Annotated in this window: 42 protein-coding genes and 1 pseudogene; 18 read left to right on the forward strand and 25 right to left on the reverse strand. The window is 72.8% G+C overall.

Annotated elements, in window-relative coordinates; genetic code table 11:
• On the reverse strand, positions 1 to 495 hold a 495-nt coding region (locus tag ACFV1L_RS30975; RefSeq protein WP_380372152.1), incomplete at its 3' end, for a substrate-binding domain-containing protein.
• A gap of 386 nt (positions 496 to 881) precedes the next feature.
• On the opposite strand from ACFV1L_RS30975, the gene ACFV1L_RS30980 reads away from it, so the two are divergent.
• Entirely contained in the window at positions 882 to 2,960 is a 2,079-nt protein-coding gene (locus ACFV1L_RS30980) for an alpha-galactosidase (RefSeq protein WP_380372154.1), read from the forward strand.
• A gap of 170 nt (positions 2,961 to 3,130) precedes the next feature.
• On the forward strand, positions 3,131 to 5,257 hold the full coding sequence (locus ACFV1L_RS30985; RefSeq protein WP_380372157.1) for an NPCBM/NEW2 domain-containing protein: 2,127 nt from the start codon (positions 3,131 to 3,133) through the stop codon (positions 5,255 to 5,257).
• Positions 5,258 to 5,350: 93 nt separating this feature from the next.
• Here the strand turns inward: ACFV1L_RS30985 and glnA are convergent, their stop codons facing one another.
• The gene (gene glnA, locus ACFV1L_RS30990) at positions 5,351 to 6,763 is read right to left on the reverse strand and encodes a type I glutamate--ammonia ligase (RefSeq protein WP_380372160.1); all 1,413 of its coding nucleotides are present in this window, start codon (positions 6,761 to 6,763) and stop codon (positions 5,351 to 5,353) included.
• Positions 6,764 to 7,084: 321 nt separating this feature from the next.
• Here glnA and ACFV1L_RS30995 point away from each other — a divergent pair, with 321 nt between their 5' ends.
• The gene (locus ACFV1L_RS30995; protein WP_380372162.1) at positions 7,085 to 7,552 is read left to right on the forward strand and encodes an RDD family protein; all 468 of its coding nucleotides are present in this window, start codon (positions 7,085 to 7,087) and stop codon (positions 7,550 to 7,552) included.
• A 117-nt stretch (positions 7,553 to 7,669) separates the two neighbouring features.
• Here ACFV1L_RS30995 and ACFV1L_RS31000 read toward each other — a convergent pair whose 3' ends face one another.
• The 7 genes from ACFV1L_RS31000 to ACFV1L_RS31030 form a co-directional block, all read right to left on the reverse strand.
• The gene (locus ACFV1L_RS31000; RefSeq protein ID WP_035861895.1) at positions 7,670 to 8,356 is read right to left on the reverse strand and encodes a DUF4191 domain-containing protein; all 687 of its coding nucleotides are present in this window, start codon (positions 8,354 to 8,356) and stop codon (positions 7,670 to 7,672) included.
• A gap of 99 nt (positions 8,357 to 8,455) precedes the next feature.
• Positions 8,456 to 8,608: a hypothetical protein gene (locus ACFV1L_RS31005; protein WP_167574028.1), complete on the reverse strand. Its 153-nt coding sequence runs from the start codon at positions 8,606 to 8,608 to the stop codon at positions 8,456 to 8,458.
• Between the two features lie 174 nt (positions 8,609 to 8,782).
• On the reverse strand, positions 8,783 to 9,736 hold the full coding sequence (lipA, locus tag ACFV1L_RS31010; RefSeq protein WP_380372166.1) for a lipoyl synthase: 954 nt from the start codon (positions 9,734 to 9,736) through the stop codon (positions 8,783 to 8,785).
• Positions 9,737 to 9,874: 138 nt separating this feature from the next.
• On the reverse strand, positions 9,875 to 10,645 hold the full coding sequence (gene lipB, locus ACFV1L_RS31015) for a lipoyl(octanoyl) transferase LipB (protein ID WP_380372243.1): 771 nt from the start codon (positions 10,643 to 10,645) through the stop codon (positions 9,875 to 9,877).
• Positions 10,646 to 10,750: 105 nt separating this feature from the next.
• The gene (locus ACFV1L_RS31020; RefSeq protein WP_380372168.1) at positions 10,751 to 12,643 is read right to left on the reverse strand and encodes a helix-turn-helix domain-containing protein; all 1,893 of its coding nucleotides are present in this window, start codon (positions 12,641 to 12,643) and stop codon (positions 10,751 to 10,753) included.
• 125 nt (positions 12,644 to 12,768) lie between these two features.
• Positions 12,769 to 14,121: an MFS transporter gene (locus ACFV1L_RS31025; RefSeq protein WP_380372170.1), complete on the reverse strand. Its 1,353-nt coding sequence runs from the start codon at positions 14,119 to 14,121 to the stop codon at positions 12,769 to 12,771.
• A gap of 69 nt (positions 14,122 to 14,190) precedes the next feature.
• Positions 14,191 to 14,964, reverse strand: coding sequence for a 3-hydroxybutyrate dehydrogenase (locus tag ACFV1L_RS31030; protein ID WP_380372173.1), 774 nt, complete (start codon positions 14,962 to 14,964; stop codon positions 14,191 to 14,193).
• 298 nt (positions 14,965 to 15,262) lie between these two features.
• On the opposite strand from ACFV1L_RS31030, the gene ACFV1L_RS31035 reads away from it, so the two are divergent.
• The gene (locus ACFV1L_RS31035; RefSeq protein ID WP_380372176.1) at positions 15,263 to 16,870 is read left to right on the forward strand and encodes a regulator; all 1,608 of its coding nucleotides are present in this window, start codon (positions 15,263 to 15,265) and stop codon (positions 16,868 to 16,870) included.
• Between the two features lie 47 nt (positions 16,871 to 16,917).
• Here ACFV1L_RS31035 and ACFV1L_RS31040 read toward each other — a convergent pair whose 3' ends face one another.
• Together ACFV1L_RS31040 and ACFV1L_RS31045 are read right to left on the reverse strand one after the other, a co-directional pair.
• A complete protein-coding gene (locus ACFV1L_RS31040) occupies positions 16,918 to 18,231 on the reverse strand; it encodes an NAD(P)/FAD-dependent oxidoreductase (RefSeq protein ID WP_380372179.1) in 1,314 nt (437 codons plus the stop codon).
• 340 nt (positions 18,232 to 18,571) lie between these two features.
• Complete coding sequence (locus ACFV1L_RS31045; protein ID WP_380372181.1) at positions 18,572 to 19,501, reverse strand: TIGR01777 family oxidoreductase; 930 nt, start codon at positions 19,499 to 19,501, stop codon at positions 18,572 to 18,574.
• Between the two features lie 249 nt (positions 19,502 to 19,750).
• Between ACFV1L_RS31045 and ACFV1L_RS31050 the strand changes: the two genes are divergently transcribed.
• Entirely contained in the window at positions 19,751 to 20,254 is a 504-nt protein-coding gene (locus ACFV1L_RS31050) for a GNAT family N-acetyltransferase (protein WP_380372183.1), read from the forward strand.
• Positions 20,255 to 20,353: 99 nt separating this feature from the next.
• Positions 20,354 to 21,226 (forward strand): DUF2510 domain-containing protein, encoded by an 873-nt coding sequence (locus ACFV1L_RS31055; RefSeq protein WP_380372186.1) that lies wholly within the window; start codon positions 20,354 to 20,356, stop codon positions 21,224 to 21,226.
• Positions 21,227 to 21,264: 38 nt separating this feature from the next.
• On the opposite strand, the gene ACFV1L_RS31060 is transcribed toward ACFV1L_RS31055, so the two are convergent.
• The 7 genes and pseudogenes from ACFV1L_RS31060 to cobU all read right to left on the reverse strand — a co-directional run.
• Positions 21,265 to 21,780 carry a DUF4240 domain-containing protein gene (locus ACFV1L_RS31060; RefSeq protein ID WP_380372189.1) on the reverse strand — a complete coding sequence of 172 codons (516 nt, stop codon included), beginning with the start codon at positions 21,778 to 21,780 and terminating at the stop codon, positions 21,265 to 21,267.
• A gap of 140 nt (positions 21,781 to 21,920) precedes the next feature.
• Complete coding sequence (gene sucB, locus ACFV1L_RS31065) at positions 21,921 to 23,711, reverse strand: 2-oxoglutarate dehydrogenase, E2 component, dihydrolipoamide succinyltransferase (RefSeq protein WP_380372190.1); 1,791 nt, start codon at positions 23,709 to 23,711, stop codon at positions 21,921 to 21,923.
• 58 nt (positions 23,712 to 23,769) lie between these two features.
• Positions 23,770 to 25,176 carry a dihydrolipoyl dehydrogenase gene (gene lpdA, locus ACFV1L_RS31070; protein ID WP_380372193.1) on the reverse strand — a complete coding sequence of 469 codons (1,407 nt, stop codon included), beginning with the start codon at positions 25,174 to 25,176 and terminating at the stop codon, positions 23,770 to 23,772.
• Between the two features lie 366 nt (positions 25,177 to 25,542).
• Positions 25,543 to 27,039: a leucyl aminopeptidase gene (locus ACFV1L_RS31075; protein WP_380372195.1), complete on the reverse strand. Its 1,497-nt coding sequence runs from the start codon at positions 27,037 to 27,039 to the stop codon at positions 25,543 to 25,545.
• A 213-nt stretch (positions 27,040 to 27,252) separates the two neighbouring features.
• Positions 27,253 to 28,023, reverse strand: coding sequence for an adenosylcobinamide-GDP ribazoletransferase (locus ACFV1L_RS31080; RefSeq protein ID WP_380372198.1), 771 nt, complete (start codon positions 28,021 to 28,023; stop codon positions 27,253 to 27,255).
• 10 nt (positions 28,024 to 28,033) lie between these two features.
• Complete coding sequence (locus ACFV1L_RS31085; protein WP_380372201.1) at positions 28,034 to 29,152, reverse strand: nicotinate-nucleotide--dimethylbenzimidazole phosphoribosyltransferase; 1,119 nt, start codon at positions 29,150 to 29,152, stop codon at positions 28,034 to 28,036.
• Positions 29,153 to 29,163: 11 nt separating this feature from the next.
• Positions 29,164 to 29,712, reverse strand: a pseudogene (cobU, locus tag ACFV1L_RS31090) (bifunctional adenosylcobinamide kinase/adenosylcobinamide-phosphate guanylyltransferase); the annotation flags it as partial.
• A 104-nt stretch (positions 29,713 to 29,816) separates the two neighbouring features.
• Between cobU and ACFV1L_RS31095 the strand changes: the two are divergent.
• Entirely contained in the window at positions 29,817 to 30,017 is a 201-nt protein-coding gene (locus tag ACFV1L_RS31095) for a hypothetical protein (protein WP_380372203.1), read from the forward strand.
• 24 nt (positions 30,018 to 30,041) lie between these two features.
• Here the strand turns inward: ACFV1L_RS31095 and ACFV1L_RS31100 are convergent, their stop codons facing one another.
• Positions 30,042 to 30,734: a bifunctional 2-polyprenyl-6-hydroxyphenol methylase/3-demethylubiquinol 3-O-methyltransferase UbiG gene (locus tag ACFV1L_RS31100; RefSeq protein WP_244305276.1), complete on the reverse strand. Its 693-nt coding sequence runs from the start codon at positions 30,732 to 30,734 to the stop codon at positions 30,042 to 30,044.
• Between the two features lie 212 nt (positions 30,735 to 30,946).
• On the reverse strand, positions 30,947 to 31,498 hold the full coding sequence (locus ACFV1L_RS31105; protein ID WP_380372205.1) for a DUF3043 domain-containing protein: 552 nt from the start codon (positions 31,496 to 31,498) through the stop codon (positions 30,947 to 30,949).
• A gap of 252 nt (positions 31,499 to 31,750) precedes the next feature.
• On the opposite strand from ACFV1L_RS31105, the gene ACFV1L_RS31110 reads away from it, so the two are divergent.
• Together ACFV1L_RS31110 and ACFV1L_RS31115 are read left to right on the forward strand one after the other, a co-directional pair.
• Entirely contained in the window at positions 31,751 to 32,539 is a 789-nt protein-coding gene (locus tag ACFV1L_RS31110; protein ID WP_084223439.1) for a PspA/IM30 family protein, read from the forward strand.
• A 27-nt stretch (positions 32,540 to 32,566) separates the two neighbouring features.
• A complete protein-coding gene (locus ACFV1L_RS31115) occupies positions 32,567 to 32,860 on the forward strand; it encodes a hypothetical protein (RefSeq protein ID WP_380372208.1) in 294 nt (97 codons plus the stop codon).
• A gap of 79 nt (positions 32,861 to 32,939) precedes the next feature.
• Here the strand turns inward: ACFV1L_RS31115 and nadA are convergent, their stop codons facing one another.
• Positions 32,940 to 34,121, reverse strand: coding sequence for a quinolinate synthase NadA (gene nadA / locus ACFV1L_RS31120; protein ID WP_380372211.1), 1,182 nt, complete (start codon positions 34,119 to 34,121; stop codon positions 32,940 to 32,942).
• A 184-nt stretch (positions 34,122 to 34,305) separates the two neighbouring features.
• Between nadA and ACFV1L_RS31125 the strand changes: the two genes are divergently transcribed.
• The 3 genes from ACFV1L_RS31125 (at position 34,306) to ACFV1L_RS31135 (ending at position 37,303) form a co-directional block, all read left to right on the forward strand.
• Positions 34,306 to 35,232 (forward strand): NADP-dependent oxidoreductase, encoded by a 927-nt coding sequence (locus ACFV1L_RS31125; RefSeq protein WP_380372214.1) that lies wholly within the window; start codon positions 34,306 to 34,308, stop codon positions 35,230 to 35,232.
• A 103-nt stretch (positions 35,233 to 35,335) separates the two neighbouring features.
• Positions 35,336 to 35,797 carry an Lrp/AsnC family transcriptional regulator gene (locus ACFV1L_RS31130; protein ID WP_380372217.1) on the forward strand — a complete coding sequence of 154 codons (462 nt, stop codon included), beginning with the start codon at positions 35,336 to 35,338 and terminating at the stop codon, positions 35,795 to 35,797.
• Positions 35,798 to 35,935: 138 nt separating this feature from the next.
• Positions 35,936 to 37,303 carry a pyridoxal phosphate-dependent decarboxylase family protein gene (locus ACFV1L_RS31135; protein WP_380372219.1) on the forward strand — a complete coding sequence of 456 codons (1,368 nt, stop codon included), beginning with the start codon at positions 35,936 to 35,938 and terminating at the stop codon, positions 37,301 to 37,303.
• Positions 37,304 to 37,326: 23 nt separating this feature from the next.
• Here the strand turns inward: ACFV1L_RS31135 and ACFV1L_RS31140 are convergent, their stop codons facing one another.
• The gene (locus ACFV1L_RS31140; RefSeq protein ID WP_380372222.1) at positions 37,327 to 38,208 is read right to left on the reverse strand and encodes a GNAT family N-acetyltransferase; all 882 of its coding nucleotides are present in this window, start codon (positions 38,206 to 38,208) and stop codon (positions 37,327 to 37,329) included.
• Between the two features lie 208 nt (positions 38,209 to 38,416).
• Here ACFV1L_RS31140 and erpA point away from each other — a divergent pair, with 208 nt between their 5' ends.
• The gene (gene erpA, locus ACFV1L_RS31145; RefSeq protein WP_380372225.1) at positions 38,417 to 38,773 is read left to right on the forward strand and encodes an iron-sulfur cluster insertion protein ErpA; all 357 of its coding nucleotides are present in this window, start codon (positions 38,417 to 38,419) and stop codon (positions 38,771 to 38,773) included.
• 69 nt (positions 38,774 to 38,842) lie between these two features.
• Here erpA and ACFV1L_RS31150 read toward each other — a convergent pair whose 3' ends face one another.
• Positions 38,843 to 39,463 carry a hypothetical protein gene (locus ACFV1L_RS31150; protein WP_380372228.1) on the reverse strand — a complete coding sequence of 207 codons (621 nt, stop codon included), beginning with the start codon at positions 39,461 to 39,463 and terminating at the stop codon, positions 38,843 to 38,845.
• A gap of 87 nt (positions 39,464 to 39,550) precedes the next feature.
• Positions 39,551 to 39,766: a hypothetical protein gene (locus tag ACFV1L_RS31155; protein WP_380372231.1), complete on the reverse strand. Its 216-nt coding sequence runs from the start codon at positions 39,764 to 39,766 to the stop codon at positions 39,551 to 39,553.
• 203 nt (positions 39,767 to 39,969) lie between these two features.
• On the opposite strand from ACFV1L_RS31155, the gene ACFV1L_RS31160 reads away from it, so the two are divergent.
• Complete coding sequence (locus tag ACFV1L_RS31160; protein WP_380372233.1) at positions 39,970 to 40,941, forward strand: carbohydrate kinase family protein; 972 nt, start codon at positions 39,970 to 39,972, stop codon at positions 40,939 to 40,941.
• Positions 40,942 to 41,008: 67 nt separating this feature from the next.
• Here the strand turns inward: ACFV1L_RS31160 and ACFV1L_RS31165 are convergent, their stop codons facing one another.
• On the reverse strand, positions 41,009 to 42,400 hold the full coding sequence (locus tag ACFV1L_RS31165) for a cysteine desulfurase/sulfurtransferase TusA family protein (protein ID WP_380372235.1): 1,392 nt from the start codon (positions 42,398 to 42,400) through the stop codon (positions 41,009 to 41,011).
• A gap of 354 nt (positions 42,401 to 42,754) precedes the next feature.
• On the opposite strand from ACFV1L_RS31165, the gene coxB reads away from it, so the two are divergent.
• The 4 genes from coxB (at position 42,755) to ACFV1L_RS31185 (ending at position 47,259) form a co-directional block, all read left to right on the forward strand.
• Positions 42,755 to 43,612 carry a cytochrome c oxidase subunit II gene (coxB, locus tag ACFV1L_RS31170; protein WP_380372236.1) on the forward strand — a complete coding sequence of 286 codons (858 nt, stop codon included), beginning with the start codon at positions 42,755 to 42,757 and terminating at the stop codon, positions 43,610 to 43,612.
• Positions 43,609 to 45,384: a cytochrome c oxidase subunit I gene (ctaD, locus tag ACFV1L_RS31175; RefSeq protein WP_380372239.1), complete on the forward strand. Its 1,776-nt coding sequence runs from the start codon at positions 43,609 to 43,611 to the stop codon at positions 45,382 to 45,384. The genes coxB and ctaD overlap by 4 nt, the downstream gene beginning before the upstream one ends.
• A complete protein-coding gene (locus tag ACFV1L_RS31180) occupies positions 45,384 to 45,800 on the forward strand; it encodes a cytochrome c oxidase subunit 4 (RefSeq protein WP_035861832.1) in 417 nt (138 codons plus the stop codon). The genes ctaD and ACFV1L_RS31180 overlap by 1 nt, the downstream gene beginning before the upstream one ends.
• Positions 45,801 to 45,960: 160 nt before the next feature.
• Positions 45,961 to 47,259, forward strand: coding sequence for an Ig-like domain-containing protein (locus tag ACFV1L_RS31185; RefSeq protein ID WP_380372242.1), 1,299 nt, complete (start codon positions 45,961 to 45,963; stop codon positions 47,257 to 47,259).
• The last annotated feature ends 64 nt before the right edge of the window (positions 47,260 to 47,323 follow it).

Below are 47,323 nucleotides of genomic sequence, written 5' to 3' on the forward strand. Positions count from 1 at the left end.
GCCGACCTCGCCGCCCATCTGCGCGCCGGAGAAGCCGATCCGCGGCACCAGGTCGGACTTGGCGCACTTCGCGGGGTCCGGTCCGGTGGAGCAGACCTGGTCGTCCGAGGTGAGCAGGGCGATCTTCGCGTCCCGCGCGGTCTGCACGACCTGCGGGCCCACCGCCGGGTCGGGCACCACCACGATGACGCCGTTGGTCTTCCGGGCGATCGCGGACTGCACCTCGCTGACGGTCTTGTTGGCGTCGTTGCCGAGGTTGACCACCTTCAGGTCGATGCCCAGCTCGGCGGCCTTGTTCTTCGCGCCGGCCGCCTCGCCGACGAAGTACTCCTGGTCGCCCTGCTTCTGCAGGTAGGTGATCGAGATCCTCCCGTCGACCGGGGCGACCGCGGGGGTGCCGGAGACGGACTCCTGGCCGGTGGAACAGGCGGTGGCGGTCAGGCCCAGGGTCAGCAGGAGCCCTGCGGCGGTACGGCGATCGGTGACACGGAACATGAGGGGAGGCTCCTTTGCGCCGGGCCGTCGGGCGGCTCGGGCGCGGGTGGGGAATCGGGGTGAGGGGGAAGGGCTCCTGGTTCCGCCGCGCAGGCTCGGTGGCCCGTCAAACCACAGAAACCAACATGCTCGAACGCGACGTCACACATCACAGTGCCATTGCACTGACATGTCAAGAGGGTGTGCAGCGGGGCCCGCTTGGGGCGCAAGTTCGGCTTGAACCGTTGCGAGGAAGGCGTGTTCGGGGTCTTGAGTGCCGCTTTCCGGTCTGGCTACCATGCGTTGCTTTCTGTTTGAAGTTCCTCCAGCCGTCGCTCTCTGGAGATGGATTCAACAGAACCAAGCGTCATGCGACACTCCCTCACACGCTCACCTGGAGCGCCCCCATGCGTCCACCCGCGCTACGCGCCCTGCTGCACGCCCTCGCGGCGCTGTCCCTCGCGGCATCCGGCCTCACGGCCGTCGCCGCCGCCTCCGCCCCCGCCGCGGCCCTCGACAACGGCCGCGCCCTCACCCCGCCGATGGGGTGGAACTCCTGGAACACCCTGGGCACCGCGGTGACCCAGCAACAGGTCGTCCAGACCATCGACTTCATGTCGTCCAAGGGCCTGGTGGCGGCCGGCTACGACACCGTCACCATCGACGACGGCTGGTCGCTCTCCCACCGCGACGGCCAGACCACCGACTTCGCCAAGACCCCCTACGGCGCGATGCAGCTGTACGACGCCGACCGCAACCCCACCAGCGGCACCGACGGCACCGGGTTCGACCTGACGACGGGACACCTGACACCGGACCCGAACCGCTTTCCGGCCCGCACCGTCGACGGGCGGACCCTCAACGGCATCCAGTACCTGTCGTGGTACGCCCACACCAAGGGCATGAAGCTCGGCCTCTACGCCACCGACACCTACACCACCTGCCAGGGGCACCCGGGCAGCCTCGGGCACGAGTCGACCGACGCCGCCGACTTCGTCGCCTGGGGCGTCGACTTCGTCAAGTACGACGACTGCCCCTACGGCCCGCCGATCGCCGGCCCGGACGGGTACGACTACGGAACCCAGGGCGAGGGCCGGGAACTCACCCGCTCCATCTACGCCCGCACCCAGGACTTCCAGCGCGCCCTGGACGCCGCCTCCGCGGCCCAGGGCCGACCCCGCGTCGTCCTGAGCGTGTCCGCCCAGCCCGTGCACACCGGCCTCCCGTACCTGCTGGCCGGCGACGACCCCGCCCGCACCGACCCGGTGATCACGGCGGCCGGCACCCCCGCCCGGCAGGCCCCCGGCTACGCACCGACCGGCATCTGGTGCGGCCAGGTCGCGAACCTCTGCCGGATCGGCGGCGACCGCGGCCCGGACCTCGAAGGCGTGCTCTTCAACGGCCAGCTGCGGACCGCGCTGGAGTACCCGGGCAACGTCCGGCCGGGCAGCTGGAACGACCTGGACATGATGTTCGCCGGCTGGCTCGACCCGTACGGCATCTACGGCACCACCGACACCTGCACCTGCCACAAGCCGATGAGCGACACCGAATCGCGCAGCGAGATGTCGATCCTCGCCATGACGGCCTCCCCGCTGATCTCCGGCGCCGACCTGCGCAGCGCCGCCGACTCCCAGCACAGCTCCGACGGCTACACCTGGTCCACGGGCATCAGCGACTCCGCCCTCGCCGTCTACAAGAACGCCGACGTCATCGCCGTCGACCAGGACAGCCTCGGCAAGCCCGCCACCCTGGTCGGCAGCCCCCCGGACGGCCCCACCGCCCCGATCGTCCTCAAGCGGCAGCTGGCGAACGGCGACACCGCCGTCCTGCTGGTCAACCAGGACCCGAACTCCGCCCGGACCGTCTCCACCACCCTGGGCGCACTCGGACTGGCCGGCCCCGGCTACTCCTCCAAGGAGCTGTGGACCGGAGCCACCGGCGACATCACCGGCACGCTCGGCGCCGCGCTCGCCCCGCACGGCGTGGCCATGTACCGGCTCAAGGCCCTGCCCGCGACCGTCCCCGCGGCGGTGATCGGCGACGGCCGCCACCACGGCATCAGCGCCGGCGGCACCGGCGGCCAGGTCCTGGAGGTCCGGGGCACGTGCAGCGCCCCCGACGGCTCGACCACCGACATCAACACCTGGTGGGACTGGCACACCTCGGAGCGGTGGCGCTTCGACCCCAACCCCGACGGCACGGTGCACATCACCGACGACTGCTTCACCGACACCCAGGTCCACGGCACCCTCACCGGACCGGCCGCGCCCGGCGGCCCGGCCTGGGTCCTCAACAGCTACGACCCCAACAGCCCCCACCAGAAGTGGCGCGTCGTCCAGAACACCGCCACCGGTGCGCTGACCATCACCAACGTCGCCACCGGCCTCGCCCTGGACGCCCCGCAGTCCACGCCCACGTCCGCCGTCGTCCTCGACCGGCCCGACGGATCGGCCGCCGGCCAGTCCTGGAGCCTGATGTCCTGAGACCGTGGACCCACCGAGCCCGGAGGGTGCGGGGCCGCGCCCCGCACCCTCCGCCGAGGAGCCCCGCGCCGCGCCGTCCGCGCCACGCCGTCGGCGGACCGCGCGACGGCTCCGTCCCGCTCCACCGTCCGTGCGGTCGACCGCCGCACGTCCCGTTCCCGGGAGGAACCTTGCAGTCCTTACGCGCAAAGCTGTCCCGCCGCATCGGCGGCGCCCTGACCTCACTCACCCTGCTGGCCGGTGGCGGCGCGCTCGCCGTCGGCACCCAGCTCGCCACCGCCCCACCGGCGCTGGCGCTCGACAACGGCCTCAACCTGACCCCCCAGATGGGCTTCAACAACTGGAACACCACCTGGTGCGGGTCCCAGTTCAACGAGGACCTGGTCAAGGGCATGGCCGACCTGTTCGTCAGCAAGGGCCTCAAAGCGGCCGGCTACCAGTACGTCAACCTCGACGACTGCTGGGCGCTGCCCACCCGGGACCTGTCCGGCAACCTGGTGCCCGACCCGGTCCGGTTCCCGCACGGCATCAAGGCACTCGCGGACTACGTCCACGCCAAGGGCCTGAAGTTCGGCCTCTACTCCAGCGCCGGCATCCACACCTGCGACGTCAAGGGCTTCCCCGGCGGCCTCGGCCACGAACAGCAGGACGCCGACCTGTGGGCCTCCTGGGGCGTCGACTACCTCAAGTACGACAACTGCAACAACATGGGCGTCGACGCGCAGACCCGCTACAAGGCGATGGGCGACGCGCTGAAGAAGACCGGCCGGCCGATCCTCTACAGCATCTGCGAATGGGGCTCCACCGGCCCGTGGAACTGGGCGCCGCCGGTCGGCAACTCCTGGCGCACCACCGGCGACATCAGCGACACCTGGCAGAGCATGATCTCCATCGCGCACGCCAACCAGGGACTCTCCGCCTACGCCAAGCCCGGCGCCTTCAACGACCCGGACATGCTGGAGGTCGGCAACGGCGGCATGACGGGCACCGAGTACCGCACCCACTTCAGCCTCTGGGCCGAAATGGCCGCACCCCTGCTGATCGGCGCCGACCTGCGCACCGCCCAGCAGGAGACGCTCGACATCCTCACCAACGCCGACGTCATCGCGATCGACCAGGACCCGCTGGGCAAGCAGGGCTCGGTGGTCTCCAACGACCACGGCCTGGTCGTCATGTCGAAGCCGCTGGCCGACGGCGGCCGCGCGGTCACCCTCACCAACGAGGGCTCCTACGACGCCACCCTCACCACCACCGTGCAGGCCGTCGGCATCGGCGGCGCGCCCTCGTACACGGTCAAGGACCTGTGGTCGAAGAAGACCACCACCAGCACCGGGACGATCAGCGCCACCGTCCCCGGCCACGGCACCGCGATGTTCCGGATCACCCCGAGCACGCCCGTCCCGCCGCCCACCGGCATGAGCTACCTGAGCGACCTGCCGTTCCTCGCCCAGGTCAACGGGTGGGGCCCGGCCGAACGCGACCGCAGCAACGGCGACTGGGCCGCCGGCGACGGCCACACCCTGGCCGTCCGCGGCACCACGTACGGCAAGGGCATCGGCACCAACGCCCCGAGCGACCTCACCTTCCACCTCGGCGGCACCTGCAAGAACCTGGTGACCGCCGTCGGCATCGACGACGAGACGTCCGGCAACGGCTCAGCCGTGTTCCGGATCTACAAGGACGGATCCCTCGCCGCCGACAGCGGGAGGCTCACCGGCAAGGACGCGGCCAAGAAACTCACCGTCGACCTCACCGGCGCCACCACGCTGCGGCTCGTGGTCACCGACGCCGGCGACGGCACCAGCTGGGACCACGCCGACTGGGCCGACGCCAAGGTCGCCTGCGGCAACGGCCCCGCCGCCGGCGCCCACCAGCTCTCCGACCTCACCTGGACCTCCGCCAGCAACGGCTGGGGCCAGGTCGAGAAGGACACCAGCAACGGCGACAACCAGTCCGGCGACGGACACACCATCACCATCAACGGGGCGACCTACGCCAAGGGCCTGGGCACCAACGCGCCCAGCGAGATCGTCTACTACCTCGGCGGCACCTGCACCTCGCTGACCACCGACGTCGGCGTCGACGCCGAGGCCATGGGCCGCGGCACCGTCGCCTTCCAGATCTGGAAGGACGGCACCAAGGCCGCCGACAGCGGCGTGCTGAACGCCGCCGCCGGCGCCAAGCACCTCACCGCCGACCTCACCGGCGCCTACGAACTCCACCTCGTCGTCACCGACGGCGGCGACGGCAACAACAGCGACCACGCCGACTGGGCCGCCCCCCTCCTCACCTGCTGACCGCCCCCACCCTGCTGCGGTGCCGGCCCCCCCACCCGGCACCGCACGGCCGGTCACCGCCGGGCACGCGGAACGCGGCCCCGTGAGTGCCTCTTACAGGTCGTAGTACAGCTCGAACTCGTGCGGGTGCGGGCGGAGGGCGATCGGGGCGATCTCCTGGGTGCGCTTGTAGTCGATCCAGGTCTCGATCAGGTCGGTGGTGAAGACGCCGCCGGCCAGCAGGTACTCGTGGTCGGCTTCGAGGGCGTCGAGGACGGCGCCGAGCGAGGCGGGGACCTGGGGGACGGCGGCGTGCTCGTCGGGGGCGAGTTCGTAGAGGTCCTTGTCGACGGGCTCGGCCGGCTCGATCTTGTTCTTGATGCCGTCGAGGCCGGCCATCAGCATGGCGGAGAAGGCCAGGTAGGGGTTGGAGGCCGGGTCGGGGGCGCGGAACTCGATGCGCTTGGCCTTGGCGTTTGAGCCGGTGATCGGGATGCGGATCGCCGCGGAGCGGTTGCGCTGCGAGTAGACCAGGTTGACGGGGGCCTCGAAGCCGGGCACCAGGCGGTGGTAGGAGTTCACCGACGGGTTGGTGAAGGCGAGCAGCGACGGGGCGTGCTTGAGGATGCCGCCGATGTAGTAGCGGGCGGTGTCGGACAGGCCCGCGTAGCCCTGCTCGTCGTAGAACAGCGGGTTGCCGCCGGTCCACAGCGACTGGTGGACGTGCATGCCGGAGCCATTGTCGCCGAAGATCGGCTTGGGCATGAAGGTGGCGGTCTTGCCGGCCCGCCAGGCGACGTTCTTGATGATGTACTTGAACAGCATCAGGTCGTCCGCGGCGTGCAGCAGGGTGTTGAACCGGTAGTTGATCTCGGCCTGCCCGGCGGTGCCGACCTCGTGGTGCTGGCGCTCCACGGTCAGCCCGGCGCGGCCGAGTTCGAGGGACATCTCGGCGCGCAGGTCGGCGAAGTGGTCGACCGGCGGGACGGGGAAGTAGCCGCCCTTGTACTTGACCTTGTAGCCGCGCACGTCGCCCTCGGCGGAGCCGGTGTTCCAGGCGCCCGCCACCGAGTCGATGTGGTAGTAGGACGCGTTGGCGCTGGTCTCGAAGCGCACCGAGTCGAAGACGTAGAACTCGGCCTCGGGCCCGAAGTAGGCGGTGTCGGCGATGCCGGAGGAGGCGAGGTACGCCTCGGCCTTGCGGGCCACGTTGCGCGGGTCGCGGCTGTAGGCCTCGCCGGTGATCGGGTCCTGGATGAAGAAGTTGATGTTGAGGTGCTTCTCGCCGCGGAACGGGTCCAGCCGGGCGGTGGCGAGGTCCGGGACGAGCGCCATGTCGGACTCGTGGATGGCCTGGAAGCCGCGGATCGAGGAACCGTCGAACATCAGCGTCTCGTCCGGGTCGAAGGTGTCCGCCGGAACCGCGAAGTGCTGCAGCACGCCCGGCAGGTCGCAGAACCGGACGTCGACGAACTTGATGTCGTTGTCCGCGATGTACTGCTTCACCTCGTCGGCGTTGGTGAACATCCGTACTCCTCCTCGGCGTGCGGTCTGAGCCTCCGTCAGGGACGACGGGAGCCCCCGTGCAGGGGGCTCACGATAGGAACGGCCCGTTTCCTGATCGTGACTCGGCTGTTTCCGACATGTTAACCAGGCCGCTCCGACGGGTGGCAAAGGGGGGCGGTCCGGGGCAAATCGACGGCCCCGCAGACGACGTGTACCCGGAATGGTTCAGACCACTCCTGGCAGTCGGCCGAACCCCGGTTCACCCCGACGGGATTCCGGCCGGGCGCGCCCCACCGCGGGCCCGGCACCGGCCGCGGCGGTAAGCCCGGTTAGGGTGGATCCGTGGACACCAGAGAAGCACTCGGATCGTGGATCGACGGCCCGAAGGCGGCCGCCGAGAAGATGGGCGCCGACTTCGGCCACCGCGGCGAGCGCCTCGGCCTGCCGCCCACCGGCCCCGGCTCGATCGCCGGCCCCGGCCGCCGGATCGGCGCCCTGTTCGTGGACGGCTGGCTGGTCAGCCTGGTCGCCTACGGCCTGATCTCGCAGGGCGACCAGGGCGCGGCCAACCTGTGGACCACCCCGCTCTTCTACGCGGTCACGGTGCTGTTCCTGGCCACCACCGGCACCACCATCGGCAAGCGCCTGTTCGGCCTGCGGGTGGTCCGGCTCGACGGCCGCCGCGCCACCATCCCGCAGGTGCTGCTGCGCACCCTGCTGCTGTGCCTGGTCATCCCGGCCGCCGTCTGGGACCGCGACACCCGCGGCCTGCACGACAAGGCCGTCGGCACCGTCGAGGTCCGGATCTGACCCGACGGCACACCCGCCGACAGCACGCCCGGGAACGCCTCCGGAACGTCGAACGGCCCCGCTCGCGGAGAGGAGTCTCGCGAGCGGGGCCGTGGTGTCCTACGGGGGAGTGGGCGCCTAGCGCGCGCCGCCCTTGGGCATCCGGGCGCCCTTCGGCATCGGGCCCTTGGGGATCGGCGCCTTCGACAGCAGGTCGCCGAGCGCCCGCAGCCGGTCGTTGGTCTCGGTGACCTGGGCGGCGGTGATGGCCCGCGGCAGTCGCATCAGGTGGATCTGCAGCTTCTTCAGCGGGATCTCGCCCTCGCCGTTGCCGACCATGATGTCGTGCACCGGGATGTCGCCGACGACGCGGGACATCTTCTTCTTCTCGGACGCCAGCAGCGGACGCACCCGGTTCGGGTTGCCCTCGCCGATCAGCGCGATGCCGGCCCGGCCGACCGCGCGGTAGACCGCGTCCTGGCTGCGGGTGACCGCGACCGGGGTCTGGTTGGCGCTCCAACCGCGGCGGATGTTGCCCAGCACCGCGGCGACCGCGCCCGGCTGGCCCTCCATCTGCCCGAACGCGGCGCGCTCGGCACGCCGGCCGAACACGATCGCGACCGCCAGCACTGCCACCACGAAACCGAGAATGCCCAGGTAGACCGGGTGGTCCAGGGCGAAGCCGATGGCGAGGAACACGCCGAAGGTCAGCAGGCCGACGCCGGCGATGATCAGGCCGATCTTGGAGTCGACCTGCTTGGTCATGACATATGCCTGGCGGATCTGTGCGAGCCGCCCAGGAGTATCGGATTTTTGCCTCGCCATACCGCTCATGGTACGTGCCGGGGGTGGCGATCTTCCAAGGCGGTGCCGGTTCCGTGACCCTGGACTTCCCCTGATCCCGGCCCGGACACCGACCGTGTCTCAGGCGCTGCGCTCCGGCACCCGCACGGGGCGCTCGCGCTCGTCCGCCAGCCGCCGGTTCTCGCACACCGCCGCCCACGCGTTGCGGCGCGCGCCGCGGATCAGCAACACCTGTTCGGCCCGCCGCAGGGCGGTCCTGAGTCCGGTACGCATGACGTCACCAACTCCTCGACCCGGGTACCGCTCCAGCGTCCCGGACGCCCGTTACCGTACGGTGACCCGGCCGTCAATGCCACGTGAAACGTCGGCGGTTAGCCCGGACGGCCCCGGACGCGCCGGAGGGCGGACCCGAACGGGCCCGCCCTCCGCGCACGGCGCACCAGGCGCTCAGACGGCCGCCTGCTCGCGGCGCTCCAGCGCCTGCCGGTACAGCCGGCCGGCCCGGTACGAGGAACGCACCAGCGGGCCGGACATCACACCGGCGAAGCCCAGCTCCTCGGCCTCCTCCTGGAGCTCGACGAACTCCTGCGGCTTCACCCAGCGCTCCACCGGGTGGTGGCGCAGCGAGGGCCGCAGGTACTGGGTGATGGTGATCAGCTCGCAGCCGGCGTCGACCAGGTCGGCCAGCGCCTCGCTGATCTCCTCGCGGGTCTCGCCCATGCCCAGGATCAGGTTCGACTTGGTGACCAGCCCGGCCGCCCGGGCCTGGGTGATCACGTCCAGCGAACGCTCGTACCGGAACGCCGGACGGATCCGCTTGAAGATCCGCGGCACCGTCTCCACGTTGTGCGCGAGCACCTCGGGGCGGGACGAGAAGACCTCGGCGAGCTGCTCCGGCACCGCGTTGAAGTCCGGGATCAGCAGTTCGACGCCGGTCCGGCCGGCCTCGCGGGCGGCCGTCATCGCGTGCACCTGGCGGACCGTCTCCGCGTACAGCCACGCGCCGCCGTCCTCCAGGTCGTCGCGGGCGACGCCGGTGATGGTGGCGTAGTTCAGGTCCATCGTGACGATGGACTCGGCGACCCGGCGCGGCTCGTCCCGGTCGAACTCGGCGGGCTTGCCGGTGTCGATCTGGCAGAAGTCGCAGCGGCGGGTGCACTGGTCGCCGCCGATCAGGAAGGTCGCCTCGCGGTCTTCCCAGCACTCGAAGATGTTGGGGCAGCCCGCCTCCTGGCAGACCGTGTGCAGCCCCTCCTTCTTCACCAGGGAGTGCAGGGCGTTGTACTCCGGCCCCATCTTCGCCCTGGTCTTGATCCACTCGGGCTTCCGCTCGATGGGGGTCTCGCTGTTGCGGACCTCCAGGCGGAGAAGCTTCCTGCCGTCGGGTGCGACAGCGGACACGTGCGACTCCTAGAACTAGACGGGGTACTCCACAGGGTACGCCGTTGCTTCGATGGCCTGCTCGGGGCCCCGGGCCTTCGTTCGGAAGGCAACGCCGGGCGCGGCGCAGCGATTCCGGGCCCCGGCGGGCCGGTGGCGTCAGACCGCGACGGCGGGCTCGGGCAGTTCGGCGAACACCTCGGCCAGCTTCCGCTCCACCGTCGCCACCGCGTCCGCGACCGGGAACGGGCGGGCCAGCTCGCCGCTCAGCGAGGCCACCCCGGCGTCCCGGATGCCGCACGGGACGATCTTGTCGAAGTAGGTCATGTCCGGGTCGCAGTTCAGCGCGAAGCCGTGCATGGTCACGCCGCGGGCCACCCGCACGCCGATCGCCGCGAGCTTGCGGTCGTCGCCGCGCTGGCCGGCGTTGGACGGGGCGTACTCGGGGCCCGCGAGCCGCGGGTCGATGCCCAGCGGCAGGCCCATCCGCAGCGTCAGCTTGCCGATCTCCACCACCTGCGACGGGTCCACCACCGCGCCGGGGATCTCCGCGCCCAGCTTCCACACGCCGCTGCGGCCCTCGACCCGGGTGGTCTCCACCCCGAACTCGGTGCAGGCCCGGATCAGCGCCTCCTCCAGCCGGCGCACGTACGCCACCACGTCGATCGGGTCCGGCAGCTTCACGATCGGGTACCCCACCAGCTGGCCGGGGCCGTGCCAGGTGATCTCGCCGCCGCGGTTGACCTCCACCACCGGCGTCCCGTCCAGCGGCAGGTCCTCCGGGTTGGTGCGCTTGCCCATCGTGTAGACCGGGTCGTGCTCCAGCAGCAGCACCGTGTCCGGGATCTCGTCCGCCACCCGCAGCGCGTGCAGCCGCTGCTGCTCCGCCCACGCCTCCTGGTAGGGGACGGTCCGCTCGCCTATCCCCATCCGCACGAACCGCACGTTCTCGCTCACCACACCACTCCCGGTCGGCCGGATCAGCCCAACCTCGCCACTGTACGCCCAGCGGGGCGCACAGCCGGGGGAGCGCCCTCAGTCACCCGCCAACAGCTGGAGCCGCAGGGCGAGTTGCAGCTCCAGTGCCCGCTCCGGCTGGTTCCAGTCGCGGCCGAGCAGCACCTCGACCCGGTCGAGCCGCTGGACCACCGTGTTCACGTGGACGTGCAGCAGGTCCTTGGCGCGGGTCAGGCTGCCGCCGCAGTCGAAGTAGGCGCGCAGGGTGCGGACGAGTTCGGTGCCGCGCTTGGCGTCGTAGTCGAGGAGCGGTCCGAGGGTGGCGCGGACGAAGCCCTCGACGTCGTGGCCGTCGCCGAGCAGGACGCCGAGGAAGCCGAGGTCGGCCGCGCACGCGCCGTCGCCCTCGCGGCCGAGGACGCACAGCGCCCGGACGCAGCGCACGCCCTCCGCGTAGGCCGCGGCCAGCGCGACGGGCCCGCTCGCGGCGCGTCCGGTGCCGACGGTGACCGGTGACCCGACCAGCCGGGCGAGGCGCTCCGCGGCGGTCGCGGCGACCGCGCCGTCGCCGGCGCCGTCGTGCGGGACCAGCAGCACCACGCCGTCGCCGAACTCGGCGCTGATGCCGCGGGAGCCGAACAGGTAGCGGGCGGCGGCGCCGGCCAGCCGTTCCCGGGCGGAGCTCTCGGCGGCGACGGCGACCAGCACGAGATGGGGGCGGCCGAGGTCGACGCCGAGGCGGCGGCCGCGGGCGGTGAGGCCGGAGGGGTCGCGGTCGGGGGCGGTGAGCAGGTCGGCGAGGAGTTCGCCGCGGACCCGGTTCTCGGTCTCGGCGACCGAGCGCCGCAGCAGGAGCAGCAGCGCGGTGACCACGCTGGCGCGTTCGAACACCCGCCGGTCGGCGTCGTCCAGCTCGGGTCTGCCGTGCAGCACCAGGGAGCCGAGGAGTTCCTGTCCGGCCAGGACCGCGCACACCCAGTCCGCGCCGTGCCGGACCGCGTGGCCCTCGGTGCGGGAGGAGGCGACGGCGTCCGCCAGGCCGTCGGGGGCGCCGCCGGGGCCGGTGAGCGGGGTGCCCTCGGCGTCGTGGACGGAGGCCTGGCCGTCGAGCAGCGCGGCGACCTCCGCGGCCACGTCGGAGACCTCCGCGCCGCGCAGGACGAGGTCGGTGAGCCGGTCGTGGGCCTGCTCGGCGCGCTGGACGGAGCCCGCGTGGGCGCGGATGACGGCGTTGGCGGTGGCGAGCTCGGCGAGCGCGGCGCGGGTGTCGGCGAGCGACTTGGCGGTGTCCAGGGCGATGGCGGCGTGTGCGGCGAGGGTGCAGAGCAGGGCGACCTCGTCGGGGGAGAAGGCGCGCGGGGTGCGGTCGGCGGCGAACAGTACGCCGATCACGGTGCCGCCGAGCAGCAGCGGGACGCCGATGATGGCGACCAGGCCCTCGTCGAGCACGCCGGCGTCGATCTGGCCGGTGTGCCGGAAGCGTTCGTCGACCCGGTAGTCGTGGGAGGCGTAGGGGCGGGCGGTCTGGGCGACCAGGCCGCCGAGGCCGTCGCCGAGGCTGAGCCGGAGGGTCTGGAAGAGCGGCGACACGGAGCCGTCGGTGACCCGCATGTAGGTGTCGCCGGCCTGCTCGTCGGGGAGGGTGAGGTACGCGGTGTCGGTGCCGAGCAGCATCCGGGCGCGGCGGACGATGGCCTGCAGCACGGCGTCGAGGTCGCGGGAGGCGGCGAGGTCGCCGGCGGTGTCGAACAGCGCGGTCAGTTCGGCTTCGCGGCGGCGGTGCTGACGCATCGTCCGGTGCACGCGCAGGGCCTGCCAGGTGGCGTCGTCGATCTCGGTCAGGACCTGGGCGGGTGCGCCCTGCCGGCGGGCGTCGGCGAGGACTTCGGCGAAGTCCTCGGTGGCGGCGCCGGTCGCCAGCAGGTCGAGGAGTCTGCGCAGCGCCGGTGCGGCGGTGGTGTGGCGGTCCATTCGGTCTTCCCTGTCACTCGTGCCCCCCCGTGGCCCCGTTCGCCCGCGGCCCGTCGCAGGAACGGGCCGGGGCCGCGCCGCCGGGCGGGTGCCCGGGGACGCGGCCCTGATTTTGTCGGAAGTGGTCAGACCGTCGTATCGGCCTTCACCGAGTCCACCCGAGCGCCGTCCGCCTCGGCGAGGTCGGCGCCGCGGGTCTCCCGGCCGCACAGGACGGCCAGGACGGTGATGGCGGCGGCGATCGCCACGTACACGGCGATCGGGGTGGCGCTGCCGTAGTCCTTGAGCAGCGCGGTGGCGATCAGCGGGGCGGGGGCGCCGGCCGCGACGGAGGAGAACTGGGCGCCGATGGAGGCCCCGGAGTAGCGGGTGCGGGTGGCGAACAGCTCGGAGAAGAACGCGGCCTGCGGGGCGTACATCATGCTGTGGAAGACCAGGCCGACGGTGACGGCGGTGACCAGGGCGGTGAAGTCCTCGGTGTCGACCATGCCGAAGAACACGAACGACCAGATGCCGACGCCGACCGCGCCGACCAGGTACACCGGCTTGCGGCCGACCCGGTCGGAGAGCGCCCCGAACAGCGGGATCAGCGCGAACTGGATCGCCGAGCCGATCAGCACGGCGTTCAGCGCGGTCTGCTTGGGCAGGTGGGCCTGGCCGACGGCGTACGCCAGCACGAAGGTGGTCATCACGTAGTACGAGATGTTCTCCGCCATGCGGGCGCCCATCGCCACCAGCACGTCCCGCCAGTGGTCGCGCAGCACCGCCACCAGCGGCGGCTTCTGGCGCTCCGTCCGCTGCTCGGCCGCCGCCAGCGCCGCCTTGAACAGCGGCGACTCGTCCACCGCCAGCCGGATCCACAGGCCCACCATCACCAGCACCGCGGACAGCAGGAACGGCACCCGCCAGCCCCAGGCCAGGAACGCCGCGTCCGACTGCACGGCCGTCATCAGCGACAGCACACCGGCCGCCAGCAGGTTGCCGGCCGGCGCGCCGCCCTGCGGCCAGGACGCCCAGAAGCCGCGCCGCCGCCGGTCGCCGTGCTCGGAGACCAGCAGCACCGCGCCGCCCCACTCGCCGCCCAGCGCGAACCCCTGCACCAGCCGGAGCGCCGTCAGCATGACCGGCGCCGCCACGCCGACCTGGTTGTACGTCGGCAGGCAGCCGATCAGGGTGGTCGCCCCGCCCATCAGCAGCAGCGACAGCACCAGCAGCTTCTTGCGGCCGATCCGGTCGCCGAAGTGCCCGAACACCAGCGCGCCCAGCGGCCGGGCGGCGAACCCGATCGCGTAGGTGAGGAAGGACAGCAGGGTGCCCGTCAGCGGATCCGACTTCGGGAAGAACACGTGCCCGAAGACCAGCGCCGCGGCCGATCCGTACAAGAAGTAGTCGTACCACTCGATGGTGGTGCCGATCAGCGAGGCGGCGACCACCCTGGGCAGGGAGGCGGTTCTCGCGACGTCGGGAGAGGCAGCCATCAGGGATTCCCTTTGCGGAAGTGGGGGGTGAGGGAAGGTCAGGACCCTATCGGCCCGCTGCGGCCGGACTCAGTGCGCGGTCCAGCCGCCGTCCACCGGCAGGCTCGCGCCGGTGATGTAGGAGGCGCTCGGCGTGCACAGCCACACCGCCAGCTGCGCCACCTCGTCCGGTTCGATCAGCCGCTTCACGGCGGTGCGGTCGAGCATGATCTGCTCCACCACCTCGTCCTCGTGGATGCCGTGCGCCAGCGCCTGCGCGGCGATCTGCTTCTCCACCAGCGCGGTGCGCACGTACGCCGGGTTGATGCAGTTGCTGGTCACCCCGTACGGGGCGCCCTCCAGGGCGACGGTCTTGCTCAGGCCCTCCAGGGCGTGCTTGGCCGTCACGTACGCCGACTTGAAGGCGCTGGCCCGCAGGCCGTGCACCGAGGAGACGTTGACCACCCGGCCCCACTCGCGCTCGTACATGTGCGGCAGGGTGCGGCGCAGGATCCGGAACGGGGCCTCCACCATGACCCGCTGGATCAGCGTGAACCGCTCCATCGGGAACTCGTGCACCGGCGCGACGTGCTGCAGGCCGGCGTTGTTGACCACGATGTCCGCGTCGGCGGGCAGCGCGTCCACCGCGTCCGGGTCGGACAGGTCGGCGACGTGCGCGACCCCGCCGATCCGCTCCGCCAGCTCCTCGGCGGGCGCGGCGGCCAGGTCGACGACGTACACGCGAGCGCCGGCCGCGGCGAACGCCTCCGCGCAGGCCCTGCCGATGCCGGAGGCGGCGCCGGTCACCAGCGCGGTGCGGCCGTGCAGCGGGGGCCGGGGGAGCGGGTCAGAAGTGGTGTCCATGGCCGAGAACGGTAGGAATCCGCGGCCCCCGCAACGATGTGGGCGGACACCACAGCATCCCCGCTCTTCATGGTGCCGACCGCCATGCGCCCGGAACGCGGGCAGCGGCCCCCGAACTCAAACACGCGGCGCCCGTGCTTCCTCACAACGGGCGGGGCTGCTTCACCCGTTCGGAGGATGGGCGGGCCGAATCCACCCATAGCGCCCCAATGCTCGCTACATTCGCGCCGATTCCCGATCAGGGGGCGCTGTCCCGGGCAGGAGGGGCCGGAACGGCGCCTGAGAGGTGTGGACTGCTATGCCCCAACGGCCCGTAATCGACAGCCCGGCGTACCGACCGCTCGACCCGCTCGACCCGCGCCCGACCGGAGCGGCCGAGACCCCTCCGCGCGCCGCCGAGCCGGCCGACGTCCCGTCCGCCGGGCGCGCCCAGAACCCGCAACTCGCGGCGCTCATCGAGGAGTCCGGCTTCTCGCACGCCGGCCTCGCCCGGCGGGTCGACCAACTCGGCCTGGAACACGGCCTCGACCTGCGCTACGACAAGACCTCGGTGACCCGCTGGCTGCGCGGCCAGCAGCCGCGCGGCGCCACCCCGGCCCTGATCGCGGAGGTGTTCACCCGCCGCCTCGGCCGCCGGCTCACCGCCCAGGACGTCGGCCTGGACGCCTGCGCCCCGGTCTACGCCGGGCTGGAGTTCGCCGAGACCCCGCAGGAGGCCGTCGACATCGTCGCCTCCATGTGGCGCAAGGACAACGGCCCCTACGCCGAACTCCGCAAGATCGCCTTCACCCCCGCCGGCCTGGTCGTCCCCAGCCGCGACTGGCTGATCGGCCGCACCGACGAACGCGTCGCCCGCGACGGCACCACCCTCACCCCCGAGGAGCTGCGCACACCCCCGCAGAGCGGCGCCGCCCGGGTCCCCCAGCAGGCCCCGCGCCGCCCGGCCGGCGGCGCCCCCGAACCCGCCGCCGCGGACCCCCGGGAGAGCCGGCCCCCGGTCCGGGTCGGCCGCGGCGACATCGCCGCGATCCGCGCCGTCGGCGACCTGTTCCGCGCCCTCGACCACGCCTACGGCGGCGGCCACGCCCGGCAGGCGCTGGTCCGCTACCTGGAGAGCGAGGCCGAACCGATGCTCCGCGGCCGCTACGGCGAACAGATCGGCCGCGCCCTGTTCGGCGCCGTCGCCGACCTGACCAGGCTGGCCGGCTGGACGTCCTTCGACATCGCCGCGCACGGCCTGGCCCAGCGCTACTTCGTCCAGGCGCTGCGGCTGTCCCAGGCGGCCGGCGACCGGATCCTCGGCGGCTTCGTGCTCACCACGATGAGCCAGCAGGCCGTCCACCTCGGGCACGCCCGGGAGGCCATCCAGCTGGCCCGGGTCGCCCAGCAGGGCGTCGGCACCACCGCCGCGCCGGTCGTCCAGGCGCTGATGCACGCCGCCGAGGCCCGCGGCCACGCCCTGGCCGGCGACGTGCGGGCCTGCACCACCGCCCTGGTGCGCTGCGAACGGGCCCTGGCCACCGCTCGCAGCGGCGACGAAGTCCCGTCCTGGGCCCGCTACTTCGACGACGCCCAGCTCGCCGACGAGTTCGCCCACTGCTACCGCGACCTGCAGCAGTGGCGCCCGGCCGCCCAGCACGCCGAGAAGTCGCTGCGGCTGCGCGCCCCCGCCTACGCCCGCAGCCGGATCCTGTGCCGCCTGGTGCTCGCCTCGGCCCGGCTCGGCATGGGCGACGTCGACGAGTCCTGCTCGATGGCCACCGACTCGCTCCGCGCCGCCGGCGAGATGCGCTCCGCCCGCACCGTCGAGTACCTCCGCGACTTCCACCGCCGCCTGGCCCCCTACCGCACGACGCCGGCGGCCCGCGCCTTCGAGGAGGCGACCCGGCAGGCGGGCGTGATCTGAGCCGGAGGGGGCCCGGGGAGCGGCCGCCGTTCCCCGGGCCCCGGCCGCTACGCCGCCGCCTCGACGGTCTCCGCCCCGGTCTGCACCCCCAGGTCGCGCAGCACCGCGTCCGCGGCCCGCCGGCCCGAGGCGAGGGCGCCGTTGAAGGTGCCGGTGTCCCGGTGGTCGCCGCAGACGTACAGGCCGGCCAGCAGGCGGACGGAGCGGCGGAAGTGGTGCGGCGGGGGCATCGAGACCACCGCGTCCGGGACGTGGCGGACCGTCAGGAACTCCCAGGCGGCGGTGGAGACGCCGTACAGGTCGGCCAGCCGCCGCCGCACCGCGGGCTCGTCGCCGGCCGGGCCGCCGGAGTCGAAGGCGCGGCGGCCGAGCACGGTGGTGGCGATCAGCGCCCGGCCGTCGGCGGCGTAGGACGGGTCGGCGTCGCTGAGCACCAGCGAGTGCGAGACGGCGGTGCGCTCGGCGTCCAGCAGCAGCATCGGCTCGCCCAGCGGGGAGCGGTTGGCCGCGTGGTAGTAGGTGGTGACGGGGTGGAAGCCGGGCTGCCGCAGCCCCGGGAGCAGCGCGCCGGCGGTCGCCGCGTCGGTGGCGACCACCACCGCGCGGGCCCGGATCCGGCCGTGCGCGGCGGTCTCCACGCCGTCCGTGCCGACCGAGGTGACCTCCACGCCGAACCGCACCGTCCCCTCCGGCAGTCCGGCCGCCAGCTGGGCGGGAACGGCGCCGATCCCCGCCGCCGGGAGGCACAGCCGGCCCCGGGCGTAGGCCCGCAGCACCAGGTCGGCGACCCGGCTGGAGGTGCCGAGCGCCGGATCGGACAGCAGCGCGGCGAGCAGCGGACGCAGGAAGCCGTCCACGGTGCGGCCGGGCAGGCCGCGATCGGCCAGCGCCCGCGCCGCGGTGGTCTCCTGACGGGCGACCAGCTTGGCGGTGGGGGTGGCGGCGAGCCGGGACAGCGCGGAGGCCAGCCGGGCCCGGTCCAGCGGGGTGCCGAGCGGGCTGCGGGTGGCGGCCTGCCGGGCGGGGGTGAGCTGCGGGTCGCCGGCCCGGTAGGTGCGGCCGCTGCTGTGCACCAGGACGCCGGGGGCGAGCGGGCGCAGCTCCAGCCGCTCCAGGTCGAGGCGGCGGGCGAGTTCGGGGTGGGCGGTGTTGAGCAGGTGACCGCCGAGGTCGAGGCGGAAGCCGTCGAGTTCCCGGGTGGCGGTGCGCCCGCCGACCCGCTCGGTGGCCTCCAGGACCTGGACGTTGAGACCCCGGGCGGCCAGTGCGGCGGCGGCGGTCAGCCCTGCGACGCCTGCGCCGACCACGATCGCGTCGGGGTCGGCGGCGTGGACGCGGCTGATGAAGTCATGTGCGGGCACGAATGGGTGCTCCCTCCCTGGCGGAGCCCTCCGCGGCCGCCGCGCGCGGCGGTGCCCGCGAGCGTGCGGGTGGGTGCCGGGGCGGGCCGCGGGGGACAGGACGACAATGGTCCGTCGGTGTGATGCCCAGTCACCCGGCTACCCAGACCGCCGCCGGACACTCAATCGGCCGGCCGGACCGGAAGCGGGGACACGCCGGTTCGGTTCGGTCACCCACCGTGCGTCAAATCCGGCGCGCGGAACGGGAACGGGCGCGCACCGTCACCGTTCACACCCCACGCGCCGTCCCCATGCACCCGTGCGCCCCCCTGATGTCGCGTCAGGAGACGACCGCGGAGCGTCAGGACGAACGCCGTCCCAACGCCGCCGACACGATCGACGGCAGATCCGGGTGCTCGAACTCGAACCCCGCCTCCACCAGGGCCTTCGGCACCACCCGGTGACTGCCCACCACCTCGACGGCCATCTCCCCGAGCACCGCGCGCAGCGCCCACTCCGGCACCGCGAACACCGCGGGCCGGCCCAGCTGTTCGGACAGCTCGGCGGTCAGCTCGGCGTTGCTGACGGGCTCCGGCCCGGTCAGGTTGACAGGGCCGCTCAGCTCCCGGCGCCCGATCAGGAAGCGGAGCGCGGCGACCTCGTCGGCCAGCGAGATCAGGCTCCAGTACTGGCGGCCGCTGCCGAGCCGGCCGCCCAGCCCGAGCCGGAACAGCGGCAGCAGCCGGGCCCCCGCGCCGCCCTTCGGATCGAGCACCAGCCCGGTGCGCGGGTGCACCACCCGGATGCCGGCGTCCGCGGCGGGCCGCGCGGCGTCCTCCCACTCCTGGCACACCGTGGACAGGAAGTCGCTGCCGCTGGGCGACTGCTCGTCGATCACCTGGTCGCCGGTCTGCCCGTACCAGCCGACCGCGGACGCGCTGACCAGCACCTCCGGCGGCGTCTTCAGCCGGGCCAGCGCGGCCGCCAGCGTCTCGGTGCCGAGCACCCGGCTGTCCCGGATCTCCCGCCGGTAGGCGTCCGACCAGCGCCGGTCGCCGACACCCGCCCCGGCCAGGTGGACCACCGCGTCCACCCCCTCCAGCGCGGCGCCGTCGATCTGCATCAGCAGAGGGTTCCACCCCACCCCGACCGTCCCGTCCGCCTGCGGCCCGGTGCGCGACCGCCGCCGCACCAGCCGCAGCACCTCGTGCCCGTCCCCGACCAAGGAGTCCACCAGCGCGGACCCGATCAACCCCGTGGAACCTGTCACCGCGATACGCATGCCGCCCATCCTTCCAGTCCTCACCACCCCCGGGACGGCTGCGACCCGCAGGCCGGGTGCGGGCGCCCCGAGTTGACGCGGCCTCGGCCGGGCAGCCGCCGCCGTCCCGCTCCCGCACCGCGTGCGGGCCCGGATCGGCCCGGCGCCGCCCGTCCGCCCGCGCCGCCCGGGCCTGCACCGACGGCCCCGGCCCTCGCTCCCCGCCTGCCCCCCGTCGCGCAGACAATTCCCGGCACGGTCGGACGTGGACCACCTACCATGGCCGCCATGCCATCGACCGATCCGATCATCCGACCCGCGCAGGAGCGGGACGAGCAGGCGATCCGCGCCATCGACCACGCCGTCTGGTCGCCGCTGAGCGAAGTCGCCCCCAGGGGCGCGGCCGATGCGCCCGTCTTCGACCCCCGGCACCGGCCCGACCAGTACCTGGTCGCCGAGCTCGACGGCGAGGTGGTCGGCTACATCCGCCAGGTCCAGGAGATCCCCCTGGAGTCCAACGCCCACGTCCGGCAGATCCAGGGCCTGGCGCTGCTCCCGCGGGCCCGCGGCCGGGGCATCGGCGACGCCCTGCTCGCCGCCGCCTGCGACGCCGCCCGCGCGGCCGGCGCCCGCCGCCTGACGCTGCGGGTGCTCGGCCACAACGCGCCCGCCCGGCGCCTGTACGAGCGCAACGGGTTCCAGGTGCTCGGCGTCCTGCCCGGCCACTTCCTGCTGGAGGACCGCTACGTCGACGACGTCTGGATGGGCCGCGCCCTGGACTGACCGGTCGTCCGGGCGGCCCGTCAACTGCCCTGTGCCGCCGCCTGATTCGTGACCGCCCCGGCGCTCCCGGGCGCAGCGGCGGGGCGGTACGGTACCGGCGTGAGCAATCCGACGCCGCCCGGCTGGTACCCCGTCCCCGGCACCGGACAGGAACGCTGGTGGGACGGCGCCGCCTGGACGGACTCCCACCGCCCGGCGAACCGGCTGAACGACGCCGTCACCCAGTCCTGGACCACCGGCCCCGCCACCACCGCCGACGCCTGGAGCACCGCCCCCGCGCCCCCGCCGAACAGCGGCGGCCGCGGCCTGGTGCTCGGCGCGACCGGCGCCGTGGTCGCGGTGGTGATCGGCGCGGTCGCCGTCGCCGTGTGGGCGCTGCAGCCCGAGGCCGCGAAGAAGCCCGACCCGTCGCCCTCGCTCACCATCGCCACGGCCGGCCCGCCGCCGTCCCGCAGTGCCTCCCCGTCGCCCCAGGACAGCACCGACCCGTCGCTGACCATCGCCGACCCGACGCACGGCTGGGGCGTGCCGCTGCCCGACGGCTGGACCGCCGAACCCGCCACCGACCAGGCGTCCGTGCTGGAGATCTCCGGCCAGTACGCGTGCAGCCAGTCCAGCTCGCTGTGCGTGCGCGGCCAGTTCGCGATCGCCGCCGAGCCGGTCGACGCCCCGGACGCGCGGACCGCCGCCGAGCACGAGATCGCCGCCTACGCCCCCAGCATCTTCGGCGACCTGAAGGACCACCAGGAGCAGAGCTCCGGCACCCTCGACGTGGCGGGCGCCTCCGGCTGGGCGATCCGCTGGTACGTCCACCCGCAGGCCGACGGCCCGGCCGGCTACGTCGTGGTGGCGGCCGTCCCGGCGAGCGGCGGCGGGTACGTCGTCCTGCACGGCGGCGTGGACGACGACCCCAAGGCCCCGCAGCCCGCGGTGCTCGACCGGATCGTGCACGGCATCCGCAAGGCCGCCTGACGACCCGCCAGGAGCCGGCCCCGCGCCGACCGGGCCCGTCAGTCCCCGTACAACTCCCACAGCCGGGGGTAGCGGGCCGCCATCACCGCCTTGTCCGCGAAGTCGAACGGGGCGCCCTGCGGCACCGGCGGCTGACGCACCCCCAGGTCCGGCAGCGGCAGCCCGGTCAGCCGCTCGTACGCCTCGTCGGCGGCGTACCCGAGCTCCTCGGCGTCGCCGTCCTCCTCCTCGTCGAAGTCCGGGAGCAGTTCGGCGAGTTCGTCGGGGTCGTGCACCCCGCCCTCGAAGACCTCCCGGCCCTGGCCGATCAGCCAGCAGCGGAAGTAGTCGAAGCTGTCCTCGGAGGCCCCGCCGAGCAGCAGGTACGCGGCGCCCCACAGCTCCACCGTGTACGCCCGCTGGAACCGCGCCTCGAACTGCCGGGCGAAGTCCAGCACGTCGTCGGGGGCCAGCCCCATCAGCCGTTCCACCAACGCCTGCGCCTGCTCGTCCGGATCACCCCCGGCCGCGTCCCGGGAGTCGTCGATCAGCTGCCAGAATGCCGTCTCGTCCATCACCGCTCCAGCATCCACAATCCGCACCGCGACCGCACCCGATCGCACCGCCGACGGCACAGCGCGACAAGTGCCCGGACACGCGCGAGCCCCGCGCCGTCCGGGGACGGTGCGGGGCTCGCGGGCGGAACCGGGGCGCCTTACAGGCCGAGCTCGACCTCGAACTCGCCGGCCTCCAGGATCTCCTTGACCGCGACCAGGTAGCGGGCGGCGTCCGCGCCGTCCACCAGGCGGTGGTCGTAGGAGAGCGACAGGTAGGTCATGTCGCGGATGCCGATGGCGGTGCCGCCGTCGGCCTCGATCACCACGGGGCGCTTCACGGTCGCGCCGATGCCCAGGATCGCGACCTGGTTCGGCGGGACGATGACGGTGTCGAACAGCGCACCGCGCGAACCGGTGTTGGAGATGGTGAAGGTCGCACCGGACAGCTCGTCCGGGGTGATCTTGTTGCCGCGGACCTTCGAGGCCAGCTCCGCGGTCTTCTTCGAGATTCCGGCGATGTTCAGGTCGCCCGCACCCTTGATGACCGGGGTCATCAGACCCTTCTCGGAGTCCACCGCGATACCGATGTTCTCGGTGTCGAAGTAGGTGATGGTGCCCTCGTCCTCGTTGATCCGGGCGTTGATGACCGCGTGGGCCTTCAGCGCCTGGGCCGCGGCCTTCACGAAGAACGGCATCGGGGACAGCTTCACGCCCTCGCGGGCCAGGAAGGAGTCCTTCGCCTTCGCGCGCAGCGACATGATCTTGGTGACGTCCACCTCGACCACGCTGGTCAGCTGCGCCTGCTCGTGCAGGGCCTTCATCATGTTGTCGCCGATGACCTTGCGCATGCGGGTCATCTTGACGGTCTGGCCGCGCAGCTCGGACGGAGCGGCGGCGGCCTTCGCCGGGGCGGCGGCAGCGGGGGCGGCGGCGGCCGGAGCCGGCGCGGCCTTCGCGGCCTCGGCGGCGGCGATCACGTCCTGCTTGCGGATGCGCCCGCCGACGCCGGTGCCGGCGACGGAGGACAGCGCGACACCGTGCTCGGCGGCGAGCTTACGCACCAGCGGGGTGACGTAGGCGTCACCGGCGTCCGCGGCCGGGGCGGCGGCGGCCGGAGCGGCGGTGACCGGAGCCGGAGCGGCAGCCGGAGCGGCCGGAGCCGGAGCCGGGGCAGCGGCGGCCGGAGCGGCCGGGGCGGCGGGAGCGGCCGGCGCGGGCGCCGGGGCAGCGGCCGGAGCCGGAGCGGCGGCGGGCGCCGGGGCAGCCGGAGCGGCAGCCGGGGCCGGGGCGGCAGCCGGGGCCGGAGCGGCGGCGGCCGCACCCGCGGCGCCGATCAGCGCGAGCTGGGCACCGACCTCGGCGGTCTCGTCCTCGCCGACCAGGATCTTCACCAGGGTGCCCGCCACGGGGGAGGGGATCTCGGTGTCGACCTTGTCGGTGGAGACCTCGAGCAGCGGCTCGTCGACCTCGACGGTGTCGCCCTCGGCCTTCAGCCAGCGGGTGACGGTGCCCTCGGTGACCGACTCGCCCAGCGCCGGCAGCAGCACCGGGGTGGCGTCGGCGGACGGGGCGGCGGCGGCCGGAGCGGCAGCCGGGGCCTCGGCGGCGGGCGCCTCGGCCACCGGCGCGGCCGGAGCCTCGGCCGGGGCCTCGGCGGCCGGGGCCGGAGCGGCCTCGGCGGCGGGCGCCGGGGCGGCGGCCGGAGCGCCGGAGCCGTCGTCGATGATCGCCAGCTCGGCGCCCACCTCGACGGTCTCGTCCTCGCCGACCTTGATCGAGGCCAGGATGCCGGAGGCCGGCGCCGGGATCTCGGTGTCGACCTTGTCGGTGGAGACCTCGAGCAGCGGCTCGTCCATCTCCACGCGCTCACCCTCGGCCTTCAGCCAGCGGGTGACGGTGCCTTCGGTCACGCTCTCGCCCAGCGCGGGCAGTGTTACTGAGACCGCCATGGTTCCAGCGACTCCTATCAAGTCTTGCGTTCAGGAATGAAGGGGGACGGGGGCGCGATCAGTCGTGCGCGTGCAGCGGCTTGCCGGCCAGCGCGAGGTGGGCCTCGCCGAGGGCCTCGGACTGGCTCGGGTGCGCGTGGATCAGCTGCGCGACCTCGGCGGGCAGGGCCTCCCAGTTGTAGATCAGCTGGGCCTCGCCGACCTGCTCGCCCATGCGGGCGCCGACCATGTGGACACCCACGACGGCGCCGTCCTTGACCTGCACCAGCTTGATCTCGCCGGCGGTCTTGAGGATCTTGCTCTTGCCGTTGCCGGCCAGGTTGTACTTGAGGGTGACGACCTTCTCCTTGCCGTACTGCTCGACGGCCTTGGCCTCGGTCAGGCCGACGGAGGCGACCTCCGGGTTGGAGTACGTCACCCGCGGGATGCCGTCGTAGTCGATCGGGACGACCTTCAGGCCGGCCAGCCGCTCGGCCACCAGCATGCCCTCGGCGAAGCCGACGTGGGCCAGCTGCAGGGTCGGAACCAGGTCGCCGACGGCGGAGATGGTCGGCACGTTGGTGCGCAGGTACTCGTCGACCAGGACGTAGCCGCGGTCCATCGCGACGCCCTGCTCCTCGTAGCCCAGGCCGGCCGAGACCGGGCCGCGGCCGATGGCGACGAGCAGCACGTCGGCCTCGATGGACTTGCCGTTCTCGGTGGAGACCCGGACACCGTTCTCGGTGTACTCCACGCCGGAGAAGCGGGACTTCAGCTCGAACTTGATGCCGCGCTTGCGGAAGGCGCGCTCCAGCAGCTTGGAGGAGTTCTCGTCCTCCAGCGGCACCAGGTGCGGCAGGCCCTCGACGATGGTGACGTCGACGCCGAAGGACTTCCAGACCGAGGCGAACTCGCAGCCGATGACGCCGCCGCCGAGGATGATCGCCGACTTCGGGATGTAGTCGAGCTTCAGCGCGTGGTCGGAGGAGATGATCCGGTTGCCGTCGATCTCCAGGCCCGGGATCGAGCGCGGGACGGAGCCGGTGGCGAGGACGATGTGGCGGCCCTCGACGCGCTGGCCGTTGACGTCCACCGAGGTCTGCGAGGACAGCCGGCCCTCGCCCTGGATGAAGGTGACCTTGCGCGAGGCGACCAGGCCCTGCAGGCCCTTGTACAGGCCCGAGACGACGTCGTCCTTGTACTTGTGGACGCCCTTGATGTCGATGCCCTGGAAGCTGGCCAGGACGCCGAACTCGGCGGCTTCGCGGGTCTCGTCGGCGACCTCGGCGGCGTGCAGCAGCGCCTTGGTCGGGATGCAGCCGCGGTGCAGGCAGGTGCCGCCCAGCTCACCCTTCTCGATCAGCGCGACGCTCAGCCCAAGCTGCGCGGCGCGGAGGGCCGCGGCGTAGCCGCCGCTTCCGCCTCCGAGAATGACTACGTCGAAAACGGTGCTGGCGTCGTTCGCCACGTCACGTCCTCCATGCAAAAGGTGCGGATCGCCGGGCCGGTCGCGGTCCGGTGGGTGAGAGCCCTTGTAAGGGCGCCCAGTCGTGCCGGAAATACATCTTTGCACTTGTTGGCGGCAGGTGGCGTCGGAGGGTGCCCCGGCCGGACCCCGGTGCGGTCCGCGGAGCGGTGGTGTGACCCGCTCCTGGAGGTATCGTCCCAGCTCACGGCCGGGAAATGGGCGTTCGGCGGTACTCCGTACGGGGGGCTTCGCCGGGCTGGTTCCGCTCTGCGGAATCAAGTTTCGCCGGAGGCGAACAGATCCTCGAATTGGCACCGGTCACTACCGGCTGGTAATGCGTGAGGGGCCCGGCACCAACGGTGCCGGGCCCCTCACGTCATCGGGTCACTTGCCCGCGGCGGTGTCCTCCGCGAAGCGGACCAGGGTGCGCACCGCGCTCGCGGTGCCGCCCTTCGGGGTGTAGCCGGACGGGCCGCCCTCGTTGAACGCCGGGCCGGCGATGTCGAGGTGCGCCCAGTCGATGCCCTCGGCGACGAACTCCTGCAGGAACAGGCCGGCCACCAGGCCGCCGCCCATCCGCTCGCCCATGTTCGCCAGGTCCGCGACGGTCGACTCGACCATGCCCTTGCGCAGGTCGGCCGGCAGCGGCATCGGCCAGGACGCCTCGCCCACCGCGCCCGCGGTCTCGTGCAGCTTGGTGCGCAGCGCGTCGTCGTTGGCCATCACGCCGAAGGTGCGGTTGCCCAGCGCCAGCACCATCGCGCCGGTCAGGGTCGCCACGTCGACGATCACGTCGGGCTGCTCCTCGCCGGCCCGGACGATCGCGTCGGCCAGCACCAGGCGGCCCTCGGCGTCGGTGTTCAGCACCTCGACGGTCTTGCCGCCGTACATCCGCAGCACGTCGCCGGGGCGGGTCGCCGAGCCGGACGGCATGTTCTCCGCCAGCGCCAGCCACGCCGTCACGTTGACCTGCAGGCCCAGGCGCTTGGCGGCGACCACGGCGGCGAACACCGCGGCGGCACCCGACATGTCGCACTTCATGGTCTCGTTGTGGCCGGCCGGCTTCAGCGAGATGCCGCCCGAGTCGTAGGTGATGCCCTTGCCGACGAACGCCAGCGTGGCCTTCGCCTTCGGGTGGGTGTACGCCACCTTCACCAGCCGCGGCGGGTTGGCCGAGCCGACGCCGACGCCCAGGATGCCGCCGAAGCCGCCCTTGGCCAGCGCCTTCTCGTCCAGCACCTCGACCTTCAGGCCGTGCTCCTTGCCGGCCGCCTGGGCGATCGCGGCGAAGGACTTCGGGTTCAGGTCGTTCGGGGCGGTGTTGATCAGGTCGCGGGCCCGGTTCATCTCCTCGCCGATCGCCGTGGCGCGCTCCACGGCGGCCTTGGCGTCCTTCGAGCCCTTGCGGTCGGTCAGCACGACCAGCTCGGCGACCGGGGCCTTGGCGACCTCGCCCTTGTAGGCGCCGAAGGAGTACGAGCCGAGCAGGCCGCCCAGCGCGACCGCCTCGACGTCCTCGGCGGAGACGGCCGGCAGCGCCAGCGCGGCCTTCTTCGAACCGGCCAGCGTGCGGGCGGCCACACCGGCGGCCTTCCGCAGGTCCTCGGCGTCGTACGCGCCGTCGACGGCCTCGCCCAGGCCGACGGCCAGCACCAGCGGAGCCTTCAGCCCGGCCGGCGCGGGAAGCTTGACCGCCTCACCCTCGGCACCGGTGGCGCCCAGGGTGGTGAGGACCTCGGCCAGCTTGCCATCGAACGCCTCGACGACCGCCTCGGCGCCGGCCGCCACGACCAGGCCCTTAGGGCCCTTCGCGACACCGATCACCAGGGCATCCGCACGCAGGCTCGCGGCGGAGGAGGTGCTCACAGACAGTGCAGTCACGACAAATGCGTCCTGTTCTTTCGCGGTCCACAGCCGGCGCCGGCTCCATTGCCGACCGGCAAAACCCAGGCAGACCTCGCGGCAAAACGGGGCATGGGGCCAGGGTGCTCACCGCATGGTAGTCCGCATGTTGGGATCTCGCCGCCCCGCCTGCCCCCGTGCACGAACCGCCGCGACTCGTGACGGTGCGTGAGTTCCCGCGCGGGCCCGCCGTCATGCCAGTGCGAGTGCCACCAGCGCCCCGGTCGCGGAGGTCTCCACCAGCGCCCCCAGCACGTCCCCCGTCACCCCGCCGAAGCGCCGCACGCAGCGCCGCAGCAATCCCCCGGCGAGCGCCACCCCGAGCAGCACGGCCACCCCGCACTGCCACCGCAGCGCCGCCGCCCCGGCGGCCACCAGCAGCGTCACCAGCACCGCCGTCACCGGGCGGACGGTGCCCGCCACCATCGCCCCCAGCCCCCCGGGCCGGGCGGCCGGCACCGGGCGCAGGCACCCCCACAGCAGCGCGGTGCGGCCCGCCGTCGCGGCGACGCCGGCGGCGAGCGCCCCGCGCCAGAGCGAGGCCCCGAACTGCCCGGCCAGCGCGGCGACCTGAGCGAGCATCAGCAGCACCAGCGTCAGCACGCCGAACGGCCCGATGTCCGACTGCTTCATGATCCGCAGCGCGTCCTCGGCGGGCTTGCCGCTGCCGAGCCCGTCCGCGACGTCGGCCACCCCGTCCAGGTGCAGCCCGCGCGTCGCCACCGCCCAGACGGCCACCGCGGCGATCCCGCCCAGCAGCGCCCCGCCCCGCCAGGCGACCAGCGCCCCGACGGCGCCCGCCAGCGCTCCCAGCACGACGCCGACCACCGGTGCCAGCGCCATCGCGGCCCCGCCCGCCGACCGGTCCCAGCGGTGCACCCGCACCCGAAACACCGTCAGCGTCCCGAACGCGAACCGCAGCCCGGCGGACGCTCCGGCGCGCCGGGCGCCCTCCTCGTTCACCGCCCGGGCCTCAGTAGCGCCCGAGCAGCTCCGCCGCGGTCGGCAGCTTGGCCGGGGCCCGCGGCGGCAGCGGCTTCGCGGTGGGGACGGCGGCCGGTTCGGCGAGGGCGTCGCCGGCGGCCTGGAGCAGCGGGAGGGCGAGGACCGCGGAGACGCCCTCGCCCATGGTGACGGCGGTGTCCTGCAGGGGCGTCAGGGTCAGGCGGTCGTAGGCCTTGGCCTGCGCGGGCTCGCCGGTGAGCGCGGCGGCCCGCCACCACTCGGGAGCGCGGAACGCGATCCGCTGCGCGACCAGGGCGCTCGCCGCGGAGACCACCCCGTCGAGGACGACGGGGAGCTTGCGGACGGCGGCCTGCAGCAGGAAGCCGGTGATCGCCGCGAAGTCCGCGCCGCCGGTCGCGGCGAGCAGCGCGAGCTGGTCGCCGAGCACGGGGCGGGCCCGGCGCAGCGCGTCGCGCACGGTGGCGCACTTGGTCATCCACACCCGGTCGTCGACGCCGGAGCCGCGGCCGGTGACGGCGGCGGCGTCGGTGCCGCAGAGGGCGCCGATCAGGACGGCGGCGACGGTGGTGGAGCCGACGCCGAGGTCGCCGAGCAGGACCAGGTCGGTCCCGGCGTCGGCCTCCTCGTCGGCGACGGCCATGCCGGCCCGGAAGGCCCGCGCGGCCTCGTCGGGGGTCAGCGCGTTCTCGACGTCGATCCGGCCGGAGCCGCGCCGGACGCGGTGGCGGACGACCTCCTCGGGGAACTCGGCGGGGTCGACGTCCACGGCGACGTCGACCACCCGGACGTCCGCGCCGAAGCGGCGGGCCAGCACCGACACCGGCGCGGTGCCGTCGAGCACCGCACGGACCCGGTCGGCGGTGCCGCCGCGGGCGTCGAGCGCGGAGACGCCGAGCGAGGCGACGCCGTGGTCGGCGGCGAACAGCAGGACCCGGCTGGAGCCCAGCGGGCGGGTCGGCGCCTCGCCCTGCGCGGACGCCAGCCAGGCCGCCAGCTCCTGGAGCCGGCCCAGGCCGCCGCGCGGCAGGGCCAACTGCTGCCAGCGCTCCTCGGCGCCGCGCCGCGCACTCTCGTCAGGCCGTTCGACGAGCGAGGAGAAAGTGTCGAGATCCACGGTGGTGTCCATCGCTCGGCAATCTACACGGCCGTACCTTTGACGGTCAGCACCTGTCCGGCGACCACCAGCAGCACCTGTTCGGAGGCGTCGGCGACGGCCATGTTGAGCCGCCCGAGGGTGTCCCGGAAGCGCCGTCCGGAGGCGGTGGCGGGGACCACGCCCATGCCGACCTCGTTGCTGACGGCGACCGCCGTCCGCCGGGTGCCGGCCCAGGCCGCGGCCAGGGCCGCGCAGCGCGCCTCGACGGCCTCCCGGCCGCCGTCCAGCCACCGCTCGTCGTCCCAGGCCCGGTGCTCGTCCATGACGGCGGTCAGCCACAGCGCCAGGCAGTCGATCAGGACCGGCGCGGGGTCGGCGTCGTCGGCCAGCACGGCCTCCAGGTCGCAGGTCTCGGCGGTGCGCCAGCCGGCGGGCCGGCGCGCCCGGTGCAGGTCGACCCGGTGCGCCCAGTCGGCGTCGCCGTCGCGGGTGCCGGAGGTGGCGACGTACAGGACGTCGGGGTGGTCGGCGAGCAGCTGCTCGGCGCGGGTGGACTTGCCCGAGCGGGCGCCGCCGAGCAGCAGGGTGCGGGGGAGGGCCATGCGATCATCCTGCCGGACGGCGCATGCCCGCATCCCAGGTGGGCACGCTACTGTCGCAACCCTTCAGCAGCGCTTACCCGGAGGAGCCCGGCATGGTGTGGACCTGGCGGTACGAGAAGAGCGACGGCGCCGTGGTGGCCCAGGACGGCGGCGCCGAGGAGTTCTCCAGCCAGGGAGACGCGGAGTCCTGGATCGGCGAGGAGTGGAAGACGCTGCTGGACGACGGCGTCGACCGCGTGGTGCTGGTCGAGGACGGCCGCGACGTCTACCCGATGAGCCTGCACGAGGGCTGACCGGCCGTCAGGGCGCGGCGGCGCTCACTTCATTCCGACGACGTGCAGCAGCGCGGCGACGTGCCGGTACGGGTCCTGCTTGCCGGCCCGTTCCTCGGCGTCCAGCAGCTGGCCGAGCTGGCGGCCGTCCACCGGGGCGGCCTCGTCCGGCATGGTGTCGGTGAACACCCGCACCCCGTACCAGCGGCGCACCGGGACGGCGAACTCGGCGAGCGTGGTGGAGAGTTCGGCGAGCCGGTCGGCGCGGGCGGGCAGGCCGAGGCGGTTGGTGTAGCGGGTGGTGTCGAAGGCTTCCTGGCAGGCCCGCCAGTCGCCGGTCAGCCCGGCCCGCATGGCCAGCGCGTCGCCGTTGCGGACCAGCAGCGAGAGCAGCCCGCCGGGGGCCAGGATGCGGGCCACCGAGGCGAGCATCGGGTCCGGGTCGGGCAGGTACATCAGGGTGCCGTGGCAGAGCACCAGGTCGAAGCTGCGCGGCCCGAACCAGCGGCCGACCTGGTGGCCGTCGCCGGTGAGCAGCTGGACCCGCTCGCGGACCTCGGGCGGCTCGGCGGCCAGCGCCTGGTGGGCGACGGCGAGGATGTTCGGGTCCGGGTCGATGCCGGTGACGAAGTGCCCGGCGCGGGCCAGCCGCAGCGCCTGGGTGCCCTCGGCGCAGCCGACGTCCAGCACCCGCAGCGCGGTGCCCCGGGTGAGCTGCTCGGCGAGCTGACGGGTCACCAGTTCCTGGCGGACCAGGTTGTGCAGGCCGCCGTGCCGCTCCAGCCATTCGCCGGCCCCGCTGTGGTACGGCCCGCCCCGGGCGGGCAGCCGGCCGTGCCGGCCGCGCGGCGCCCCGGTCCCGTACTGCTGGGCGGGGATGCCCGGCGTGCCGAAGGCCCCGACCGGCTGCTGCGCCGGCGGGGCCCAGTACGGCGGTACGGCTTCTGCGGTCAGGGCCGCTCGCCCCGCTTGACCATCGGCTTGGGCAGCCGCAGGCGGCGCATCTGCAGGGTGCGCATCAGGCCGTACGTCACGGCGCCGCGGGTGTTGTCGTTCGGGAAGCGCTCGGCGAGGCCCTTGCGCAGCGCGAAGCCGATCCGGACGAAGTCGAGGATCACCACCACGAAGAAGATCATGAACAGCAGCGTGGAGAGCAGCTGCAGGTAGCCGATCTTGGTGATGGAGAGCACCAGCACCACGACGGCGTACGGCAGGAAGAACTCGGCCGCGGCCCAGCGGGAGTCGATGAAGTCGCGGACGTACCGCCGCACCGGGCCCTTGTCACGGGCCGGCAGGGCGCGCTCGTCGCCCTCCAGCAGCGCGGTGCGCTGCTTCTCGCGCTCGACGCGCATCCGCTCGCGGGCCTGCCGGGCGGCCTCCTTGCGGTCCTTGGGGACGGAGACCCGGGTCTTCCGGTTGGCCTCGGCCTCACTGCGCTTGGGCGTGGGCCGGCCCTTGGGGGCCTGCGGGTCGCGGGGCAGCTTCTCGTCCTCCTTCGTCATGGTGACGGTGGAGGCGGCAGCGGATTCATCAGAGCGGCGTCGAAACACACTCCCAGCGTACGGGTTGACCGGCCGGTTTCCGGCCCGCCCCCGGACGCGAACCGATATCGATCGTGAGGACGATGCCGGACGGCCCCCCGCTGTAGCAGCATTGTTGCTGGCCGGTGGACTGCGCCGGGGACCCCGCCGCGCATACACTCGACCTGTCACGAGACGCAAACCCAGGCCCGAAGAAGGGGGCTATCGAGGCCCATGAGCGACGGAATCATGAAGCGTATGGGGCTGATCTTCCGCTCCAAGGCGAACAAGGCCTTGGACCGGGCGGAGGACCCGCGCGAAACGCTCGACTACTCCTACCAGAAGCAGCTGGAACTGCTGCAGAAGGTGCGCAGGGGCGTCGCCGACGTGGCCACCTCCCGCAAGCGCCTGGAGCTCCAGCTGACCCAGCTCCAGCAGCAGTCCTCCAAGTACGAGGACCAGGGCCGCAAGGCGCTGTCGCTGGGCCGCGAGGACCTGGCGCGCGAGGCCCTCAGCCGCAAGGCCAACCTGCAGTCCCAGATCACCGACCTGGAGACGCAGTACCAGGCCCTGCAGGCCGAGGAGGAGAAGCTCACCCTCGCCTCCCAGCGCCTCCAGGCCAAGGTGGACGCCTTCCGCACCAAGAAGGAGACCATCAAGGCCACCTACACCGCCGCCCAGGCGCAGACCCGGATCGCCGAGTCCTTCTCCGGCATCTCGGAGGAGATGGGCGACGTGGGTCTGGCGATCCAGCGGGCCGAGGACAAGACCGCGCAGATGCAGGCCCGCGCGGGCGCGATCGACGAGCTGCTGGCCTCCGGCGCGCTCGACGACGCCAGCGGCCTGGGCCGCAAGGACGACATCGAGGCCGAGCTGGAGCGGGTGGCCGGCGGCAGCGACGTCGAGCTGGAGCTGGCCCGGATGAAGGCCGAGCTGACCGGCGGCACCCCCGCCTCCCAGCCGCAGGCGATCGAGCAGGGGAAGAACGACACCCCGCCGCCCACCATCAACTACCAGAAGTAAGCCCGCGAGCAGGGGAGACGTACCAGCATGATCATGCGGGTCTTGGGTGAGGGGCAGTTCGAGGTCGCCGAGGGGGACCTCAACCGGCTGAACCAGCTGGACGACGATCTGCTCCAGGCCGTCGAGGCGGGCGACGAGGCGGCCTTCAAGGCGGCGCTCGGCAGCCTGCTGGCGGCCGTCCGGGAGGTCGGCACGCCGCTGCCGCCGGAGTCGCTGGAGCCGTCCGACCTGATCCTGCCGGACGCCGAGGCGTCCCTGGACCAGGTCCGGGAGCTGCTGCGCGACGAGGGCGACGGTCTGATCCCGGGCCTCCCGGAGTAGTTCGGGCGCCGTTCGTGACGAGAGGGCGGGCACTCCCCCGGGGGAGTGCCCGCCCTCTCGCGCGGGTGCCGGAGAATCGTTACGGCAGGGCCAGCATGCGGTCGAGCGCGGCCTTGGCGTACTTCTCGGTCTCGGCGTCCACCGTGATCACGTTCGGGACCCGGCCCTCGGCGAGCGACTCCAGCGCCCACACCAGGTGCGGCAGGTCGATCCGGTTCATGGTGGAGCAGAAGCACACCGTGCGGTCGAGGAAGACGACCTCCTTGTCCGGGTGCGCCTTGGCGAGCCGGCGGACCAGGTTCAGCTCGGTGCCGATCGCCCACTTGGAGCCGGGCTCGGCGGCGTCCAGCGCCTTGATGATGTACTCGGTGGAGCCGACCTGGTCGGCGGCCGTGACCACCTCGTGGCGGCACTCCGGGTGCACCAGCACGTTCACGCCGGGGATCCGCTCGCGCACCTCGTTGACCGAGTCCAGGTTGAACCGGCCGTGCACCGAGCAGTGGCCGCGCCACAGGATCATCTTCGCGTCGCGCAGCTGCTCGGCGGTCAGGCCGCCGTTCGGCTTGTGCGGGTTGTAGAGGACGCAGTCCTCCAGGGAGAAGCCCATCTCCAGCACCGCGGTGTTGCGGCCCAGGTGCTGGTCGGGCAGGAACAGCACCTTCTGGCCCTGCTCGAACGCCCACTCCAGCGCCCGCTTGGCGTTGGAGGAGGTGCAGATGGTGCCGCCGTGCTTGCCGGTGAAGGCCTTGATGTCGGCGGAGGAGTTCATGTACGACACCGGCACGGTGACGTCCGCGACGCCCGCGTCGGTCAGCACGTCCCAGCACTCGGCGACCTGCTCGGCGGTGGCCATGTCGGCCATCGAGCAGCCCGCGGCGAGGTCCGGCAGGACGACCTGCTGGCGCTCGGAGGTGAGGATGTCGGCGGACTCGGCCATGAAGTGCACGCCGCAGAAGACGATGTACTCGGCCTCCGGGCGGGCCGCGGCGTCGCGGGCCAGCTTGAAGGAGTCGCCGGTGACGTCGGCGAACTCGATGACCTCGTCGCGCTGGTAGTGGTGGCCCAGGATGAAGACCCGGTCGCCGAGCTTCTCCTTGGCGGCGCGGGCGCGCGCCACCAGGTCCGGGTCGGAGGCGGCGGGCAGGTCGCCGGGGCACTCCACGCCGCGCTCGCTGTTCGGGTCGGCCTCGCGGCCGAGCAGCAGCAGGGCGAGCGGCGAGGGAGTGGGGTCGACGCCGTACGTCTCGGTGGTGGTGGTCACGGGCGGCTGCCCTCCTGTGCGGCCGGATCGTTCCCGACCAGCCTTCTCGTCTATCTGACGCTATCTATGATAACCGGTTGTCGTCAGCCTGACGATGGCCATCCTGTCGATGTGACGAGAACCGCTCACCAGGATGGATGCTTCCGGCGCGAGAACCCGCCGTGCCCCCGGTTGGCTGGAGGGCATGAAGGCAATCGCGATCAACCGCTACGGCGGCCCCGACGTGGTCGAGTACACCGAACTCCCGGACCCCAAGGTCGGCCCCGACTCCGTCCTCGTCCGCACCCGAGCGGTCGGCGTCAACCCCGTCGACTGGAAGATCCGCGAGGGGCACCTCGACGGCATCCTCGACGTGCACTTCCCGCTGGTCATGGGCTTCGACCTGGCCGGCACGGTGCAGGCCGTCGGCGGCGCCGTCACCGAGTTCCGGCCCGGCGACGAGGTGATCGGCTACGTCCGCAAGGACGTCATCGAACACGGCACCTACGCCGAACTCGTCGCCGCTCCCGTCCGCACCCTGGCCCGGAAACCCGCCGCGCTCTCCTGGGCCGAGGCCGGCGGCCTGCCCACCGCCGGGCTCACCGCCCAGCAGGCCCTGGTGAACGCCCTGCACCTGCGCAGCGGCGAGAGCGTGCTGATCCACGCCGCGGCCGGCGGCGTCGGCTCGATCGCCGTCCAGATCGCCGGCGCCCTCGGCGCCCGGGTGATCGGCACCGCCGGACCGCACAACCACACCTACCTGCGCGGCCTCGGCGTCGAACCCGTCGAGTACGGACCGGGCCTGACCGAACGCGTCCGCGCCCTCGCCCCCGACGGGGTCGACGCGGTGCTCGACCTGGTCGGCGGCGAGGCGCTCGACGTCTCCACCGCCCTGGCCAAGGACCCCACCCGGATCGCCTCCGCCGTCGACTACCGGGTCACCGAGTTCGGCGGCCACTACATCTGGACCCGCCCCGACCCCGAGGACCTCGCCGCCGTCGCCCGGCTCGCCGACGACGGACTGCTCACCGTTCCGGTCGCCTCCACCTTCCCGCTCGGCCAGGCCGCCTCCGCCCAGGCCCTCAACGCCGAAGGACGCACCCGCGGCAAGATCGTCCTGCTGGTGGACTGAACGCACGTCCGGCGTCCGCGAGAATGGGCCCGCAGAGTCCGCCCCCGTGCGCGGGGGCCGCGGCTCGCGACACCCTCACCCGCACCACCCGTGGAGCCCCGCCATGAGCACCCACCGGCCGCCCGACCTCGGCCGGGCGGCCCTCGACGACACCGACCGCCTGCTGCTCGACCACCTCAGCCGCGACGGCCGCGCCTCCTACGCCGAGATCGGACTGCTCACCAACCTGTCCGCCACCGCCGTCCGCCGCCGGATCGACCGGCTGCGGGCGCGCGGCGTCGTCCGCGGCTTCACCGTCGTGCTCGACCCCGCCCTGCTCGGCTGGGGCACCGAGGCGTTCGTCGAGGTCTACTGCCGCCCCCGCACCTCGCCCGAGGAACTGCTCGCCTCGCTGCGCAAGTTCCCGGAGGTCGCCGCCGCCTGGACGGTCACCGGCGACCCCGACGCCCTGGTCCACCTGCGGGCCGCCGACACCCGCCACCTGGAAGCCGTCATCGAACGCATCCGCAAGGAGCCCGGCGTCCAGCGCAGCCGCTCCTCGGTCGTGCTCTCCCAGCTGATCTGACGCAGGAATCCTGCGCGGCCCCCCTCGAACACGCACGAAACCGGCCCTGACCGGCCCCGTTCCGACGCGCGCCCGCCCGCCACCGCTGCCTACGCTGATCGGGAACCCCACGCACCGCACGCAGCGAAGAGGACACCCGTGTACGCAGCGCCCGACCGCATGCACAAGCCGGACAACGAGCTGGTCGACCTGGTCTTCGACTACATGCGCGAACGGCTGCAGTACGACCCCGTCCCGCTCGACCACCCCGGCGACGGCGCGCACCTGCGGGAGGTCCTCGCCGGACTGCTCAACGACCGCGGCAACGACCCCGCCGACGTGCTCAAGCTGTACGACCACGAGCTGTCCCGGGCCGTCATCTCCGCCGACAGCCCGCGCTACCTGTCCTTCATCCCGTGCGCCCCCACCAAGGCCGCGCTGCTGTTCGACATGGTGGTCTCGTGCGCCTCCCTGCAGGGCATCTCCTGGCTGGAGGCGGCCGGCGCGATCGCCGCCGAGAACCAGGTGCTGCGGCTGATAGCCGACCGGGCCGGCCTGCCCGCGGCCGCCGGCGGCGTCTTCGTCTCCGGCGGCTCGGCCGGCAACCTCTCCGCGCTGGTGGTCGCCCGCGACACCGCCCGCCGCCGGCTGGGCGTCGGTCCGGAGGCCCGGCTGCGGATCGCCGTCGCCGACCAGGTGCACTCCTCGGTCAAGAACACCTTCAACATCATCGGCGTCGAGGCCTTCCCCGTCCCCGCCGTCGACCGCCGCCTCACCGGCGCCGCGCTGCGCGCCGCCCTCGACGCCGACCCGCACCCCGAGACCGTCGTCGCCGTGGTCGGCACCGCCGGCACCACCAACGAAGGCATCATCGACGACCTCGCCGGCATCGCCGAGGTCGCCCGTGAACGCGAGATGTGGTTCCACGTCGACGGCGCCTACGGCGGCGCCGGGCTGTTCGCCCCCTCCGTGCGCGAGCGCTACAACGGCATCGAGCACGCCGACTCCTTCGTCGTCGACCCGCACAAGTGGCTGTTCGCCCCGTTCGACTGCGCCGCGCTGCTCTACCGCGACCCGCGGCTGGCCCGCGCCGTGCACACCCAGGACGCCGGCTACCTGGACGTCCTGCACACCGAGGGCGACGAGTGGAACCCCACCGACTACGCCTACCACCTGACCCGGCGCGCCCGCGGCCTGCCGCTCTGGTTCTCGCTCGCCGTGCACGGCGTCCAGGCCTACACCGACGCCATCGAGACCGGCCTGCGCCTGGCCCGGGACACCGCGCAGCTGATCCGCGACACCGAGCACCTCGAACTGCTCCACGACCCGCAGCTGACCGCGGTCTGCTTCCGCCGTACCGGATGGACCCACGACGACTACTACCGCTGGTCCCGCCGACTGCTCGCCGACCAGATCGGCTTCGTCACCCCCACCGGCTGGGACGGCGAGACCGTCGCCCGGTTCGCCTTCCTGCACCCCGGCACCACCATGGAGATGGTCCAGGAGATCCTCGACACCATGCGGTGACCGCCCGCGGGACCGGACGGCGGCTACAGGTAGCCGCCGTTCGGCACGTACGGGGCCGGCGGGCGCATCCCGCGCACCCCGAGGTAGCCGCGGGTGCTGAGCGACAGGCCCAGGTCCAGGCCCACGTCCACCGCCCACTCCTGCTCGGCCGTCAGGAACGACACGTCCGCGTCCGTGTCCGCCGGCACCCGGGCCAGTGCCTCCCGCAGCAGCCGGGCGGCGATCCGCTTCGACGTGGCCGCCACCAGCTGGACGCTCCCGCCGTCCCGGTAGCAGTAGCCGGTGCCCGCCAGGGTGTCCGCGATCAGCAGCTCCTCGAAGTGCGCCAGCATGAACCCGTGGTCCGGGCCGTGCGCCGCGCCCCGCAGCCGCCGGTCCACCGAGTCCAGCAGGTGCAGGTGCGAGGCGTTGCCCCGGTGCACCGGGATGTCCCCCGGATCCAGCAGCCGCTCCCGGTCCACCCGGCCGGTCAGCCGCATCGTCGGGTGCAGCGTGAACCCCGCCGCCCGGTAGCGGCGCGCCGCCGCCGGCGACGGCGAGGCGCACAGCAGCCCGCGTAGGCAGCCCCGCCCGTGCGCCGCGGCCCGCTCCAGCAGCAGTCGGCCCACCCCCCGGCCCTGCGCCGACGGCAGCACCGCGAACAGCGCCAGCACCCACACGCCCTCGCGGCGCAGCGACAGCGCCGCCCCGACCGGCTCGCCGTCCTGCTCGGCGATCCAGCACCCCTGCGGATCGGTCACCGCCAGGTGCCGAGAACGCGCGAGCCGGCGGATCCGCGCCCGCTCGTCCTCCGGCTCCGACCCGTCCGCGGGCGGCCGGCCGTCCAGGTCGCGGAACGCCGCCCGGGAGACCCGGTTCACCGCCTCGGCGTCCTCCGCGGTGTCCCTCAGCTGACGAATGATCACCGTCACATCCTGCTGCGCCGGATGCGCGGGCGGTAGCGCTTTGCCCGAGAGCGGACGGTGACCCCGCCCCGGCCGGTGTGCGAGCATGGGGTACGTGGGGGAGTGGGCGACGAAAAAACGTCCCCGAACGCACCACCTTCCGGAAATGAATCCGGGAGGCCGCCGGTTGGCACTGGCGGATCACAGTCGTCACCGACCGGGAGTAAGCATGACCGTCCAGGACGAGAAGACCACCGTCGAGAGTGGCATCCTCCTCACCGATGCCGCCGCGGCCAAGGTCAAGAGCCTGCTGGAGCAGGAAGGCCGCGAGGACCTGTCGCTCCGCGTCGCCGTGCAGCCCGGCGGCTGCTCGGGCCTGCGCTACCAGCTGTTCTTCGACGAGCGTTCGCTGGACGGCGACGTCGTCAAGGACTTCGACGGCGTCAAGGTCGTCACCGACCGGATGAGCGCCCCCTACCTGGGCGGCGCCACCGTCGACTTCGTCGACACCATCGAGAAGCAGGGCTTCACCATCGACAACCCGAACGCCACCGGCTCCTGCGCCTGCGGCGACTCGTTCAGCTAAGCCTTCCAGCAGCGCGAACGAAGAGGGCGGCTCCCCGTGCGGGGGAGCCGCCCTCGGGGCTTTCCGGGGTCAGCGCGGGCCGCCGGCGCCCACCCCGTCGGACCGCGGCGGCACCTGCTCGCCGGTCGCGGTGTCCACCACACCGCCGCCGTTCATCGGGTGGGGCAGCGTCACCGTCGCCTCCTGCTCCTTCATCACCTGCGGGCAGGCCTTGCCCGGCTCGGCGGTCCTGGTGACCACGATCCGCAGCTTCACGGCCGGCGGGTTGTCCTCCTCCAGCCGCACCCCGTACTTGTCGCACACCCCGGCGACGTAGAACACCGTCAACTGGGTGGGGCTGTCCTGCCGGTAGCCCGTCACGGGGATCTTCACGGCCGTCGGCGGGTGCTCGCCCACGGCGATGCCAGGCGAGGTCGGCTCGCCCGCGGTCGGGGTGCCGTTCCCGGCCGGGGTCGAAGCGCCCGCCGTGGCGGTCGGCGAGCCCGGGGCAGCGCTGCCCGGGGCCGGGGACGCGTCCGAGGCGGCGGCGGTCGGGCTCGGGCTCGGGGAGCCCGGGCCGGCCGGGGCCGTCGAGCCGGAACTGCCGCACGCGGTCAACAGCCCGGCGGCGAGGGACGCGGCGGCGAGCGCCATGGCGCTCCGACGCGCGTACGAGGGCCTGACGGAGACGGCTGCGGTCCTGTCGTCCATGATCTGCGTTCCTCCCGGGGGTTCGCGCAGTGCCGCCGGGAGCGGCACCGCGCGGATTTGACGTGCTCGGGAGGAAACCGGTTCCCGCTACTCGCCGAACTCCGGCATGCCGGCCACCACCCGGCGGGCCTCCACCGGCACCCGGACGCCCAGCGCCACCGGCACGGCGCCCACCGGCCCCGGCCCGGCCGCGGGCCAGAACCGGCCCAGCCGGCGCGAGGAGTCCAGCAGGTCGGACAGCGACTCCGCGTCGGCGTCGTGCAGGCCGCCCAGCAGACGGCGGGGGGAGTGATCAATCACCATGCGGTACCCAGCTCCGATCGCCGCGCCGCGGCCACGCTGCCGCGGACTGGACGGGGGCCGCGTCCGGCCCCCGTACCGGCGACCCTAGGACGGTCCGGCCCAGCGCGACAGGCCTACCCATCGGTAGTACCGGATCGGGCGGGTACCTTAGGTGGGTTGTTGTCCGTGCTCCGGCCACCGCCGGGCCGCCCGAGGAGAACCCCGTGCGCATCGCCGTCGCCGGCTCGATCGCCACCGACCACCTGACGACCTTCCCCGGACGCTTCTCCGAGCAGCTGGTCGCCGAACAGCTGCACACGGTGTCGCTGTCCTTCCTGGTCGACACCCTCGACATCCGCCGCGGCGGCGTCGGCCCGAACATCGCCTTCGGCATGGGCGTGCTGGGCCTGCGCCCGATCCTGGTCGGAGCGGCCGGCGCGGACTTCACCGAGTACCGCAGCTGGCTCGACCGGCACGGCGTCGACACCGAGTCCGTGCACATCTCCGAGACCCGGCACACCGCCCGGTTCATGTGCACCACCGACCAGGACCACAACCAGATCGCGTCCTTCTACACCGGCGCGATGGCCGAGGCCCGCAACATCGAGCTGAAGCCGATCGCCGACCGGGTCGGCGGCCTCGACCTGGTCCTGATCGGCGCCGACGACCCCGCCGCGATGGTGCGGCACACCCAGGAGTGCCGCACCCGCGGCTACGCCTTCGCCGCCGACCCCTCCCAGCAGCTCGCCCGCCTGGAGGGCGAGGACATCCGCGAGATCGTCGACGGCGCGGCCTACCTGTTCACCAACGAGTACGAGGCCGCGCTGATCGAGTCCAAGACCGGCTGGTCCTCGGACGAGATCCTGCGCCGCGTCGGCACCCGGGTCACCACCCTCGGTGCGAAGGGCGTCCGCATCCAGCGCAACGGCGAGCCCGACATCCTGGTCGGCTGCGCCGCGGAGGAGCGCAAGGCCGACCCCACCGGCGTCGGCGACGGCTTCCGCGCGGGCTTCCTGGCCGGCATCTCCTGGGGCCTCGGCCTGGAGCGCGCCGCCCAGATCGGCTGCATGCTCGCCACCCTGGTCATCGAGACCGTCGGAACCCAGGAGTACGAGCTGCGCGGCGGCCACTTCCTGGAGCGCTTCGAGGCCGCGTACGGCGCGCAGGCGGCGGCGGAGATCCGCGAGAAGCTCTAGTCCGGCCGGCGGGCGGGAAGCCCGGGCCGTCGGGGGGAACCGCGACGGCCCGGGCCCCGCGCGCCTGCTAGCGGTCCTCCGCCCTGACCACCAGGTAGGCCGTGCCGTGGTCCGCGCCGTACTCGGTGGCCGGGGCCTCGCCCGCATAGGTGTGGCCGCACATCTCGCACCAGGCCGGGATGTCGTGGCGGGCCGCCTCGTCGTCGGAGAGGACGGCGACGCGGCCGCCCGGGGCGACCCCGGGGATGCGCTTGGCGAGTTCGATGACGGGCAGCGGGCAGCGCTTGCCGAGGGTGTCGAGGACCAGCGCCTCGGCGGTGCCGCCCGGGGCGGGGAGGTCGAGGCCGAGCGGGGCGCGGATGTCGGCGACGACGCGGGGGAGCACGTCGAGGAAGCGCTCGACGTCCGCGGCGGTGGTGCCCGGCGGGAGCGAGACGCGGACGTTGCCCTCGGTGAGGACGCCCATCGCGGCCAGCACGTGGCTCGGCGTCAGCGTGCTGGAGGTGCAGGACGAGCCGGAGTTCACGGCGAAGCCGGCCCGGTCGAGCTCGCCGAGCAGCACTTCGCCGTCCACGTACAGGCAGGAGAAGGTGACCAGGTGCGGGAGCCGGAGCTCCGGGTGGCCGACCACCTCCGCCGCGGGGACCAGCTGCGGGACCCGACGCCGGATCAGTTCGACCAGCTCGTGCAGCCGGGCGTTCTCCGTCTCGGCCTCGGCCCGGACCGCCCGCAGCGAGGCGGCGGCGGCCACGATCGCGGGGACGTTGACGAAGCCCGGCACGCGGCCGCCCTCCCGGTCGTCGGCGGGCAGCGGCGAGGAGTACCGGACGCCCTTGCGGACCGCCAGCACGCCGACGCCGGCCGGGCCGCCCCACTTGTGCGCACTGGCCGTCAGGACCGACCAGCCGCCCGGCACCGGCAGCCGGCCGGCGCTCTGCGCGGCGTCCACCAGCAGTGGGACGTCGCCGATCAGCGCGGCGGTCTCGGCGACCGGCTGCAGGGTGCCGACCTCGTGGTTGGCGGACTGCAGGACGGCGAGCGCGGTGTCCGGCCGCAGCGCGGCGGCGAACTCCCCGGCGTCGACCCGGCCGTGACGGTCGACCGGGACGGCGGTGGCGGCGCCGCCGTCGGCGGCCCACCGCTCGGCGGTGTGCAGGACGGCCGAGTGCTCCACCGCGGAGTGCAGCAGGTGGGCGCCGCGCCGGCGGTTGCCGCGCAGCGCGCCGAGGACGCCCAACTGGACGGCCTGGGTGCCGGATGCGGTGAAGACGATCTCGTCGGCGCGGGCGCCGAGCACCTCGCCGACGGTCTCCCGGGCGGCGTCGAGCAGCATCCGGGCCTGCCGGCCGGAGCGGTGCAGTCGGGCGGGGTCGGCCCAGCCCTCGTCCAGCGCGGCGAGCAGCGCCTGCCGGGCGACGGGGTGCAGCGGGGCGGTGGAGGCGGCGTCGAAGTAGGGCACGGGGCCACCGTAGACGACGCCCCTTACGGGGGGATTCCTCCCGGCTGCGGGAGCGGCCGACGGTCCGTCACCCGCGTGTCGCAGTGCGGTCGCCCGTTCGGTCGTGGGAGGCTCGGAAGTCCGCCATGACCTGCGACTCCGTCCGCTGTTCCGGGGTGCTTCACCCCTCGGGGGCTGATCGGGTAGCCGGGCGGCGCGTTAGCGGGGGCTGCCCGTGAGTGCCGCATAAGGATGGAGTAGCGTTTGGCCCGCATAAGCATTCAAACCGTGCCCGTGGCCGGACCGCCGGGGAGACCAGATCAACGGACTCCTGACGGTGGTGCGTTCGCGGGCGAGACTTCGGGAAGGCGCTACGTGAGTCCCAACGGCTCCGACCGCTCGCCGCGGCGCACGATGCGGCGGAAGCTGCCTCAGGCGCTGGCACTGGGCCTCGTCATCGCGACCGCCACCGGCTGCTCGGCCAACGACCTGCCCAGGCTTGGCCTCCCCAGTCCCGTCACCAAGGAAGGCCCGCTGGTCCTTCACATGTGGCAGGGCTCGTGGATCGCGGCTCTGGTTGTTGGTGCATTGATGTGGGGTCTGATCCTCTGGAGCGTGATCTTCCACCGGCGCAGCCGCACCAAGGTGGAGATCCCTGCTCAGACCCGGTACAACGTGCCCATCGAGGCGCTGTACACCGCGGTCCCCCTCGTCATCGTCTCGGTGCTGTTCTACTTCGTCGCGCGCGACGAGGCCACCCTGACGAAGGTCTCCGAGAAGCCCCAGCACACCATCAACGTGGTGGGCTTCCAGTGGAGTTGGGCGTTCAACTACGAGAACAGCGAGATCCCCGACCCGTCGAGCAGCACGGCGGCGTACGAGGTCGGCAGCACCAAGGAGGCTCCGACCCTCTACCTGCCGATCAACGAGTCGGTGAAGTTCCGGCTGACCTCCAACGACGTCATCCACGACTTCTGGCCCGTCAACTTCATGATGAAGATGGACGTCGTGCCCGGTGTGGTCAACGAGTTCGAGGTGACCCCGACCGCGTACGGCACCTTCCGTGGCAAGTGCGCCGAGCTCTGCGGCGTCGACCACTCGCGGATGCTCTTCAACGTGAAGGTCGTCTCGCACGACGAGTACGAGGCGCACCTGAAGGAACTCCGCGACAAGGGCCAGGCCGGCGCGGTTCCCGCAGGCATCCTCCCCACGGGAAGTAGTGAAGAGAAGTGACCATCCTCAACGAGCCCGCCGCGGCCGGTGGGGGAGCCGGGGCCGTCACCTCGGGGACCCCTCGTGTGCGCAAGCCGGGCAACGCGATCATCAAGTGGCTCACCACCACTGACCACAAGACGATCGGCACCCTCTACCTGGCGACCTCGTTCGCGTTCTTCCTGATCGGTGGCGTGCTCGCCCTGGTCATGCGCGCGGAGCTCGCCCGGCCGGGTACCCAGATCCTGTCGAACGAGCAGTTCAACCAGGCGTTCACCATGCATGGCACGATCATGCTGCTGATGTTCGCCACCCCGCTGTTCGCGGGCTTCGCCAACTGGATCATGCCGCTCCAGATCGGCGCCCCCGACGTCGCGTTCCCGCGCCTGAACATGTTCGCCTACTGGCTGTACCTGTTCGGCTCGGTCATCGCGGTGGCGGGCTTCCTGACCCCGCAGGGTGCGGCGGACTTCGGTTGGTTCGCCTACTCGCCGCTGTCGGACGCGGTCCGCTCGCCGGGCATCGGCGCCGACATGTGGATCATGGGTCTGGCCTTCTCCGGCTTCGGCACCATCCTCGGTGCGGTCAACTTCATCACCACGATCATCTGCATGCGCGCGCCCGGCATGACGATGTTCCGGATGTCGATCTTCGTCTGGAACGTCCTGCTGACCGCCGTGCTGATCCTGCTGGCCTTCCCGGTGCTGGCCGCCGCGCTGTTCGCCCTGGAGGCGGACCGCAAGTTCGGGGCGCACGTCTTCGACCCGACCAACGGTGGCGCCATGCTGTGGCAGCACCTGTTCTGGTTCTTCGGCCATCCCGAGGTGTACATCATCGCGCTGCCGTTCTTCGGCATCGTCTCCGAGATCATCCCGGTGTTCAGCCGCAAGCCGATGTTCGGCTACTCCGGCCTGATCGCCGCGACGATCGCCATCGCCGGCCTCTCGGTGACGGTGTGGGCGCACCACATGTACGTGACCGGCCAGGTCCTGCTGCCGTTCTTCTCGTTCATGACCTTCCTGATCGCGGTCCCGACCGGTGTGAAGTTCTTCAACTGGGTCGGCACCATGTGGAAGGGCTCGCTGAGCTTCGAGACCCCGATGCTCTGGACGATCGGCTTCCTGGTCACCTTCCTGTTCGGCGGTCTGACGGGTGTCCTGCTCGCCTCCCCGCCGATCGACTTCCACGTCTCCGACTCGTACTTCGTCGTCGCGCACTTCCACTACGTGGTGTTCGGCACCGTCGTCTTCGCGATGTTCGCCGGCTTCCACTTCTGGTGGCCGAAGATGACCGGCAAGATGCTGGACGAGCGCCTGGGCAAGATCACCTTCTGGACGCTGTTCTTCGGCTTCCACACCACCTTCCTGGTCCAGCACTGGCTCGGCGCGGAGGGCATGCCCCGCCGCTACGCCGACTACCTGGCCGGTGACGGCTTCACCACGCTGAACACGGTGTCGACCATCGGCTCGTTCCTGCTCGGCCTGTCGATGCTCCCGTTCCTCTACAACGTGTGGAAGACCGCGAAGTACGGCGAGAAGGTCAACGTCGACGACCCGTGGGGCTACGGCCGTTCGCTGGAGTGGGCGACCTCCTGCCCGCCGCCGCGGCACAACTTCACCACCCTGCCGCGGATCCGCTCGGAATCCCCGGCGTTCGACCTGCACCACCCGGAGATCGCCGCGCTGGACTACCTGGAGAACCACGGTGAGCCGGCGAAGCACTTCGAGGGTGTGACCCCCGCGCACTACGACCGCCCGTCCCTGGGCAAGGGCAAGAAGGAGGGTGACGTCTGATGAAGGAACAGGGAAAGATCTTCGCCGGTCTGGCCGTGTTCACGCTGGCCATCGCGATCACCTACTTCGTGTGGACCACCAAGTCCGACCACGGCCTTGAGGCCGCGGGCACCACCGCGCTGTTCCTGGCCTTCGGCCTGTGCGCCTTCATCGGCTTCTACCTGGCGTTCACCGCCAAGCGGGTGGACACCGGTGCGGGCGACAACCCCGAGGCCGAGGTCTCGGACGACGCCGGCGAGCTGGGCTTCTTCGCCCCGCACAGCTGGCAGCCGCTCTCCCTGGCGATCGGTGGCGCGCTGGCCTTCCTGGGCGTCATCTTCGGCTGGTGGCTGCTGTTCTGGTCGATCCCGGTCCTGCTGATCGGCCTGTACGGCTGGGTCTTCGAGTTCTACCGCGGCGAGAACCAGAACCAGTAAGGTTCCGGATCGCGCAAGCCGCACGGCGAGCCGGGTACTCCCTCCGGGGGGTGCCCGGCTCTCGTCGTCGCTGCGGATTCCCCCGCCCGGGTTACCCGGAGTGCCCCAGGGGTGACGCCTTCCTACGCTTCGAGGCAGGTTCCAACCCTGGGAGGTTCCGTTGAAGGGCTCTCGGACAGTCAGTACCCGGACCGCGCTCGCCGCCCTGCTGGTGATCACACCGGCCGCGGCCTGTTCCACCGGCGGATCGTCGAAGAACTCGCCCCACCAGATCGACGTGGCACCGCTGATCCACACGTCGGCCGCCGGGGACAAGGTGGACCCGGCGAAGGCGTTCAGCGTCACGGCGGACGGCACCGCCAAGCTCGGCGCCGTCACCGTCACCGGACCCGACGGAAAGCCCGTCGCCGGACAGCTGGCCGCCGACGGGCAGCACTGGCAGACCACCGACCCGCTCCGGGCCGGCGCCGGATACACCGTCAAGGTCGCCGCGGAGGACGGCAAGGGCGGCCACGGCGAGGCCGACTCCAGCTTCACCACTGCCGCCGCGCAGCACGTCGTCAACGCCGAACTCGGCCCCGACAGCTCCGGCAGCGGCGTCTACGGCGTCGGCCAGCCGCTCACCGTCAAGCTCTCCGAGAAGGTGACCGACGCGGCGGCCCGCCAGCAGATCGAACGCGGACTGACCGTCACCTCGCAGCCCGCCGTCACCGGCGCCTGGTACTGGGTCGACGACCAGAACCTGCACTTCCGGCCGCAGGACTACTGGCCGGCCAACACCACCGTGAAGCTCGCCTACGAGCTGCCCGGCGAGCGAATAGCCGACGGCGTCTACGGCGGCGAGAAGCAGACCCTCGCGCTGCGGACCGGCGACCGGATCGAGGCCGTGATCGACGCCGGCAGCGACGAGCTGACGTACAAGCGCAACGGCGAGGTGGTCAGGACCATCCCGGTCACCACCGGCAAGCCGGGCTTCGACACCCGCAACGGCGTCAAGGTGGTGCTGGGCCAGGAGGCCAGCGTCCGGATGAGCGGCGAGACCATCGGCATACCCGACGGCAGCAGCGAGTCCTACGACCTGGACGTGCAGTGGGCCACCCGGGTCACCTGGAGCGGCGAGTACGTGCACGCGGCGCCGTGGTCGACCTGGGCGCAGGGCCGGGAGAACGTCAGCCACGGCTGCACCGGCATGAGCACCGACAACGCGAAGTGGTTCTTCGACAACACCCGGGTCGGCGACCTCGTGCAGGTGGTCAACAGCCGGGGCCACGAGATGGAGCCGTTCGGCAACGGCTTCGGCGACTGGAACGTGGACTGGGACGAGTACGTGAAGCACAGCGCGCTCGGCAAGCCGGTCCGTACGGCGACGCCCGATACGGGGGTGAACGCGACGCCGGGCCCGTCGGCGGGCGCGAGCGCCCCGGCGTCGGCCTCGGCACCGGCGGCTGCGGGCCGGTGAGGTCCGGTGAGGTGCGGTGAGGTCCGCCCGGGGAGCGTGGTGCTACCCCGGCGGACCGCGGGCC

The organism is Kitasatospora sp. NPDC059646 (assembly GCF_042734615.1).
Taxonomy (GTDB): domain Bacteria; phylum Actinomycetota; class Actinomycetes; order Streptomycetales; family Streptomycetaceae; genus Kitasatospora.

Coding starts and splice junctions, on each gene's coding strand:
- ACFV1L_RS30980 (WP_380372154.1), top strand. CDS start 882: ATGCGTCCACCCGCGCTACGCGCCCTGCTGCACGCCCTCGCGGCGCTG.
- glnA (WP_380372160.1), bottom strand. CDS start 6,763: ATGTTCACCAACGCCGACGAGGTGAAGCAGTACATCGCGGACAACGAC.
- ACFV1L_RS31000 (WP_035861895.1), bottom strand. CDS start 8,356: ATGGCGAGGCAAAAATCCGATACTCCTGGGCGGCTCGCACAGATCCGC.
- ACFV1L_RS31005 (WP_167574028.1), bottom strand. CDS start 8,608: ATGCGTACCGGACTCAGGACCGCCCTGCGGCGGGCCGAACAGGTGTTG.
- lipB (WP_380372243.1), bottom strand. CDS start 10,645: ATGGGGATAGGCGAGCGGACCGTCCCCTACCAGGAGGCGTGGGCGGAG.
- ACFV1L_RS31020 (WP_380372168.1), bottom strand. CDS start 12,643: ATGGACCGCCACACCACCGCCGCACCGGCGCTGCGCAGACTCCTCGAC.
- ACFV1L_RS31025 (WP_380372170.1), bottom strand. CDS start 14,121: ATGGCTGCCTCTCCCGACGTCGCGAGAACCGCCTCCCTGCCCAGGGTG.
- ACFV1L_RS31030 (WP_380372173.1), bottom strand. CDS start 14,964: ATGGACACCACTTCTGACCCGCTCCCCCGGCCCCCGCTGCACGGCCGC.
- ACFV1L_RS31035 (WP_380372176.1), top strand. CDS start 15,263: ATGCCCCAACGGCCCGTAATCGACAGCCCGGCGTACCGACCGCTCGAC.
- ACFV1L_RS31045 (WP_380372181.1), bottom strand. CDS start 19,501: ATGGGCGGCATGCGTATCGCGGTGACAGGTTCCACGGGGTTGATCGGG.
- ACFV1L_RS31050 (WP_380372183.1), top strand. CDS start 19,751: ATGGCCGCCATGCCATCGACCGATCCGATCATCCGACCCGCGCAGGAG.
- ACFV1L_RS31060 (WP_380372189.1), bottom strand. CDS start 21,780: ATGGACGAGACGGCATTCTGGCAGCTGATCGACGACTCCCGGGACGCG.
- sucB (WP_380372190.1), bottom strand. CDS start 23,711: ATGGCGGTCTCAGTAACACTGCCCGCGCTGGGCGAGAGCGTGACCGAA.
- ACFV1L_RS31085 (WP_380372201.1), bottom strand. CDS start 29,152: ATGGACACCACCGTGGATCTCGACACTTTCTCCTCGCTCGTCGAACGG.
- ACFV1L_RS31095 (WP_380372203.1), top strand. CDS start 29,817: ATGGTGTGGACCTGGCGGTACGAGAAGAGCGACGGCGCCGTGGTGGCC.
- ACFV1L_RS31105 (WP_380372205.1), bottom strand. CDS start 31,498: ATGACGAAGGAGGACGAGAAGCTGCCCCGCGACCCGCAGGCCCCCAAG.
- ACFV1L_RS31110 (WP_084223439.1), top strand. CDS start 31,751: ATGAGCGACGGAATCATGAAGCGTATGGGGCTGATCTTCCGCTCCAAG.
- ACFV1L_RS31115 (WP_380372208.1), top strand. CDS start 32,567: ATGATCATGCGGGTCTTGGGTGAGGGGCAGTTCGAGGTCGCCGAGGGG.
- ACFV1L_RS31125 (WP_380372214.1), top strand. CDS start 34,306: ATGAAGGCAATCGCGATCAACCGCTACGGCGGCCCCGACGTGGTCGAG.
- ACFV1L_RS31130 (WP_380372217.1), top strand. CDS start 35,336: ATGAGCACCCACCGGCCGCCCGACCTCGGCCGGGCGGCCCTCGACGAC.
- erpA (WP_380372225.1), top strand. CDS start 38,417: ATGACCGTCCAGGACGAGAAGACCACCGTCGAGAGTGGCATCCTCCTC.
- ACFV1L_RS31150 (WP_380372228.1), bottom strand. CDS start 39,463: ATGGACGACAGGACCGCAGCCGTCTCCGTCAGGCCCTCGTACGCGCGT.
- ACFV1L_RS31155 (WP_380372231.1), bottom strand. CDS start 39,766: ATGGTGATTGATCACTCCCCCCGCCGTCTGCTGGGCGGCCTGCACGAC.
- ACFV1L_RS31180 (WP_035861832.1), top strand. CDS start 45,384: ATGAAGGAACAGGGAAAGATCTTCGCCGGTCTGGCCGTGTTCACGCTG.